Raw genomic sequence first — 57,671 nt, 5'->3', positions numbered from 1 at the left:
CGTACTACGGCGACAACACCGACTTCGACCTGGTCCACGACCAGATCGAAGCCGCCATCCCCGGGCTGTTGGACTGGGTCCGCGCCGCCCTCGCCGCCAATGGGCCCGGATGCAATCCAGACCAATCAGTCTCTTACGAACCCGTTCCCGACGGACGCCCGTGATGCGCCGTCTGACGTTCCTCTTGCGCCCGAGCTGGCTGATCCTGGCCGTGCTCGTGGCGGCCTTCGCCTATCTCTGCTTCACCGTCCTCGCGCCGTGGCAACTCGGCAAGAACACCACCACCTCGCACCGCAACCAGTTGATCGCCGATTCGGTAGACGCTGCTCCGATCGATATCGCCACCGTCCTGGACGACGAGAGCACCGATTCGCACGCCGAATGGCGCCGGGTCACGGCGACCGGCAGCTATATGCCGAACTCGACCGTGCTGGTCCGTCTGCGCCACCTCGACGGCGCGCCCGGCTACTCGGTACTGGGCACCTTCAAACTCGACGACGGCCGCATCCTGCTCATCGATCGCGGTCTCGTCGGGGCCGTGGACGGCTCCCGCCCACCGCAGATTCCGGACCCGCCTACCGGACCGCAGAAGATCGAGGCGCGCATCCGGATGTCCGAGGGCGTCACCCCCGGTAAGGACCCAACGGTTCAGGATGGGTACCGCCAGGTGTACTCGGTGGACACCACACAGGAAATGACCGTCCTGCAGCAGCCCCTCACCGTCATCCATACCGGCGAACGCGGCGGCTACTTGCAGCTCAGCGAAAACCAGCCCGGCGCGTTCACTCCCACTCCCCTACCGCAACTCGACGCGGGTCCCTATCTCTCCTACGGCCTGCAATGGCTGGCCTTCGGCATCATGGCTCCCCTCGGCCTCGGCTACTTCATCTACGCCGAGATCCGCGAGCGCCGCAAGGAAAAGGCCGCGGCCACCCCGCAACCCACCCCGGCCGAAACCCCGACCGCCGCACCCGCATCCACCAATGAGCAGCGCCTGGCCGACCGCTACGGCGGTACTCGCTGACCGAGTCCGCCGGTCAACGACGCAGAATCGACCAGAGCGCGGCGCTCAGGACCGCACCCACCTGGATCGCCTCCGACATGCGTACCGCGCGCCGGAGATCCGCGACCCGAGGTGCGGCGCCGTCACCGAGAGTTGGACGCAGTTCGGTGCCGTACCGGTACTGCGTCCGCCCGCCGAGCTGGACACCGAGCGCACCTGCCATCGCGGCCTCGACGACCCCCGCATTGGGGCTGGGGTGCTTGGACGCGTCTCGTCGCCACGCGTGCAGCACATCGGCCGGATGACCGCCCACCGCAGGGGCCAAGGCAGCGGTGAGCATGCCGGTGATGCGCGCGGGCAGCAGATTGGCCAGATCGTCGACGCGGGCGGCGGCCCAGCCGAAGCGCAGGTACCGGTCGTTGCGGTAGCCGATCATCGCGTCGAGTGTGTTGACGGCGCGATACCCGAGCAGGCCGGGTGTCCCGGCGACAGCTCCCCACAGCAGCGGCGCGACCGTCGCATCCGAGGTGTTCTCGGCAATGGATTCCACTGCGGCGCGGGCCAATCCGTCCGCATCGAGCACCTCGGGGTCGCGTCCACACAGTGACGGCAGCAGTGCCCGCGCAGCCGCCACGTCACCGGATTCGAGCCGGTCGGCCATCTCGCGTCCGGCGCGCACGAGGCTGCGACCGCCGAGCACCGTCCATGTCGCCAACGCGGTGGCGACTACCCCACCGCGCCGTAGCCCGAACCCGAACGCCGTTGTCGCACCGACCAATACCAGTTCGTGCACGACTCCCGCCGAACGCCGATCGGTGTAGGTCAGCTGCTCCAGCGCAACTGCCGCCGTACCGAATCCAGCCACCGGATGCCATCGGCGTGGATCACCGAATACGCGGTCGAGTGCGAAGCCGAGCATCAGCCCGGCCGCCTTGGAAGTCCCCGTTCGCACCCGGCGAGGGTAACCGGTCACGGCGAGCGACCGGCCAGCGCGCCGTGGGAGCCGAGATGTCACACTCGCTGGACCTGCGTCGTCATCAGCATGACGACACATAAGCTCGCCCCTGCGGGGGCCGCACGACCGAACGGCGAGACCAGTGACTGACCAGCCTTCCTCCGAACCGATCGACCAGGCCGAGCTGGCTCGGCGTTTCGAGGAGCACCGGCCGTATCTGCGCAGGCTCGCCTACAGCACCCTCGGCAGCCTCACCGATGCCGATGATGTGGTGCAGGAGGCATGGCTGCGACTGCAACGCCAGTACGAGGCCGGGACCGCGGGCGAAATCGAGAATCTGCGGGCCTGGCTCGCCACGGTCACCGGGCGTCTGGCCCTCGACCAGCTCGGGTCGGCGCGCAACAGGCGCGAGCAGTACGTGGGTGAATGGCTGCCGGAGCCCGAGGTCACCACCTGGGACGATCCGGCCGATCGGATCACGCAGGACGAGCGCGTCACCACGGCGCTGCTGGTCGTACTGGAATCCCTCTCACCCGCCGAGCGCACCGCATTCGTCCTGCAGGATGTTTTCGGTATGAGCGGTCCCGAGGTCGCCGAGGTCGTCGGGCGCACTCCGGCGGCCGTGCGGCAGCTCGCCTCGCGTGCACGCAAGCGCGTCGAGGACGGCACACCCCGCTTCCCCGCCTCACCGGATGAGCAGGAGAAGGTCGTCTCGGCCTTCGCGGTCGCCTGGCGCTCAGGGGATCTGAGCGCGCTGCTCGGCGTGCTCGATGCGAATGTCAGCCTGACCGCCGATGGCGGCGGCAAGGTTCCCGCCATCCGCCAGCCCGTGCGCGGCGCCGAGCTCATCGCGAAGATGCTGCTCGGTTGGTACCACGCCCCATCCGCGGCGGGCGCATGGGGCCGCGCGGTTCTGGTCAACGGTGCGCCCGGTCTGGTCGTCTTCGACGGCAACCACACCGGCGTCTTCTCCTTCACCATCGATAACGGCCGCATCGTCGCCATCAATGTGGTCCGCAACCCGGACAAGCTGCACGATCTGCCCACCGAAGGAGCCCCCGACTGGTACCTCGGCCCGAACGCAGACTAACCGACAGGGCCCGGACATTTCGATGTGCGGGCCCTACCGGCTAGCCGGTAACCGGCGTTTCTGGCTCGACATCGGTCCCGGAGCGATTGCGCCGCGACACAATGAGCCACCCGCCGCGAGCCAGAACAACGCAAACGCCCGCCAACGCGGCAATGCCGAGAAACACAACGAGACCAGGCCAAACGTAGGTCACCTGGAGGAAAGTCGGAGCCCGACCGCGGAACACCAGCCCTGCGAGCTCCGGCAGCGCGATCATGATCGGGATCGGGGCCAGATAGGGCAATTCGCGCACGGCGATCAGCCAGATGGGGCGATCCTGCCTATCAGCCCAGCGGCGCGATCGCACCAGGCAGAACCCACCGACACCGATCGTCGCGAGCGTCAGCAGTGCCATCCCCCTGTCGGCGTAGATGCCCCACGGGCGGTGCACGTCCGGCGACTCACCCTGGGTCAGCTCGACCAAGCCCTGCGCGATGATCTTGGGATCGTCCTCGAGTGCCAAGCCGGTATCGGCGATGACCGCGATCCCGTAGCCCGTGTCGGGTACCAGGACCTGCGCGGCGGTGTAGGTGAACCAGTCACCGTAGTGCACGATCTGATCGGATTGTGCCCGCTCCCAACCCATTCCGTAATCGTCGTCACTGACTCCAGAGGGTGTGTGCATGTCGGTCACCGCAGCCGACGACACCACCCGGCGCCCGTCCGGTGCGACGCCGCCGTTGTTCTGGGTGATCAACCATGCGGCCAGGTCGGTGGCCGTGGTGATCACCCCGTGGCTACCGCCGACGAACCAATCGGGCTCGGCAACCGGTATCGCGAATCCGTATGCCCGAATGTATCCGTGGGTCACATCCTCGGCGTCACGCGCCGAATTCACCGTCGTACTGTCCCGCATTCCAATGGGCCCGAATATATTTCGCCACACATAGTCCGCGAACGGTTCTCCGCTGACCACCTCTACCAACCGAGCCGCCACCTGGTAATTCGGGTTGTGATAATGGAATTCCGTCCCGGGATCGGCGGCGAGTTTCGCAGCATGCAGTCGCTCGACCGCACCGGCCAGCGAATCCGCCTGCGGCCGCCGTAGATCGGGAAAGGCGGTATCCGACATTCCGGACGTCTGATTCAACAACTCACGCACCGTGATCCGGTCACCGCGCGAATCGGCCAGCCGAAAGTCCGTGACATAGTCACGCACCGGCGCATCGAGACGCACCTTGCCGGCATCGACCAACTGCATCACGGCCAACGCCGTCATGGATTTGCTCACCGAAGCGATCGGCATACGCGTCGTCGCGCTGATCGCCGCACCGCTCGAATCGTGCCCGTACCCTGCGACATAGACGATCCGATCACCGTGGGTAATGGCGATCGAAGCCCCCGGCAACCGCGTCCGGGAAAGATATTCGGACATATACCGATCCACCGCGGCCGGATCGACGCCTTGCGCCGCCGGTGCCGCGACCGCCGCACCAACCGACGGCAATACCACCAGAAGCAACGCAACCACCACTACCCGCCGCAGGAATTCCGCAGTCACCGCTTTCGCCCTTCTCATTGCGCGGCCGCGCAATCGCACCACGTCAGCCAGCCAACCCAACCGGTTCGGGCATCGAATATCCGTGCGCCTCCGCGACCTCCGCCGATAAGAGCCGCCCTTTATCCGCGGTGGCCCCGTGTGCGAGATCGGGATGCGTGCCGCACGCCTCCCGCCACCCGTGATCGGCAATCGCGCGCACATACGGGAGGGTGGCATTGGTGAGCGCCACCGTAGCGGTGTGCGGCACCGCTCCCGGCATATTCGCCACACAGTAATACAGCGAATCGGCCACGCGGAAAGTGGGATTCGCATGCGTGGTCGGATGTGAACCGGCGAAACATCCGCCCTGATCAATCGCGATATCGACCAGCACCGAGCCGGGCCGCATACCGTGTACCAGTTCCTCGGATACCAGCTTCGGCGCCCGCGCACCCGGCACCAGCACCGATCCGATGACCAGATCCGCCGCCAGCACCGCCCGCTCGATTTCGACCGCATTCGAGGCCACGGTGCAGATGCGCCCATCGAACCGCGCGTCGAGTTCGCGCAAGCGCATCAGATTCGTATCCAGCACAGTGACTTTCGCACCCATTCCGGCCGCGACGGTGGCCGCGTTCGTCCCCGCGACACCACCGCCGAGCACCACCACATCGACCGGAAGCACTCCCGGCACCCCGCCGAGCAATAGCCCGGCACCGCCGAGCGGCGCCATCAGGTGATATGCGCCGACCTGCGGTCCAAGCTTGCCCGCGACCTCGCTCATCGGTGCGAGCAGCGGCAGCGACCCATCCGCCGCGCGCACCGTCTCATAGGCGATCGCGGTGATTCCGGACCGCAGAATCGCATCGGTGCACTCGCGCGACGCCGCCAGATGCAGATACGTGAACAGCACCTGCTCGCGCCGCATCCGCGGATACTCCTCGGCGATCGGCTCCTTGACCTTCAGAACCAGCTCGCCCTCCCACCACACCTGCTCGGCGGCGGGCACCATCCGCGCACCCCCGGCCACATAGTCCGCATCCGAAAATCCGGACCCCACCCCCGCACCGGCCTGAATCAGCACCTCGTGCCCGTGCCGCACCAGTTCCCCGGCACCGGCAGGGGTCAGCGCCACCCGAAACTCCTGCTCCTTGACCTCCCGCGGAACTGCGATCCTCATATCGCCATCGTGGACCACCGATGGTCCCGGCGCCACGTACGCCGCGCTGGACGGACCGTAGGTTTTCCCAGGGCCGCTCACACGGCGAACGTCTCACCCAACTTCGGAATGCGCAGTTGCTCGCTCCGACCGGCGTAACCGAAATTCCGCTCCAGGCGTTCGAGCGTCTCACTGAAATGCGCCCAGCCCTCGGCGTGCACTGGCACGATCACCGCATCACCCAACGCCTCGGCGGCCTGCACCGCGGTACGGGCATTCAGCGTGAGATCGATATCGCCGAACCGGCCGACATTCGCGGCACCGGCGAACAGAATCGCGATATCGATCCGACCGATCCGCGCCACGATCTGCTCGACCAACTCGACCGAGGCATTGTCACCCGAGACGTACACGGTCGGCAGGCCCTCGGCCTGCAAGACGAACCCGGTGACCACGCCGGTCTGCGACTCGCACCCCGCAGGGCCGTGCAGTGCGGGCACACCCGTCACGCGCACCTCACCCAATGTGACGGTCTCCCAATTCGCCAGTCCCCGAACGCCGTCGATGCGTTCGGCGGCATCCGGCGTCGACAAGACGGTCGGCACGGTGGAGAGGAACGCACGGCCGGAGTGGTCCAGATTGTCGTCGTGCTGGTCATGCGAGAGCAGCACGACGTCCACCGGTCCCACCCGGTCGACGGGAAGCGCCGGGCCGGTGAGCTTGTGCAGCGTGATCGGACCCGGGTAGTCACCCGGAGCATCGAAGGTCGGATCGGTCAGCCACGTCAGGCTGCCGTACCGAAAGCGCAGGGTGGGCCCGCCGATGTGCAGGGCTTCGAAGGTGGTGCGTGCGATCGTCTCGGTCATGGGATCAATACTTGTCGCCCCGATATTCGATCAATAGTGGCCCGCGAGCCGCTTAGCGATAAGATCGGGCCATGCGTTCCGTCGCCGCGCTGGCCTTCGATGGGGTCATCCCCTTCCATCTGTCGGTACCGACGCTGGTTTTCGGCCGGGTCGGCACCGAGGGCACACCCGACTATCGCGTCGAGGTGTGCGCCGAACGGCCGGGCACGCTGCGAACTCCGGCCGGTTTCGACATCGTCGTGAAAACCGGACTCGACGCCTTCGAGCGCGCCGACCTGGTGGTTATCCCGAGCTGGCAGCGCGGCATGGGCCTGTCGCCGCAACTGCGCGACGCACTCCGTGCCGCACATGCCAGGGGCGCCCGGATCGTCGGCCTGTGCCTCGGTTCCTTCGCGGTGGCGGCGAGCGGTCTCGCGGACGGTAGGGAAGTCACCACGCACTGGGCCGCGGCCGCCGAATTGGCCGCGACCTATCCGAGAGTCCGGGTCCGCGCCGACACCCTCTGGACCGACCTCGGCGATATCGTCACCTCCGCGGGCGTCGCCGCCGCACTCGATTGCTGCCTGCACCTCGTCCGCGACGACCTCGGCAGCCGCGCCGCCACCGAACTGGCCAGGTCGCTCGTCACCGCCCCGCACCGCAGCGGCTCCCAGGCCCAGTACATTCCGGTGGCCGTACCCGAAGCCGCCGACGATGATCCGATCGAACGCGCGATGGTCTGGGCGCGAACGAATCTCGGTGAGCCGATCGACCTGGATAGTTGGGCGCGCATCGCGCTCATGTCGCGACGCACCTTCACCCGTCGCTTCCGCGAACGCACCGGGAACAGTCCGCAGCAATGGCTGCTGCAACAGCGCACCGACCGCGCCCGACTACTCCTGGAATCCACCAGCGAGACTATGGATCGCATTGCCGCCGAAACCGGCTTCGGCACCGCGGTCAGTCTGCGCCACCACTTCCACCGCATTCTCGGCACCAGTCCGGCCGCGCACCGCGCGCTCTTCGCGGGGGCACCGGTACCCGAATACGCGGCCGCGCAGTAGCAGCGACGCCGATTGCGATGCCGCCGACCGTCTCGTCCCAGTTCGCCCACACCGCAGGCTCCATCCGGCTGTGTTCGCCGCCGCAGGCTTCCACCCAGCCCTTTTCGGCCCCCCGCCAGCTCTGCCAGCATCCGCCCCCTTATGTTTTCGACATGAGGATCGAGGTAAGCGGACATACACCCGAAATCGACGAGACCGCGTGGATCGCACCCAACGCCACCGTAATCGGACGGGTGCGACTCGCCGCCGAGGTGAGCATCTGGTACAGCGCGGTCCTGCGCGGCGACCTCGAGGCAATCAGCGTCGGCGCGCGCACCAATATTCAGGACGGCTGCGTCCTGCACGCCGACCCCGGCTTCCCGCTCACCGTCGGCACCGGAGTCTCGGTGGGACACAATGCGATCCTGCACGGCTGCACCGTCGGCGACGATGTGCTCGTCGGCATGGGCGCCACGGTGCTCAATGGCGCGGTGATCGGTGCGGGCAGTCTGATCGCCGCCAATGCCCTGATTCCGGAAGGCGCGCAAATACCGCCGGGCTCGCTGGTCGCGGGTGTACCCGGCAAGGTGCGTCGCGAGTTGAGTGCGGCCGAGCAGGACGGCATCCGACTGAATAGCGCTGTGTATATACACAACATGGCAAACCACCGCGACGCGAAGCAGCTGTGAGACAGAGCACACTGATCAAGTGACCAAACTAAATCGCTGATAGCATTTTTGCCAGCGTGCCCGGTGTCCCGGGATCTCCCGCCGACGCAGCTGTCGAGTGGCCTGTAGCGCGGAGGGCGAGCCCACCGGGATGGTGGCCGCGCAGCGTGCAGGTAGGAGGTATCACGGTGGCGTACGTGCAGCAGAGTATGCACCGGCCGTCGGGGCGGATCAGCGTGGCCGATATCGCGGCCCAACCGGGTGGGATCGAGGCGCTACAGCGGCGAGTGCATGAGTTGCGCTCCAGTGGAGTGGATTTCGCCGCCAATGCGATCGAAAAGGAGATGGCGGAGCTGGATCTGCCGCGCACATAGTCGCGCGTGCGCCTGTCGTGTGTCGAGCTCCGGTACCGATCCGCGGTCGCACCGTCGCGCCGCGGTGAAATAATGAACGGCACTCACCCGCACCGTCGCGACGCCCGCCACCACCGGCGTCGTGAGCCGATTCGACTGGAGCCTCGATGCCGACCGTTCCGCCCATCCTCCAGCGCATCCTGGAAAAGCCCGTCGGCGACGGCGAGAAGCTGCTGGAGAGTGCGCTCTCGGCATTCCTGGACTTCGGCATCAAACGCACCAGCATGGGCGAGATCGCGCGGCGGGCCGGAATCAGCCCGGCCACCCTGTATCGCCGCTTCGAATCGAAGAACGATCTGGTCGAGGCGGTCAGTGTGCGCGAGGCACAGCGTTTCGTCGCCGAGATCGATAAGCGGGTACAGAAGGTCGACGGCGTCGAGGAACAGCTGATCGAGATCTTCGTCGCGGTCATTACCGCGATCGCGGGCAACGAGCTGTTGCGGCGGCTGCTGCGCACCGAACCCGATCTCATCCTGCCCCGGCTCACCACCGAGGCGGGACCGATCATCGCGGTCGGGCGCACGTATCTGGCGGAGAAATTGCGTGAACTCCACAGTGGTGCCGATGACGGTTTCGACTTCGAACTCGTCGCCGAGATCATGGCGCGGCTGGCACTGTCGCTGGCATTGACGCCCGACGGACTCATTCCGATCGACGATGTGGCAGCGGGTCGGGATTTCGCGCGACGCACCCTGCTACCGATGGTCGGTGTCCGCGCGAGCGCATAACCGTCAACGCATGTCGAACACCCGGGTGCCGAATGCGGCCGCTACCCACTCATCGAGCAACCGGAGCGAATTCGGATCGGGCTCCCGGCCGTCGTCGATGAATTCCCGCACCAGTTCGACAACTCCGCCCGCCCGCATCGTGGTGGGATCCGGCAGCGGCAGTCGCGACACATACTGGGTGATCCACCGCCGCCGACCCGAGTACAGCCGATTCCCACACACCGCATCGTAGAACCGCAGGCCCAGTGCTGAATTCGCGACGCCCATCAGCAAATACGCCAACCGCTCCGCGGCGCCGTCGACCCCGAGATCGGCCAGCGACATCCAATAGCAGTCACCGTTGACCACCGCCCCGGACCGATCCAGGGCGAATCGCGGTCGCTCACTGATATCGGGAAAGACCACCTTCGGCACCCGCCACAGATGCGGCCGCTGCGGCACCCAGATCTCGAACCATTCCCTGCCGCTGTCGGTCAGATATTTCCGCCCGGCCAATGTATCCCGATGTGACTCCAAATACGCTGCGGCACCGGGAAATTCTTGCAGGTCAACGGGCATGCGCGCGGGCGCGGCCGTGTCGTATGGATACAGCACCCGCACATCGCGCTGCCGCGAGATCCGCCACGGATCGACATCCTGATGGGTGATCAAATCGAAGAGCAACTCCCCCTCCGGCCGCGGCCGCACCTCCCCCCAATGATCGGAAATGAACACCCGATCCGCAGTTGTTTTGATACCCACTCGAATCCGCCCCACGGCGCCGAATGTCCGCCAAGTCCCCGCCGCCACCTCGGCCAACCATCTGTCGACCTCCGGCCGCGACATTCGCCAAGCGCCGCTGTCCTCGGCCACGTCACACCTCGCATCCGCACCGTCATCCGCACCGAACGCGGCGGCCCGCCAGACCTCAACCGGCTCGCTTCGGATCGCTCGATTACCTGTTATCCGATAGCTGGACGCCCCACCGACCACCGCCTGCTCACCTGTCGCCAACGTGCCGACTTCGACCGCGAAAGTGCGCCCACCATGCTCGACGCAGTGACTGTGTTCAGCCGCCAGAGCTTCGAAAAGGTCTGTTCCACCAACGATTTCGGGAGTATCCACCTCGTAGGCCGAAACATAGCGGCAGACCGCGTGCGCTGCGGTCCGAGTGGCGATGGTGACCGCGGGCAGCACCGCCGCCTCGAACAACTTCGTATCACCCAGGTCGTACAGTTCGACCGGAACCAACTCGGTGCGCAGCAGACTGCGAATATTCGCACCGGCCTTGGTGGTGAGAAACCGGTTGGCGCACAGCAACCCGAGCACCCCACCCGACCGCAGCAGCCGCGGCGCGACCGCGACGAATGGATGGGTGAGATCGATCCGCCCACGCAGCCCGAACTGCTTGCTGAGCAACCGCGCGGTCTTCCCTCCCAATTGCTGAGTCCGCACATACGGCGGATTGGTGATGATCGCATCGAACGACCCCGCCGCGATCCCCGCCGATTCGGTCAAGAAATCCCCGATATGCCACTCGACCGCGACCCCCGCGTCCTGCGCCCGCTCCCGCGCCACCGCCACCCCGGCCGCATCCAAGTCGTATCCGACCAACTTCACCCGCACCCCCGGCAATAATTCCCCCGCAACCTGATCCAGCGCGAGCAGCAGCTCACCGTCCCCACAGGCCGGATCGAGCACGCGTAGCACCCCTGCGCCCGGCACGCGCAGCCCAGCCCCCCGCACACCAGTGCCCAGTGCTGCTGTGTCCCGCTCTTCGCCGTCAGGCGTCCCAGTCCCGAACAACGTGGCCCGTCGCCCCTCCTGCCCAGGTCCCGGCTCTGCCGTCCGCACGTCCGGCGCCACAGCACGAGCAACTCCCGACGGCCCGACATCAGCTGGCAGCGGCGCATGTTCGAGCAGCCGCCGCGCGAGAAACCGCGCCAGGGCCGGTGGCGTGTAGTGCCTGCCGTGCCGTTTGCGGTCGCGCGCGGCGGGCTCGCCGGAATTCATTCCTCGGATTCTGCCCCGTCGCGGCGCAACCGAGGCGATAACGCGGTCGACCGGATCTCGGGTCGCCGCCGGCGGACCCGCCGTACGGCGTCCGGCGAAGCGGCGCATGAGCAGGTTCATCTATCCAGCGGTAGAGCACGGCCGCCATCGCTGTCTCGACGATCAGGCTCAGCCCTGCGAACCCGAGCCAGCCGACCAGACCGAAACCGGCACCGCGGTCATCGGTGCGAGCAGCAGCGCCGACATCTTGTAGTTCACCGGCACAACCCAGGGTGGCCGCGAAAGCGACGAGCAACCAACAGTGGCAAGTCCAGCCTGGTATTGCGCCAACGCCCCCCAGCTACCAGCCGCGTGCCGAGCACACCGAGGAAGCGCTCGGTCAGCCGCGACGCCCGAAATGTGCAGCTGAGCCAATACGACGGCGCCACCGGGATATCCGGCTGCGCGGACCAGGCCGGTGACGCATGCAACTCGAAGCACGGCGACACATCCCCCGGAACAAGCTGCGGCGCACAAGCATTCGCAATGCCTTTCGTGCCGGGCACCCACGGCCGCCTTCTGCTCGACCAGAATCCCTGTTCGATCAGCCGATCCCTACGAGGCTGGTGCGCCCGGCGGGCACTGATGCTCATGCCGCTGAGTAGTCGACCATCGGGTCCTTATCTTCCAATGGCGGCACCTCTTCCCCGTCCAGCACCTTGCGCATTCGCTCCGAATCCAATTGCCCCTCCCACTTCGCCACCACGAATGTCGCGACGCAATTGCCGAGCAGATTCACCGTGACCCGCATCGAATCCATCAGCCGATCGGCCCCGAGCAGCAGCGCGACCGCCGCCACCGGAATCGACCCGTGTCCGATCGCACTGATCGTCGCCGACAGCGCCAAGAAGGACGATCCCGGGACGCCCGCCATACCTTTCGAAGTCAACATCAGCACGCCGACCGCCGTGACCTGCTCGCCGAGACTCAGATCCACCCCGAGTGCCTGCGCCAGGAACAGCACGCAGATGGACAAATACAGCGTCGCACCATCGAGATTGAACGAATACCCGGTCGGTATCACCAGCCCCGTAGTGGCCCGCGAACACCCGGCCTCGGTCAGCTTGATCATGATCCGGGGCAGCACCACCTCGGTCGACGCGGTGCCCAGCGCGAGGAACAGCTCATCCTTGATGTATTTGACGAGCTTCCACAGACTCACCCCCGCGAAAATCCGCACCACCATCGCGAGCACCAGCAGGAACAGCGCCGCCGCCACATAACAGCAGGCGATCAACTTGCCATAGCTGCTGAGCGCGGAAAGTCCGTACTGCCCAACGATGTAGGCCATCGCCCCGAACGCGCCGAGCGGCGCCAATTTCATGATCCAGCCGATAATCGTGAAGAAGATCTTCCCGACGTGATCGACTGCCTCCAGAATCACCGGCGGGCCGTGTTCGCCGAACTTCGCCAGCGCCAATCCGAACAGCACCGCGAAGAACAACACCTGCAGCAGCGCATTTTCCGCGAATGCCGAAATCACCGATGCCGGAATGATATTCAGCAAAAAGTCGACGGTATGCGGCAGCTCGCCGTTCTTGGTGGTCTTGGCGATCTTCTCGGCGCCGGTCGCCAGGGTCTGCGCGTCGATATGAAAGCCCGCACCCGGCTTCACCAGATTGCCGACCAGCAAACCGAAGAGCAGCGCGAAGGTGGTGATCGCCTCGAAGTAGATCAGCGCCTTCACCCCGATCCGCCCCACCGACTTCATATCGCCCACATGGGCGATGCCGAGCACGACCGTGCAGAAGATGATCGGCGCGATCACCATTTTGATCAGCTTGACGAACCCGTCGGCCAGCGGTTTGAGATCCGCGCCGAAGCCGGGCCACAGCTTGCCGACCACAATTCCGGCCACGATCGCCACCAGCAGTTGCAGGAAAAGCGACCGGTACCATGGTGGTTTGCGCACCGGGTCGGTAGCCGCGGTGGATTCGATCGTCACGCTCATGCGCGCAACGTACGAGCTATTCGTATCGCCGAAGTTTCAACTATATTGCCGCGCGGAAACTCAATCGTCACCCCAGCTCGGACAACCGGAACAATACGAACGAAAAGCGGCCCAGGGAAATCCCGAGGCCCGCTTTCCCAACCGCATTTACAGCGGAATGTTCTTGTGGTGACTTTTGCGCACCGGCGCCGCCGCCAACGCCGCGGCAATGGTGCTGCGCGTCTTGGCTGGGTCGATGACCTCGTCCACCACACCGATCGCTATCGCCCGCTCGACACCACCGGCAATGCGCTCGTGCTCGATCGTCAGCCGCTCATGCAGCGCCTCACGCTCTTCCTCCGGCGCGGCCGCGAGAGCCTTCTTGTGCAGGATGCCGACCGCGGCCTTGGCGCCCATCACGGCGACCTCGGAACCGGGCCAGGCATACACCGCGGTCGCGCCGAGGGAACGGGCGTTCATCGCGATATAGGCGCCACCGTAGATCTTGCGAGTGACCAGCGTGACCCGCGGCACCCGAGCCTCGGCGAATGCGTGCAGCAGCTTCGCACCACGGCGCACCACACCTTCCCACTCCATGCTGACGCCGGGCAGGTACCCGGGCACATCGGTGAGCACGACCAGCGGAATGCCGAAGGCGTCGCACAACCGCACGAAGCGCGCTGCCTTCTCGGCACTTTCGGAGTTCAGGCAGCCACCGAGGCGAATCGGATTATTGGCGAGCACACCTACGGTGCGCCCGGCGAGCCGTCCGAGACCGGTGACAATGCTGCGGGCATAACCGCCCTGCAACTCCTCGAACGAGGACTCACCGTCGACGTTGTCGAGCAGCTCGTGAACGATCGGCTTCACGTCGTAGGCACGCTTGGCCGATTCCGGCATCATCGCCTTCAGATCGACATCACCGTGCGCGGCCGCGACCAGATCGAATTCGCCCTGTTCGGCGAACATCGACACCAGGCGCCGACCACGGTGCAGCGCATCGGCCTCGTCGTTGGCGACGATGTGCGCGACACCGGATTTCTTGCCGTGCGTTTCCGGACCGCCCAGGGTGGCCATATCGACCTGTTCACCGGTCACACTGCGCACCACATCAGGACCGGTCACGAAGACCCGCCCCTCCGGCGCCATGATCACGATGTCGGTCAGCGCGGGACCGTAGGCGGCGCCACCGGCCGCGAAACCGAGCACCACCGAAATCTGGGGCACCAGGCCGGATGCGCGAACCATGGCCTCGAAGACCAGACCGACCGCATGCAGCGCCTCGACACCCTCGGCCAGGCGAGCGCCGCCGGAATGCCAGATGCCGACCACCGGAATGGCGGAATCGATGGCGGTGTCGATCGCGTCGACGATGTGCTTGCAACCCGCCACGCCCATCGCGCCACCCATCACGGTGGCATCGGAGCAGTAGGCAACGGTGCGGACACCGTCGACCTCGCCGATCGCGGCGAGCACCCCGGACTTATCGCGCGGATGCAGCGGGAGAACGGTTCCGGGGTCGAAGAAGCGTTGGAGCCGACCGAGCGGATCACGCGGATCGGTTTCAGTTTCTGGTCGAAACGCGGGAGCCATGATTGTCATCGCGTTTACTCCTCACTTCAAAGCAAGTGCGCCGCTACCGCGGCTGCGTATGGCGAACACCGGTGGGGTCGACCGACGTTGGCGTTGGTCGACCCCACCGGAGATCGTTGTGCAGTCTGTCCGGTCTGCACGGGCGAGCCCGGAGGCACGCATGCGTAACCACGGAGGGCTCGGCACAGACCAAATCGGATACCGAGCGGCTATGCCCGACCGAAGGCGAGCGCGACGTTGTGCCCACCGAATCCGAACGAGTTGTTGATCGCGTACTCGATCTCCTGGCGGCGGGCCTCGCCGTGCACCACATCCAGATCGATCTCCGGATCCTGGTTGTCCAGGTTCAGCGTCGGCGGGACGAGGCCGTCGCGGATGCTGAGCACGGTGAGAATCGATTCGAGTGCACCGACCGCGCCGATCGAGTGACCGAGCGCCGACTTCGGCGCGTACACCGAAGCGTGGTTGCCCACGGCCTTGTTGATCGCGTTCGCCTCGGCGGTATCGCCGATCGGGGTAGCGGTCGCGTGCGCGTTGATGTGGGTGATGTCCTTGGGCGTGAGACCAGCGGTCTGCATCGCCCGCGTCATCGCCCTGGCGGCACCGTCACCCGTGGGATCCGGTGCGACCAGGTGGTAGCCATCGGAGGTGATACCGGCGCCGAGCAGGCGCGCGTGAATCGTCGCGCCACGAGCCTTGGCGTGCTCCTCGGTCTCGATGACCATCAGCGCACCAGCTTCACCGAAGACGAAGCCGTCACGATCGGAGTCGAAGGGACGCGAGGCGCCCTTCGGGTTGTCATTGCGGGTGCTCATCGCGCGCATCATGGTAAATGCCGCGATCGGCACCGCGTCGATGAAACCCTCAACGCCACCGGTAACGACCATATCGGCGTCACCCATGACGATCATTCGCCACGCATTGGCGATGGCCTCGGAGCCCGATGAGCATGCCGAGACCGGAGTGACCACTCCTGCCCGGGCCTTCAATTCGAGACCGACGACGGCCGACGGACCATTCGGCATGACCATCTGAACAGCCAGCGGCGAAATCTTGCGATAGCCACCGTTCTTCAGCTTGTCGACCGAGTCGATGAGGGCGTCGCCGCCACCGAGCCCGGTACCGATCGCCACACCCAGCCGTTCCGGGTCGACCTCGGGGCTACCCGCGTTCTGCCAGACCTCACGACCGAGTACGGTCGCGAGCTGCTCGACGTAGGCCATGCGCCGACATTCGACACGGCTCAGCAGGGTCTCTGGCCGGACCTTCAGGTGACCGCCGATGCGGACCGGAAGGTCGTACTCCTCGACGAAGGGGTCCTCGAGAACGTCGATTCCGCTCTCGCCATTGAGGAGTCCCTTCCACGTCGCATCGACATCACCAGCGATCGACGTGGTCGCCGCCAGGCTTGTAACGACGACGTTGGGGAAGTTCCCGTTCAAAGTGGAAGGAGTGGTCACGGTGTCGGCCCTACTCGGCGTCGAACTTGGCCTTGAGCTCCGCGGCCGCGTCAGCGTTCTCGGCCTCGAGCTTCTGGATGTAGCCGACAGCGTCGCCGACCGTCTTCAGGCTGGCCAGATCCTCGTCCGGGATCTTGACGCCGTACTTGTCCTCGGTCTGAACCGCGATCTCGACCATGGACAGCGAGTCGATGTCCAGGTCATCGACGAAGGACTTCTCGATCGTCACCTCGGAGGGCTCGATACCGGTCACCTCTTCGATGATCTTGCCGAGTTCCTCGACGATTTGTTCCTGGGTCAGAGCGGCCACTTCGTGGCTCCCTTCTTATCTACTTTGTAGGGCTTCACTGTTGTTTTTCGAATCAAGCGAGCCGATGGTTACCGTTCGCTCGGTCACGATCGCGTATTTGATTACACGGTCGCGGGGGAAAGCTAGCCGGAAATGGTGAGTCCGGCCAACGCGGGGAGGTCTTCGGGGGTCTTCATGGCCAGTGTTGGTGTGCCCTTCAGTTCCCGTTTTGCGATGCCGACGAGCGTGCCCGCCGGCGGCAGCTCCGCCACTGCCGACACCGCCGCTGCACGGACGGTCTCGGTGCACAGATCCCACCGGACGGGCCGGGTGACCTGCGCCGCGAGCTTAGCGACAGCATCGGCCCCGGAGGTAACCGGCTTGCCGTCGAAGTTCGAAAGCAGGGTTCTGGTCGGTTCGTTCGGCGCGATCTTGGATATGGCGTCCGTCACAGCGTCCTGAGCCGGAGCCATGAACGCGGTGTGGAACGCACCCGCGACGGGCAACGCACGCACCCGCGCCTTCTCAGGCGGGTTGGCGGCGAGTTCCGCCAGGGCGGTCAAACGTCCGGCGGCCACGATCTGACCCGCGGCATTGCGGTTGGCCGGGACGAGTTCGAGCTCTTCGAGCCGGGCGAGCACGGCGGCCTCATCACCACCGAGCACGGCGGACATGCCGGTCGGCTCCAGTGCGCACGCCTTGGCCATCTCCGCACCGCGGATCGCGGCCAATCGCACCGCATCGTCGGCGGAGATGACTCCGGCGACCGCTGCGGCGGCGAGTTCACCGACCGAATGCCCAGCGACGATGCTATCGGCCGGAAGTGAATCCGACTCGATTTCCGCGAAAGCCAGCAGTGCGGCCGCGACGACAAGCGGCTGGGTCACGGCGGTATCGGTGATCTCCTCGGCCGTCGCGGTGGTGCCGAGCCGAACCAGATCCAGGCCGGAGGCCTTGGACCAGAGGGCGAGGCGATCAGTCGCGCCGGGAAGGTCGAGCCAAGGCGCGAGCATGCCGGGTGTCTGGGACCCCTGTCCTGGGGCGAGCAACGCGATCACACTCTCTAGACAACACTGTGAGGTGTGCCGCACGAGATGTCGACGCGAATGAACCTTGCCGAGCGCTTTTGTGGGAGTCCCACAAAAGCGCATGTGGGTTGTTCCGATCGGCCGTTGCGCTGGATGCGTTACAGGCCTTCGTGCCCTACCGGGAATTGAGTGACTTCTGGGGTAGAAGTTGACGATTCGTTACGGGTTCGTGTCAAACGACCTACCGTGGCGGCAATCTGAAGCACGTACGCATCCCGCGGATTCATCGGATCCCGACCGGTGATTTCCGCTATCCGCTTGAGGCGATAGCGAACCGTATTTGGATGAACGTACAGCTGACGCGCACACGTCTCGACCGCTCCACCGCAATCCAGATAGGCCTCGAGAGTGTCGGCCAGCGCCGATCCGGCGGCAGCCAACGGTAGGACAAGATACTCGTTCAAGGCGTCGATTGCAGCTCGGTCACCCAACAGGGCGCGCTCCGGTAACAATTCGGCAGCGTGCACCGGTCGCGGAGCCCCGCGCCAGCCGACAACGGCCTCCATTCCGGCCAGTGCCTCCACCGCGCTGGCATGCGCGGCGCCGAGGGTGCGCATGGTCGGGCCGATCACCACGGGACCGTCGGAGAACACCTCGGCCAGCAGATCCGCGAGAAATGGGGAGGCATAAGAGGTATCGCCCAGATTCCCGCTGACCACCATCACCAGCCGCGATCCCTGGACCACGGCCAGCGCCGCACGACCGTGCCGCGCGGCGATGGTATGCACCGCGCCGACCATCGAAACGCCCTGATCCCCCGGCGGCGTACCGACCAGCACCGTCGCCGGTGCGGTGGCGTCCCAGTTCAGGGTCGCGGCCCGCGAGAGCATGTCCGGGCCGGTATCGCCGCGCACGACCGCGTCCACGACCAGCGCCTCGAGGCGGGTGTCCCATGCGCCGCGAGATTCCGCGGCGCTCGCGTACACCGAGGCGGCAGCGAATCCGAGCTCGCGCCCGTAGCGCAACACCGCCTCGGTGAGTGCGACCAGCTGCCGATCGTTGCGCGCGAGCGCGGGCAGCCATTGTTCGAAGAACTCCATGGCCACGCGGACCATGTCCACGGTCTGGCGCAGCGTCAACCGCCGCGCCAGATCCTGCGGGATCACTTGGAAGGCATCCAGGCTGAACCGGATATCGCTATCGGGATCCTGGAGCCATTCCAGGAAGTTCACCACCGCGGTCTGCACCAGCATCTGCACGCCCGCGCGTTGCGCGGCATCCAGATCGGCGAAGAACGGCAACCGATCCTGCATCGACCCGACCGCCTCGGTGGAGAGGCGTCCGGAGAACTGCTTCACGCGTTTGAGCAGCGTGTCCGGCAGCGGGTCGCGGGTTTGCCGGTTCGGGGAGAGCGCGCCCGTCGGCAGATACACCTCGTGCTCGGAGGAGCCCTCGGAGATCCGACGCGGCCGCGGCGGTTTACGTTCCACCATCCAATCGTCCGCTATGCCAGTTCATCTTCGGTGCCGGGAGCCGACTTCGGCGCGGCGTCGACATCATCGATGCGGTACTTGGCCGCCGCCTCGACGGCCTTGGCCGGATCGATCTTGCCGGTGCGGCCCAGTGCGGCCAGGGCCGCGACCACGATCGACTGCGCATCGACGTTGTAGACCCGACGCGCGGCGGGGCGGGTGTCGGAGAAACCGAAACCGTCCGTGCCGAGCGTGGTGAAGTCGCCGGGCACCCACTTGCGCACCTGATCCGGCACCGCGCGCATCCAGTCCGTCGCGGCCACATACGGACCATCGACCCGGGCCAGCGCCTGGGTGATGTACGGGACGCCCGCATCGGTGCCCGGGTTGCGCAGCTGGGCGATCTCCTTGTCGAGTGCCTCCTTGCGCAGTTCCCCCCACGAGGTCACCGACCAGACATCGGCCTGCACACCCCACTCCTCGGCGAGCAGCGCCTGCGCGCGCACGCCGTCGGGCACGGTGACACCCGAGACCAGGATCTGAGCACGCACATCGCCCGCACCGCCGCGCTTGTACAGATAGATGCCCGCGAGCAGCCCGGCGATATCGAGATCATCGGGCTCGGCGGGCTGTACATACGGCTCGTTGTACAGGGTGATGTAGTAGAAGATGTCCTCGCCGCCGAAGCCGCCCGCCGATCCGTGCGGATGCGTGCCGGGTATCGCGCCGGGACCGGGCTCCGGAGTGCCGCCGCCGTACATGCGACGCAGACCATCCCGCACGATATGCGCGATCTCGAAGGAGAACGCCGGATCGTAGGTCACCACGGCCGGGTTGGTGGAGGCCAGCAGCAGCGAGTGGCCGTCGTTGTGCTGCAGCCCTTCACCGGTCAGCGTGGTTCGCCCGGCGGTTGCGCCGAGTACGAAACCGCGCGCCAATTGGTCCGCAGCCGCCCACAATCCGTCGCCGGTGCGCTGGAAACCGAACATCGAGTAGAAGATGTACAGCGGGATCATCGGCTCGCCGTGGGTGGCGTACGAAGTGCCCGCGGCGGTGAACGATGCGGTCGATCCGGCCTCGTTGATGCCCTCGTGCAGAATCTGCCCGACGGAGCTCTCTTTGTAGGCAAGCATCAATTCCGCGTCCACGGAGGTGTACAACTGCCCGTTGCGGTTGTAGATCTTCAACGAAGGGAACCACGAGTCCATACCGAAGGTCCGGGCCTCGTCCGGAATGATCGGCACGATCCGCTTGCCGATCTCCTTATCCCGCAACAGCTCCTTCATGAGCCGAACCAGGGCCATGGTGGTGGCCACGTTCTGCTTGCCGGAACCCTTGCGCACCGACTTGTAGGCCTCGTCCCCGGGAAGTTGCAGCGGCTTTGCTGCGGTACGCCGTTCGGGCAGGAAGCCGCCGAGCGCCTTGCGACGATCGAGCATGTACTGGATTTCGCGCGCCTCCATACCCGGGTGGTAGTACGGGGGCAGATAGGGGTCCTTCTCCAGTTCGGCATCGGAGATCGGAATCCGCTGCAGGTCACGGAAGTCCTTGAGATCCTGCAGGGTCAGCTTCTTCATCTGGTGCGTGGCATTGCGACCCTCGAAATGCTTGCCGAGGGTGTAGCCCTTGATGGTCTTGGCCAGGATCACCGTCGGCTGACCCTTGTGTGCCATCGCGGCCGCATAGGCGGCGTAGACCTTGCGGTAGTCGTGACCGCCGCGCTTGAGGTTCCAGATCTCCTGATCCGTGAGGTCCTGGACCAGGGCCTTGGTGCGCGGGTCGCGGCCGAAGAAGTGGTCGCGGACGTAGGCGCCGTCATTGGCCTTGTAGGTCTGGTAGTCGCCGTCGGCGGTGGTGTTCATCAGGTTCACCAACGCGCCGTCGCGATCGGCGCCGAGCAGCGCGTCCCACTCCCGGCCCCAGATGACCTTGATGACATTCCAGCCCGCGCCACGGAAGAACGATTCCAGTTCCTGGATGATCTTGCCGTTTCCGCGCACCGGGCCGTCGAGGCGCTGCAGGTTGCAGTTGATCACGAAGGTCAGGTTGTCCAGTCCTTCGTTGGCCGCCACCTGGATCAAGCCGCGCGACTCCGGCTCGTCCATCTCACCGTCGCCGAGGAACGCCCAGACATGCTGATCGGAGGTGTCCTTGATGCCGCGGTCGTGCAGGTAGTGGTTGAACCGCGCCTGGTAGATGGCGTTCATCGGGCCGAGGCCCATGGACACCGTCGGGAACTCCCAGAAGTCGTTCAGCAGCCGCGGATGCGGATACGACGGCAGGCCGTGGCCCGGACCGCCGTGGCTGTACTCCTGCCGGAAGCCATCCATCCGGTCGGTACTCAACCGGCCCTCGAGGAAGGCGCGGGCGTAGATGCCCGGCGAGGCGTGACCCTGGATGAAGATCGAATCGCCGCCGCCCGGATGGTCCTTGCCGCGGAAGAAGTGGTTGAAGCCGACCTCGTAGAGCGCCGCCGAGGAGGCGTAGGTCGAGATATGGCCGCCGACACCGATCCCGGGGCGCTGCGCCCGGTGCACCATGATCGCCGCGTTCCAGCGGATCCAGGCACGGAAGCGTCGCTCCACCTCTTCGTCGCCGGGGAACCACGGCTCGTTCTCGGTGGGGATGGTGTTGACGTAATCGGTGGAGGTCAGGGATGGAATGGCGACCCTGCGCTCACCGGCGCGTTCCAACAGCCGGAGCATGAGGTAACGCGCGCGGCCCGGACCTTCCCGGTCGAGCATGTCATCGAACGATTCGAGCCATTCGGAGGTTTCCTCCGGGTCGATGTCCGGTAGATAGGACGCCACCCCTTCGCGGATAACCCGCACCCGCCCGCCAGAAGGCGGCACCTGCGGTCCGTTCGGATCACGCGGCGCGGAGTCGGTGCCAGCGGATTTCGCTGGCGCGGAAGAGTGGATCAGGTCGGTCAAATCTGCTCCTCGTACAGGGGTGGACAAGCTGATAGGCGTCTGTTTCCCCGGGCGGCACACTTGGTTGGCGGACCACCCGTTTTACGAAAGGTTCGGGCGCACCTCCATCCTTGCGGAAGATGTGGCCCAGGTCATCATGTCAGGGGCATCTGCAGTACGGTTCCGCAGGGAACGTGAGTCGAGGACCGCCGGTGAAACAGAGAGGCACGGAGGACAATGAAGGTGCTGGACCCACGCGGGTTCGCAGCAGTGTGCGCGGCGACGGCGGTCGTGGTCGGCCTGACCATCGCTGGTTGCGCGAAACACGTTGACGGCGTTGCCAATCCGAATGCCTCGGAGCTAGCGTCCTACAAGACCGAGGCGGCCTCCTCCTCCGCGGCGGCGACCTCCTCGCGCAAGGCCGCGGCACAGGCCCAGGCGATCAGCGACAATTGCGGTCAATTCCCCACAACCACGGGTGTCGGCGTTTCGAAGTACAACGAATTCGTCGATGCCCACGATGCGAACGCCGCGGACTACAACGCCAAGCGCGATACCGCCGCCCAAACCCTCGACGACGCCGCGACCAAGGTCGAGACCGGGGTGAACAACGCCAACGGCACACTACCCGCGGACCTGCAGGCCAAGTTCGCCGAATATGTCGCTGCCGCACGACAGCTCGCCGCGGAGACCCGCAAGATGACCTACACCGCCCCCGTCGGCGCACTCAACGAGGCGAGCAAGCGGGTCAACGACGCACGCAATGCGGTCAAGGACGCCTGCCCCAAACGCTGAATTCGTCCCATGAACCGGGGTCCGGTGGCGAAAATCGGCCAACGACACGAGGTTGTCATACGACATTCCATGGGTATTTCGTCCGATCAGCTTGCGCTCGAGGCGATAACCATGTTCGCTTGCAACTACCTATTGTCTGGAGTTGAGGAGGACACCACCGTGGTCGCCGCGGCGGACGCGCAGAACTACGCTCAGAAGCTTGGCATTACACACGGCATGGTTGTCCAGGAGCTGGGCTGGGACGAGGACACCGATGACGACCTGCGGGCCGACGTCGAAGAGGCCAGCGGTGGGGAGATGGTCGACGAAGACTCCGACGAGGTAGTCGACGCTGTCCTGCTGTGGTGGCGAGAAGGCGACGGCGATCTAGCGGATGAACTGATGGAAGTCATCAGTCCGCTGGCCGACGAAGGCTTCATTTGGGTGCTCACTCCCAAGACCGGGCAACCTGGTCATGTCGATCCGAGCGATATCGCCGAAGCGGCACCCACGGCGGGTTTGACGCAAACATCGGCGATCAGCCTCGGTGCCTGGTCCGGCAGCCGACTCGTGCAGCCCAAGGCACCCTCGAAACAGCGCTGACCGCTTTCGCTATGGTTTCGCCGGGCGGTGTTTCACCGCCCGGTGAAGCCCGACACGATGGAGGATCAGTGATGCCAGTCGAGCTCGGCCCGCTGGAAGTCGGCACGCTCGCGCCGGATTTCACACTCAAGGATCAGAACAACCAGGACGTCACGCTCTCGGACTACCGCGGCAAGAAGAACGTGCTGATCGTGTTCTATCCGCTCGCCTTCACCGGCATCTGCCAGGGTGAGCTGTGCAAGGTCCGCGACGAGTTGCCCAAATTCCAGAACGACGCCGCCGAAATCCTCGCCATCTCGGTCGGCCCGCCACCCACCCACAAGATCTGGGCAGCCGAACAGGGCTACATCTTCCCGCTCCTGTCCGATTTCTGGCCACACGGCGCCGTCGCCCAGTCTTACGGCGTCTTCAACCAGAAATCCGGCTACCCCAACCGCGGCACCTTCGTCGTAGACCGCGACGGCATCATCCGCTTCGCCGAAATGAACGGCCCCGGAGAGCCCCGTGACCAGGCGGCTTGGGAGAAAGCGCTTGCCGCGCTAGAGTCCTAGACCGGCCCGTCGGTCACCCACCGACGGATCCCGGGCGTATAGCTCAGTGGTAGAGCTCTGGTTTTACACACCAGCGGTCGGGGGTTCGAACCCCTCTGCGCCCACAACTGAACAACGAGGCAAGGCCCGCTTTTTGTGGGGCAGAGACCGCCACGCCAAGGTCTAGTAGTCGTGATACTCGCTCGGATCGTCTTCGGACTCGATGCGCTGCCGAATCGCCTGCACTGTGCGGTCTTTCGGGATCCGCTCAGGCCAGAAGACGGCCACGATGAACACGATCAGCGGCAGACCGAACACGACTGCCCACCCGAGTACGATCATCGGTGCACCCCGCCGAGCACCGACCAGCGGGCGAAAGACTCACGCGGGCAAGCACATTCGACATCGGCGAACACCATCAGCCGATTCAGGGTTTGCGCGTCCAGGTGCGCCGAGGACGGTAACAGCACCACATCGACGCCGAGTCCCTCAGCCTGTTCGACCAGACCGAGCACCGAGCCAGCGTCGGCCCCAACGCGGCACGTACCCCAACCGCCGCGCCAAACGGCGAATCTGGCCCGCGTCCCATTCCGACGTCGGTGATGTCGGGTCTAACCATGCGAGCGCGGTCGGCCTCATCGTGTCCCCTGCTGTCCGTGTTGGTGGGCACCCGCCGCCGAGGACTTCGCGCCGACCCGGCGGCGGGGCTTCACTGAGCCTGTCCGCTGGAAGGGACAGGTAGAACGGTTCTTCGGCTACAGCCCGTCTACAACCCATCGCGCGATTACCGTGTCTTACATGGAATCCGGCCCACCTTCCGTCCTCGTCGGCGCTCAGCTCCGCGCAGCCCGCGAGGCAGCGGGACTGAGCCTGTCCGAATTGGCCGATCGCGCGCCCTACAGCCGGGCTGCACTGGGCCATTACGAGACCGGGCGACGCGTGCCTACCGCCGATGTCGTGGCGGCGTATCGACGTGTGTGCGGTCCGCTCGACGCGGTAACTACAGCGGAGGCACTAGCCCGCGCTGAGCTTGACCGACGTGGGTTTCTCCGCTCCGCTGCCTATAGCGCGTCACTCGCTGCCACCGCCCTGCTCCCGATGCCTGAACACGCGCGCCTCTCGGCAATCGGTGATGGCACCCGGACCGGTGCGGCTGATGTGGCCGCAGTGCGCGGCGTGACCGATGCCCTGCTACGGCTCGATGAGGTACGCGGCGGTGGCGCGGGCCGTGTCGCTATGACCGCGTTTCTCGGCACCGACGTTTCCACCCTGCTCCGGTCCAGGTTCTCCGACGATCGTGTTCGAGCCGATGCGTTCAGCGCGGCGTCGGAACTGGCATACGCGATCGGGTTCAGCTCCCACGATGTCGGCGCGGACGGCGCGGCACTGCGGTATTTCCTTGCGGCGCTGCGGTTGGCTGAGGAATCCGGCGTGCCTGGACAGGACGGTTTCGTACTGCGGATCATCGCGTTGCACGCGGGCGACGTGGGTATGCCCGAGCACAGTGTCGAGCTGGCCGAGCGCGCGGTGTCACGGGCACTCGGTCACGTCGATGTCGATGCTATGGCGGTGTTCGATGTGGCTCTCGCCCGGATGTACGCGGAGGGTGGAGAACATCGCGCGGCGCGGGACACGCTGCGCCGGGTCGAACCGTGGCTCACCCCGACCACGACCACCGAACTCCCCCGCTGGCTGTCGCTGTGCTGCCCGAACAAGGCATCGGTCAGCCGACAAGCATCGAAGGCGTTCGCCGCGCTCGGTGACCTGAGCGAGGCCGAACGGCACTTGCACATGAGCGCGGCGGCATGGAACCCGGAGACACACACCAGGATTCGCGCGCTGAGCGAGATCGAAACCGGGCTACTGCGCTGGCAGTTGGGCCGCCACGAGGACGCGGCCCAACTGTGGCGAGCGGCGCTGCCTGTCGTGACCGGCGTGGACTCGGATCGGACCCGCAAGGCGGTCGCGAAGGTCGCGAAGGTCGCGCCGGACCTGACCTAGCCCCAGGTCAGACGATGTTTCCAGCGTCTCACCAGTGTCCCAAGACAGGCAGATAAGGGCCGGACACAGCGGTACTGACTGGACGTGATCATGTCCCTGACCTGGACGGGATGGACAGGGCGGTACCTGCTGGACGTTGATGGGCGCTTTTACACACCAGCGGTCGGGGGTTCGAACCCCCTCTGCGCCCACCGATGAAGTACCAGCTGGACAACGGTTTCATTGCCTCACAAAACTTGCTCCGCGCAACCGGAGAGCCGGGCGAACGATTCACACGGAACCGCGAAACCCCGGTGACGGAAGGGTGTCGGTCAGGCGACCGCGAGTTCGATAGCTCGCGGCGCCAATGCACAGCCCCCTCCAGGACCATGAACAGAAGCAATGCGTAGTGCGGCGGATGGTGATCAGACGGGACACAACGGGCGCGGGGGTTCGAACGGAGCTAGATGTGGTGGCTCATGACGTTGGTTTCACAATGGCGATCCGAGGACGAGTTGTTCGGGTGGAGGGATCGCTGGTTCACGACACCAACGAAGGACCTCAGCAGCCGACCGCTGACACCAGTCTCACGAGACAACACAAATAGAATGACGAGGTGCAGCGAGCTGCAGCGAGAGATCCTTCGCGGGTCGTGGTCCTCGGGTCCGGGTTCGCGGGTCTGTGGGCGGCGCTCGGGGCGGCGCGGCGGCTTGACGAGCTCGGTGTGGCGGTCGGAACCGTTGAGATCACAATGATCAGTTCCACGCCGTACCACGATATCCGCGTGCGCGACTATGAGACCGATCTGAGCACCTGCCGCATCCCGCTGAGCGCTCTTCTCGATCCGGTCGGAATCAAGCACATTATCGGCGAAGTGACGGCGATTGATGCTCTGGCGCGGGTCGTGGAATCCACCGCGGGGACTCATGGCTACGACCGGCTGGTGCTCGCGTTGGGCAGCCAGGTGGTCAAGCCCGATATTCCTGGCTTGCGGGAGTTCGGTTTCGACATCGACACCCATGACGCAGCGAACAGGCTGCAAGCTCACCTGCGCCGGCTTGCCGAGGACCCTGCTGACCCGGCGGCCGCGACAGTAGTCGTCGTCGGGGCAGGTTTGACGGGGATCGAAGAGGCGACTGAGCTGCCCGCGATGCTCGCCGACGCCTTTGCCGCGGGTGCCGTCACACCGCGGGTGGTCCTGATCGACCGCAACCCGTTGGTCGGCTCGGACATGGGCGCATCGGCGCGACCGGTCATCGAGGCGGCGCTGGCCGACATCGGGATCGAGACCAAGTTGGGCGTCGGGGTCCTCGCCATCGACGAGCGCGGTGTGACGCTCTCCTCGGGTGAAGTGGTGACCGCCGCGACCGTCGTCTGGTGTGCCGGCATGCGGGCCAACCCGCTGACCGCGGACTTCGGGATAGACCGCGACCGGCTGGGTCGACTCCCCGTCGACGATTATCTGCGGGTCTGCGGTGTGCCCGGGGTATTCGCCGCCGGTGACGTCGCCGCCGCAAAAATGGACGACGAGCATATGTCGGTGATGTCGTGCCAACACAGCCGCCCGATGGGTCGATGGGCGGGATACAACGTCATCGGCGATCTTCTGGGCAAGCCCATGAAGCCGTTGCGGATCCCTTGGTATGTAACGGTTCTCGATCTGGGACCGGCAGGCGCGGTATACACCGAGGGCTGGGAGCGCCACGTGGTCGCCTGCGGCGCGCAGGCCAAAGACACCAAGCGCGCCATCAACACCCGGCGTATCTATCCTCCATTGAGCCGCGACCGCGACGCATTGCTGGCCGCCGCCGCGCCCGAACTGCAGGCCGCGCCCGCGCACGGACCCGAGTCCACCCATTGACGATCAATCGCGCTGATGGATAAAAGAATCCGACAGAAGAGGCAACGATCTCGGTGGGATGGCTGCCTTCCGCGCAGCACGTGTCTTGCCCCCGCGCTCGACAACCGAAGGTTCTTACAAATACATCGCCGACCGACCGCACCCGATGCCCGCAGGTGTGGGTGCGGATCACCCACTGTGAACGTGCTGACCACGCCCGGCCGAGCTCCCCGGTTCAGCGACAGACGCCGAGTGCGCCGGTCCAGGTGGCGGTGTCGATACCGGCGCGCCTGGCCAGTGCGAACATGGCGGTGAGGTCGTTGTCGGTGCGCGGTTCGGGATCGGTCTCGGGGTAGTGCTGCGCCTGCAATCGCACCATGGCCTCGGCGAAGGATCGAAGTCCGTTGTCGGTGAGAGCGCCACGCTCGGCGCCGTCGAGCAGATGGTCACACAACTCCCGCATACCGGCGTCGGTGGCATAGAACTCCAGCCGTTCGGCGATCTCGCCGACCGCGTCCGCCCGTGTCGTCAAAGCTGATATGCCGCAGTCGAGTCCGTCGTCGACCAGATCGTCCGGGTAGGGCACCCGGCGCCAGGCCCCCTCGTCGAACCAGTAGATGCAGCCGACCATATAGTCATCGATCAGGCCCTGCAGGTAGTGCCGTGGCACCCATTCCGGCGCGCCGGCCAGGAGGTCGATCGCGGGCTCGTACCGCTTGACCTCGCTCGATTCGTCCTCCCCGACGAGCACAGCGCGGCCGTCGCCGAACCACTTCAGCACCCACCAGGTGCAACCGCAGTCGTCCCAGTGCAGGCCGTCGTCGTCGATCCAGTATCCCGAACGATGTTGCGGCAGCTCACGCTCCTCGTCACGGTCGTAGGTCGCGATCGCTACGGCTGCCCACCGCGCCCACAGCACTCGCGCATCCGGCAGGTCGTCGGGGTGCCCTGGCCGGTGTAGCTTCGCCAATGTTGTTCTCCTGGTGCGGGGTTCCGTGTCAGCGTAGCCATGGGGTAGGCCGATATGCCAGGGGAGGCAGTGACGCAAACGCCATCGTCGTCGACGGCGGCCTATCGTCCATCTTCGTCCTCTATGCGCTGCCGAATCGCCCGCACCGTGCGATCTTTCGGGATGCGCTCGGGCCAGAAGATCACCGCTAACACCACGGTCAGGGGCAGCCCGAGCACGATCACCCACCCGAGCGCGATCCACATGTCGGCACTCATCGGCGCACTCCGCCGATGAGCGACCAGCGGGCGAAAGTCTCACGCGGGCAGGCGCATTCGATGTCGCACGTACCCATCAGTCGATTCAGTGTCGCCGCGTCGAGATGGCCGGAACTCGGGAGCAACACCACGTCGGTACCCGATGCCTCAGCCTGTTCGGCCAGACTCAGCACCGAACCAGTGTCGGCCCAGCGCAGCGCGCATCCCAACCGGCGCGCCAAGCGGCGCACTTGGGCCGAGTCCCATTCGGGTACCGGCGAACACGGGTCTATCCAGCCGAGCGCGTCCATGCCGAAGCCCTCCTGTCGTTGGCAAGCTCCCACCGCCGAGGACTTCGCATCACCCGGCAGCGGGGCTGAAAAAGACGCTAGGCGTGCGACTTTGGGGAATGGCGTACTTCGACGGCTACAAGCGTCTACAGCCGGACTACGCACGTTAGGCTGGTCTTATGGACGAGTCGGACGCCGTTACCGGTACTCGGCTGCGTGCTGCGCGCGAGGCGGCGAGGCTCAGCCTGTCCGCGCTGGCGGCGCGAACTCACTACTCCAAGGCATTGCTCGGCCTGTTGGAGACCGGGCAGCGTCAGGTCAGACCGGAACACGTCCGCGCCTACGCCGATGCCTTGGGGATCGGATCAGCGCTGTTCATCGAACCATCCGATGGGGAGCAGGCAGCGGCGGAATGGATTCATCGAGTCGCCGCGTCGGACCTCGGTGGAGACACGTTGGACCGCCTGGAGCTGGCGGTGGACGACTTGGCGGCGGGGTACCCGACGACTCCGCCGGGCGAACTGCTCATACGCATCCGGCAACATCTCGGCTATGCCGGACGCCTGATGGACAGCCGCAAGACCCTGACTCAGTACCGCCGATTACTGGTCGCGGTCGGCTGGCTGTCGCTGCTGGGCAGCACCTGCCACATCGACCTGGGCGAAACCTCCGCCGCAGCGGCACGGGGACACCTGGCCTGGAGGCTCGCGGACGAAGCGGGACACCGTGAGATCGCGGCATGGTGCCTGGAAACACGGGCATGGCAGCAACTGACCGGCGGTGAGTTCACGGCAGCGGCCGAGTTATCGCGCGCCGCACAGTCCCTTGCCCCGGAAAACAGTTCGGCGTTCATCCAGGCGACTGCTCAGGAGGGCCGTGCTCTGGCGCGGCTCGGGGACAGCAAAGGCACCTACGGGGCGCTGCGCAAGGCCGCCAGGATGGTATCCGGGCTGAGCACGCCAGATCGACCCGAACACCATTTCCGCTACGACCCAGCGAAATCGGATGCCTATGTGGCCACCACGCTGGCGTGGCTCGGTGATCCAGCGGCGGAGTCCTACGCCCGGCACGTACTCGCCGATTTGGCGGGGGCCGCATCCGCCCGCCCGCGTCGCATCGCGATGGCGAACCTTGACCTGGGTCTGGCCCTGGTCGCCGCCGACAAGCCTGATGAGGCGGCGGACGTGGCGCTGACCGTGGTGACCTCGGGCAACCTGGTGCCCTCCCACTACTGGCGCGTATCCGAGGTGATCTCCGGTATCGAACACCAGGATGTCGCGGACGCGGCCACGGTGCGTGAAGCGTTCCGCGACACCTACGCCGTGTAGCAACCGCAGATTCGCGCAGGTCAGAGGCATGATCGGCGCATGTAACGGTTCTCGATCCGGGACCGGCAGACGCGGTATACACCGAGGGCTGGGAGCGCCACGTAGTCGCCTGCGGCGCGCAGGCCAAAGACACCAAGCGCGCCATCAACACCCGGCGTATCTATCCTCCATTGAGCCGCGACCGCGACGCATTGCTGGCCGCCGCCGCGCCCGAACTATAGGCCGCGCCCGCGCACGGACCCGAGTCCACCCATTGACGATCAATCGCGCTGAAGGATAAAGAATCCGACTGGGAGGCAGTGACGCAAACACCGCCGTGTCTTCCAGATCGCGGCACCGCTGGGATCGTGTCGGCCGGTCTGGGTGGTTCAGCCGATGGGGAGCTTCACCACCGGATCGGGGCCAAGGTCGGTGACGTATACATCTCCCGCCGTGTCTACCGCCACACCCTGGGGATTCTTCAGGCCGGTGAACGGCAGCGGGGTCGGCGTCGACGCGCCCGCCGCCAACATCACCACCCATTTGTTGCCCCAGTCGACGACGTATACGTCTCCCGCCACGTCGACCGCCAAACCCTGGGGATCTTTGAGCCCGGTGAACGGGAAAATGGTCGGCGCCGACGCGCCCGCCGACAATCGCGTCACATGCTCGGTACCCAATTCGGTGACGTATACGTTGCCCGCAGTGTCGACCGCCACACTATCGGGACCTTGGAGGCCCATCAACGGCAGCGTCGTCGGCGCCGACGCGCCCGCCGCCAACCTCAGCACCCGATCATTACCCCGGTCGGCGACGTATACGTCTCCCGCGCTGTCGACCGCCACACCATGGGGATCCTTCAGGCCGGGGAACGGCAGTGGGGTCGGCGTCGACGCGCCCGCCGCCAATTTCATCACCCGATCGTTACTCGTGTCGCTGACGTATACGTTGCCCGCCGTGTCGACCGTCACATCCTGGGGATTCTTCAGGCCGGTGAACGGTAGCGGGGTCGACGTCGACGCGCCCGCCGCCAATTTCATCACCCGATCGTTACCCATGTCGGTGATGTATACGTTGCCCGCCGCGTCGACCGCCACACCGGTGGGCAGGGTTACGTCGGTGAACGGCAGCGCAGTCTGCGACGAGTAGCCCGAGCCGATAGGTGTGGGCGAGTTGCCACTGCCGCCTGATTCTCGTTGGAAACCGATGAAGACAGCAACGGCGGCCGCCACCGTAACCGCGACCGCGGCGGCGAGCAGCCCGGCGGCCTTGGGCGACAATCTGATTCGCCGCGTATGGCGCACAGCCACGTCCGCGGTGGTGCTGACCGCGGAACCGTCCACCACGGCGCAGGCCGCCGCTGCCAGCTCGCGCACGGTCTGGTAACGATCGTCGGGGTTTTTGGCCATTCCCTTGGCGATGACCGCATCGAACTCCGGCGGTATATCGGGTGTAGTGGTGCTGGGACGCGGCGGCGGGGTGTGCAGGTGATGGGCGATCACACCCTGCACCCCGGCTGCGCTCGCAAACGGCGGACGACCGGTCAGGCACTCGTACAGCACGCACGTCAACGCGTATACGTCCACTCGGGCATCGGCCTTGATCTCCGAGCCGATCTCCTCCGGCGCCATGTAGGCGATGGTGCCGATGGTCTCGCCGATCGTGGTCAGCGTGCGGTCGTCGGCGGCGTGGGCGATCCCGAAGTCGATCAGGGAGGCGAACTCATCGGCCCCTAGCAGGATGTTGGTGGGTTTGACATCGCGATGGACCAGCCCGGCGTCGTGGGCCGCCTGCAGCGCGCCGGCCACCTGGGCGATGATCGCCACTGCTCGCCGCGGCGACAAGGCCCCTTCTTGCGTGATCACTTTGCGCAGGTCGGTGCCCTCGATCAAGCGCATATTCAGATAGAGCCGACCGTCGATGTCGCCGAAGTCGTGGATGGGGATCACATGCGGCTCGGTCAACTGCGCTACCGCCCTGCACTCCCGGCGGAACCGCTCGCGCAGCTGCTCGTCATCGGCGAAGCGCTCGGGCAACACCTTGAGCGCCACCACCCGGTTGGTCAGCGAATCATGCGCCCGCCACACCTGGCCCATGCCGCCCTGACCCAGCAGCGACAGCAACCGATAGCGTCCGAACACCTCCGCTGGCCCCCGAGTGCCGTCCCCGCCACTCATTACCGTGTCATCCATTGTGCCGTCCCATGACCACCCGACTGGCAAACGGTGTACTTGCTCGCGTTCCCCCCGCGCCCGCGAGCGGGTGGCCTCATTAGTTGATTTAGCCAGGCCGACAGTCGAGTCGGCGCTGGTATTTCCCAGGCATGCTCGAGGCGGCAAGTACACGGCCCGGCACTGGCCGGTGCGAGTGCGCGGATCGTGTCCGGAAATCCGCCAACAAACCTGTAGCAACTCCAGCGTACCTCTGAGCCATTCGACCAACTTCGTGAACGCGGCGGTCCAACACCACTCGGATGCCGAGCCATCTTGCATAAACGCGTGTCCGCCAGCGAACCGATCACGAATGCCCAGGTGGTCGAACCGCCGCACTTCTTGCCCACGCCGAGGTCTACGGTCGCGCCGAGCCGCCCTACCCGGCCGGGCTACGGCAACGACTCCCCGACGACGGGCTACTGCGTCGCGGCACCCAGGTCGACGAACTCGGTGCCGGCATCGGACTAGCAACCGTGCCGAGGCTTCAGACCGACGCCATCGTCACCGCGGTCGCGCCCGGCCCAGCCCCTGCCGCCCCGCCTGAGCCGGTTCTCTCCATCAGCCCCGCGATCGTGGTGATCACCACCCCAACTCGCGGCGTAAGGCGGTCATGTCCGCTTCTTGACGGATGCCGACCTCACAGCAGGGTAGCGGGGCCCTGTGATAGTGCGGACCTCGATAGCATCGATCTTCGTACAGATCGAGGAACGCCGAGGGGCTTGTGTTGACTACCGACTATCTTGACCGCTGGAACGCTCACGAGGCTTCGGCGGAGGCGATGATTCCGATCGATGGATTCGTTGGGAATCGGTGCGGCGGCAGTACGGTCAAGCTCGCGTGCCTACTCGCTGAGTGACGAAGGCGCCCGGGACGGCGGCCTTGGCTCCACGGATCGTTGGTATCCCAGGGAAAGCAGCGAAACCTCTCTTGCCACTTCACTGAATGCCTGGACCTTCGCGGTTGTGTTGTCCGCTCGCCAGAGCAGTCCCCACTCCACCGGCTCCGCGTCGCGGAACGGAATGTAAGAGATCTCGGGCCGAGCGTAGTACTTCGCCGCGCTCATACCGACCGGCAGGACACCCCGTCCAGCACCGATCAATATCAGGAGCTCCTGGAACGTCGCGGCTGAAGGACCGAAGCTGATCGGCCGCCCGGCAGGCGTGGTGGACGGAATGCGTTCGTCGCGGAAGGATTTCGGCAGGGTCTCCGGTAACCGCAGCACGTCGACACCAGCCAGTTCCTCGACAGAGACGGAGTCCCGGCTCGCAAGCCGATGTGCCGATGACACAGCAAGCAGGCGAGGCTCGGTGATGAGGGTAGGTCCGGCGACGATCCCCTCTTCCCGCACGGGAAATGCGGAGAATGCGATGTCTACTTCGTTTTCGCGAAGCCAGGGCATGATCTCGTAGAGCTGGGCGTCCCGAATCCGAACAGCGCAATCCGGTTGCCGCTCACGGAACAGCTCCGCCGCCGCGGCAAGTAGCGTTCCGCCTGCGGCGTTGACGAACGCGACGCGCAGCGTGCCCGTCACACCGCGAGCGGCCTCGACAGCCCGCTGGAAGGCGATGATTGTCTGGTTCCACGCGGGGCGAAGGTCCTTGTCGAGTTGCCGCCCGATAGGAGTGAGTTGCACTCGTCGGCTTGTGCGAGCGAACAGGTCCGCACCGACACTCCGCTCCAGTTTCCTGATCGTTTGACTGACCCGAGTCGTCGACACTCGCATACGCTCTGCTGTCCGACCGAAATGCAACTCCTCGGCTAGCGTCAGAAAGGCTTCCACCTCATGCCGCTCCAGCATGCTCCCACTCTCCGATCACCTCGCGGCTCCCAGCCCAGCATGTCCCGACCCAGGCCAAGCAACAACCCGGCACCCCTCGGCTGCGTCTCGGCAAACTGCTTCGAATCCGCCGCTGTGCCTGGAGACATCCGGCAACCCGAAACACGCACGCGCGAACCCGTAACACGGCCGCAGGCCACGCACCATCCCAGACGTCAGGTATTCGCCGTCCGGCGCAACGCCACCTGCGAACCTCGGAGGGCAAGCGGTGGGTGGTCCCCCTGCTGGTTCCGCCGCGACCGCGATCAGCTTCGACGGCCGAAATCTATTGCGTGATGGCATTATCCACTGCTGAATTGCACTGAACGCGGCGGTAGGTGACGACAACGCGATCGCCGTTCCGCCTCGAATTAATGCACGCAGTGGGGACCAACCGCGCGCCAACAAACGGCTTGTGACGCAGCCCAATTCAAGGCGCGCCGTCGACCTCCCGATCCAGTCGCGTTCGGGGTGGCCGTGCAGGCCCGATCGTGGCTCAGCGAGCAGCGCGTTTGCCCCGAGTTCGGTTGGTTGACGGGTTCCTGGCCGCTTCAGTTGCTGCTTTCGAGTGCTGTGGCCAGGGTCGGCCAGGATCGGGCTAGTTCGTCGGCCCAGTAGGGCCAGGAGTGGGTGCCGGCGAGCCGGAGATTTTTGGTGGCTGGGATGTCGAGTTGGGTGAGTCGGTCGGCGAATTGACGGGTGCAGGTGTTGGCGCCTGCTTCGAGTGGTCCGCCGTAGAAGACCGCATCACGCAGTTCAGGGTTGCCCGGCACATCGTGTTCGCCCGGCAGGCCGCTGCCGGTCGAGAGATAGATCGCGGTGCCGCGCAGGGCCTCCGCGTGCACCGCCGGGTCGTGGGCGCGCCACTCCGGGTCGTCGCGTTTGCCGAACATGTTGTCCGGATCGCCACCCCAGGTTTGCACTATCGCGCGGGCCTGCGTCTGCCCCAGCTCGGAGCTCAGCAGATAGCAGCCACTGTGGGCGGCGACCGCCTTGTAGAGCCCGGGTGTCCGCGTCGCCAGCATCATCGCGGCTTCGGCGCCCATCGAGGTACCTTCGATCGCGTTGCGGCCGTTGCCGTTGAAGCGCGCGTCGATCACCGGTGGCAGTTCCCGGGTCAGGAACGTCTCCCATTTGTTGGTGCCGAGCACGCGGTCGGGGTGCTTCCAGTCGGTGTAGTAGCTGGCCGCGCCGCCGGTTGTCAGTACCACGTTCACATCCTTGTCCGCGAAGAATCCCACCGCGCCGCCGTGCTCGGTCCAGCCGTTGTTGCCTGGCTCCGCGTTACGGCCATCGAGCATGTACACCGTCGGCCGAGGTTTGCTCTGATCGGCGGGCAGCAGGACCTGCACCTGCACGACACGGCCCATCGCCGGTGATCGCACATACACTCGAAGCCAGCGATCGATGATCGGCTCGATATGGTCGATCGCTGCCGGGCCCGGCAGGTATGCGCTCTGCGGTGGCGGCTCGGAATTTTCCGAAGACCCGGAACTCGGTGGTGGTGTCAGCGGTTCCGCTCCCGCAGGCGAGGGCGCGACCACCGCCACCCACAGCAGTGCTGTGGTGGTTATGACGATGTCGACGACCCGGTGCCGCGATCGACCGCGAGCACTGAATCGGACACGAGATTGTGGCGCGGTCAAACCTGCTCCCAGAACTATAGACCATGCCGCTGAACAACGGCCCGTTAACTAACGTAAGTTTAGGACCAGGGTCGAATCAACCCGAATTCGGGAGATGATCGTGAAGAGATATGCCACGATCCGGCTGAGATGGTCTTGAAGCTGAAGTCCGCCATGGTGGCCTGGACGGGGCAGCGGCGTAGATCACGCGTCACCTCGTCTTGTCGTCGACTACGCCACGAGCGCTGCGCATGGGGTCGATATCGACGAACGCCACATCCGCTGAGATCAGCGGGACCGATGCTGCCAGAGGCACGCCGCGATCTTGCTCAGCTTTCGACGCGAACCGCGACTGCTCCCGAGGGAGCAAGACTCGTGGTGAGCATTCCTTCCCAGGGGTCGGCGGCGTAACAGCGATGCCGCTGCCAGTGCCCGAACACGAGCAGCAGATCCCGCCACGACACACTCGGGTGTAACTCAGCCGGTACAGCCATGCCGGCCAACAACATGCGGTTGTTGGCGAGTTACGGCCCACGCGCCGTGAAGTATTCCTGCACGATCGTAAAGCGGACTCGACTTGATTCAGTGCGCAGTGCGATCAAAGATCGTCTAGGGGCTGGCTCGACAAATTGATCAATTGGTTTCCGATCAGCACCTTATGAGCACTAAAGGAGAATTCAGGTTTTGAACCATAGCTTGTCGAATATGCGGCCGCGGCGTCCGCAGATGCTCTCGCAATAGGCGCTGAGGAAGCGGTAATTATTACCAGCTCCACATGGAGTTAGCTACCACGAATGAGTGAGGGGTGCAGGTCGGGGATGCGGGATTATCGCTAGTCGGGTATGCGATGCGGATACGAATATCGGACGGATGAGTTACCTATTCCGGGCTCTCCGAAATCCGAATGTAAGGAGACGGATGTACGCGGATCTGGATCGGCTCGGGCGTGGCAGCAATCACACCGGTGAGGCAGCTGACCATGTGCACGTGGCGCGCAATCATTTACGGTCGGTGGAGATGACCGTGGGTATGTTCGGCCGGACCGAGGTCGCCGCGAATGCCGAGGTCCTCGTATCCCGAGCCCACGAACGGCATGTCCGAGCGCTCGACGATCACCATCGAAGCCTGACGTGGATCGGTGAGAACACGGCCGGAGCCGCGACCGCGCTCGATGAGGCGGACCAGGCAGGCGCCTATGCCGTGCGCCGCGGGAACACCTCCCACCGACAAGCGTGAATACGCCGAAATTGGTCGTTCTCTCGGTGTCCGAGCTGACGAAGGCCGCTGGAGGCGATCCGTGGCAGTTGCAGGATCAGTTATTGGCGGGCAAGCCGTTTCGGATCAGCAAGATGGCCGAGGCATTCCATCGAGGCGGGTCGCATGCTGGGCAGGCGGACAGTGCATTCGAACGGGCTCGTAAGCATTTTCAGGATGCGTATACCTCCGGGGACCGATCCAATGTGATCGACGATTCCGCTGTCGTGAAAGACGCCAAGGCCAGGCTGGGTGGTTCGTCGAACACACTCCGCACCATCGGCACCCACCTGGAGGAAATCGCGGCAGCCCTCGCCGATGCTCAGAATATTACGCACCATCCGATCGATGCCCTCAACCATTCGCTGACCGAACTCGAATCGGAATACTTGAAGTTTCCGCGGTTCGGGCGAGCGGACATCCAGGCTATGCGGCGCCAACAGCTCCAGTCGATAAAGAAGGCGGCGGTCGCCGCAGTGGCCGCGACCTATCGGCAGCTGAAGGGCACCGTCGCCGGCTACGAGAACCTTCTCGACGCGCGGATGAAAGAGCTCGAAAAAACCGGCTACCTTCCGCCGGTGCAACTCGACGACGCCGCCTCGAACAACGACCCGAAGGCCGTATACGAATGGTGGAAGTTGCTCACTCCTGCTGAGCAACAAGCGTTGATCACCGAGCATCCGGATGTGATCGGGAATCTCAACGGAATACCGGTCGCCGATCGCAGCGCCGCGAACATGCAGGTCATGAATGCCGACATCCACCGGGTCGAGGCAATGGCGAAGGCCAAGGGCGTGTCGGTCGCGGCGATCCAGAAAGACCCGACGAAATACGGCCTGACAGCCGATGATCTCACGCGCTACCACAATGCGATCAACGTCAAGGCCGGCCTGGACGCCTACAGCGGTCGGAAAAAGCCCGGTCAGTTCGGGCCGTATCTGCCGACCTACCTGTATGCGTACCAGCCGCTCGGGTTCGATGGAAAGGGCAGGGCCGCAATCGCAATCGGCAATCCCGACACCTCACCCAATACCGCGGTCCTGGTACCGGGAGCGAGTCAGAGCGTGCGTGCCAGCGACGCATCCGACAAGGGATGGTTCGCCGTCCAAAGCGAACAAGCGCAGAATCTGTACGCCGAATCGAACAGAGCGGACCCGAGTCATCCGACGGCGGTCCTCGCCTGGATGGGCTACGACTCGCCGACCAACGGAATCACCGCTGTGCTCAGCGGCGACCCCACCGCCGAACGTGCCGGCGGAGAACTCCTGGCCCGCGACGTCAACGGGCTCAATGCGACGCATCAGGGTGGTGCGGCGAATTCGCACATGACCGTGGTGGGCTACTCCGCCGGGGCCATCGTCACCTCCGACGCGGCAGCCGCGAGTCACATGCACGCCGACGACGTGGTCTTGCTCGGGCCAGTCAGCACCGACCAAGCGCACCACGCGGCCGACTTCCACCTGAACCACGGCGGACACGTGTACGTCGGCGAAGCGTCCAATGACCTCAACGCGCACGGCGGCCATGCGATTTTGGACGCGCACAGCCACTTGAACGGACAGGGTGGGGACGCCGACCCCACCGCACCGGAGTATGGCGCCACCCGCATCAAGGCGGAGACGCCGCCGAGCTATTCCTCACCGCTCTACTACAGCGGACAGGCCCATCTGCACTACTTCACCGCCGGCAGCGAATCACTATATGCCACAGCCGATATCACGTCCGGGAATGCCGATCAACTCGCCGCGCACCAGATGCTGGCCAGTCCCGACAAGAAGGTCCCGGCGCCCGGCCGAGCCGGATGGGAGGGCCTGGAAACGGTGCAGGAAGGCGAGACGACAGACGGCGTCGAGGATGACCACTACCACGATCTGAGATAGTGCTTCGTCAGGCGATCGATCCGGCGCTCACGCCTTTCCATTGAGTGCGCCATCCGGCAACTGTCCGCTTCTCGACAGATGCCGACCTCACAGCGGGGTAGCGGGGCCTTGTGATAGCGCGGCCACGGATAGCATCGATCTTCGTACAGATCGAGGAACGCCGAGGGGCTTGTGTTGACTACCGACCATCTTGACCGCTGGAACGCTCACGAGGCTTCGGCGGAGGCGATGATTCCGATCATTGGCAGGCTGTACCGCGAGAAGGGGGTGACCATCCTCCTGCACAGCCGGTCGCTGGTGAACAAGTCGGTGATCAGCATTCTGCGGACGCATCGGTTCGCGCGGCAGATCGAGGGTGAGGAACTTTCGGTCGAGGAGACGCTGCCGTTCCTCGAAGTGCTCAGCGGGCTTGACCTGGGGGCATGCAAGATCGACCTCGGGCGGTTGGTGATGGCCTATCGCAGCGACGATCGCGGGCTGTCGATCCCCGAGTTCACCGCGGCGGTGCTGGCCGACGTCACCGATGGCAATAAGGCCGAGCCGCAGGGGCCCCGCGACGTGGTGCTCTACGGATTCGGCCGGATCGGTCGTCTGGTCACTCGTCTGCTCATCGAGAAGGTCGGGTCCGGCAATGGGTTGAACCTGCGGGCCGTGGTGGTGCGCAAGGGCGGCGAGGGCGATCTGGCCAAGCGTGCGTCACTGCTGCGGCGGGATTCGGTACACGGACAGTTCAACGGAACGATCAAGGTCGACACCGAGAACGACACGATCATCGCGAACGGCAATGTCATCAAGTTCATCTACAGCGATGATCCGACGACGATCGACTACACCGAGTTCGGGATCAACGAGGCGATCCTGATCGACAACACCGGTAAGTGGCGTGACCGTCTTGGCCTGTCGCAGCACCTGCGTCCGGGCATCGCGAAGGTCGTTCTCACCGCGCCCGGCAAGGGCAACGTGCCGAATATCGTGCATGGGGTCAACCATCGCGACCTAGACCTCTCGGAGCAGATCTACTCGTGCGCTTCGTGCACGACCAACGCGATCGTGCCGCCGCTCAAGGCGATGGATGACGAGTTCGGCATTGTCCGCGGTCACGTGGAGACGGTGCACTCGTTCACCAACGACCAGAACCTGCTGGACAACTTCCACAAGGCCGACCGTCGCGGGCGCTCCGCGCCGTTCAACCTCGTGCTCACCGAAACCGGCGCCCAGTCCGCAGTGGCGAAGGCGATGCCGGACTTCAAGGCAAAGATCACCGGCAGCTCGATTCGCGTTCCCACACCGGACGTTTCGGTCGCGATCCTCAACCTGCAGCTCCAGCGGGAGACCACAAAGACCGGGGTGCTCGAATATCTGCGTCAGGTATCGCTGTCCGGACCATTGAGCCGCAACCTCGACTACACCGCCGCCACTGACGTGGTTTCCAGCGACTTCATCGGCTCCCGCGCGGCCTCCATCGTCGACGCCAACGCCACCATCGTCGACGGCGACACCGCGATCCTGTACCTCTGGTACGACAACGAATTCGGCTATTCGTGCCAGGTCGTGCGGACGGTGCAATACATCTCGGGCATCGAGTATCCGACCTACCCACAGCTGAACGCGCCAGCCGCCGTGGCTGCACGGTAGTTCGCGGCCCCACAACTCGGCCGAACCTGGTCGGCCATCACGGTTTTCGCGATGGTCGACCTCAGAGCCCAAGGGACACCGCCAGATGCTGATGCGGCCGAGGACCGTGGGGAAGCGCAGGCTGATCTGAGCCCATCGCCCCGCACCGAGTGGGCCACGAAGTGGCGGTGGGGTTACGCTCCGTACGGATCCGTCAGCGTCGTCGGCGTCCCGGCGATCTCCAACGCCGGTTCGGGAAATTCAGGGCCCGCAACATAGAATCGCGCCCGGGTCCGGCCGACTGGTACGAGGATTGCCCGGCGGACCAGATCACGTAGGTCCCGTTGCGCCTGTTGCACACTCAGTGCCTCGTTCTGCTCGTAGCGAGTGCGGCGTACTCGACCCGACATCGCGACATCGTGCAGCGCCGTGACCAAGCGTTCGTCCAGACCTCCACCGATCGCGAACTCCGACAGAGCGTCCCACACGCGTCCCGATCGGACGAACCGCGCGTGGACCGTCTGCGCCTGCTGGTGATATGCGGTCAGGTTGAACCGAATCCATTCGCCCACATCCTGATTCGGTCGGTACTCACTACCGCGACGCCCCAATACCTGGTAGTACTCCCAGGTATTACCCGGCCTTCCCAACCACGCCTCGATCGAGGAGAACTCCGGCGCGAGCACTCCTTCTCGCGCGATCATCAGCGTTTGCAACGACCGTGACATACGACCATTGCCGTCCGCCCATGGATGTATCGACACCAGGTGCAGATGCGCCATGGCCGCGCGAACCAGCGGATGCACTCCGTCTTCACCGTTGAGCCAATCGATGAGCTCAGCCATCAACCCGGGTACCTCCGCCGCCGCGGGCGCGGTATAGGCGGCGATGCTCGGATCGCGGGCGTCGGTCACATACGCCGGCCCGCGCCGCCACTGCCCCGCCGGCTTGCGCGCTGCGTGGCGGTGGCCCTGCAGCATCCAGTGCATCGCGTTGAGCATTCCCTTGCCATAGGCGAAGTCGTCGACATCGTGCAAGGTCTGGATGTAGGTCATCATCCGCTCGTAGGCGAGTGTCTCGTTCCGGTTCTCCTCCGAGACATCCACATCACGTTCACCGGCCATGAGGTCTTCCACGTCGACGGTGGAAATTTTGAATCCCTCGATCGAATTCGACGCCGAGATCGCATCGGCAGTCAGAAATCTCCGCAGATCCCCGGTCCGCTTCACCGGCGCTCCTTGCAGCTGATGGCGCAGTTCACCTCGCATGCTGTCTACCTCGGACAGCACACGTTTGTCGTCAGCGGTCAGCACCGGAGTCGGGAACAGCACATGTGGACAATGCCGTGACGCAATCATTACGTCAAACAGCGGTTTGGCGTTTCCGATCGGAGCATCCTCGATCCATGGCGGCCGCAGGCGACCGCCAGTGGGGGTTAGCGCCGTCGCCTGGGCTGAACTGCGCCGACGTGAGCGATCACAACTTACGAATCTGACGACTCCTTGACACGGACCAAATGTTCGCGCTAACAATGTTTGCGTTAACATTGTTAGGAGCGTCACAGTGGCGGACACGTATGTGGTTGGTGTCGACTTCGGCACGTTGTCCGGGCGGGCAGTTGTTGTCAGGGTGCGGGATGGGGCTGAGTTCGCCAGCGCGGTAAGTGAATACCGACATGGGGTCATCGATCGGACCCTGCCTGTGACGGGCGTCGAGCTGCCGCCGGATTGGGCGTTGCAGGATCCTGAGGATTACCTCGATGTCCTGCGGACGGCGGTGCCCGAGGCGCTGGCCGATTCGGGGGTCGACCCCGCGGATGTCATCGGGATCGCTACGGATTTCACGGCGTGTACGGTGCTGCCGACGCTTGCCGACGGCACGCCGTTGTGTCAGGTTCCGGAATTCGCGGAGCGTCCGCACGCCTATCCGAAGTTGTGGAAGCACCATGCGGCACAGGCGCAGGCGGATCGGATCAATACCCTCGCCCACGAACGAGCCGAACCGTGGATCAATCGGTATGGGGGCAAGATTTCGGCGGAGTGGGAGTTCGCCAAGGCGCTGCAGATGCTGGAAGACGATCCCGAGATCTATTCCAGGGCCAAGCGTTTCATCGAAGCCGCGGACTGGATCGTCTGGCAGCTGTGCGGTAGCGAGACCCGCAACGTCTGCACGGCCGGTTACAAGGGAATTCACCAGGACGGTAGCTGGCCGAGCAGCGACTACCTGGCTGCGCTGAATCCGGACTTCGCCGACTTCGCCGTCGGCAAGCTGGTCCACCCGCTGTCCCCGCTCGGAGGCCGTGCCGGAGGCCTGACCGAGCGGGCAGCGGGGTGGACGGGGCTGCGGCCCGGGATCGCGGTCGCGGTCGGCAATGTCGACGCGCATGTCACCGCGCCCGCCGCGCAGGCTGTCGAGAATGGGCAGTTGCTCGCGGTGATGGGCACGTCGACCTGCCATGTCATGAATGGCGATCACCTCGCCGAGGTGCCTGGCATGTGTGGTGTGGTCGACGGCGGAATTATCAGTGGCAGTTGGGGATACGAGGCGGGGCAGAGTGGGGTCGGCGATATCTTCGCGTGGTTTGTCGACTCGTCGCTGCCGGGGCGCTATCACGCCGAGGCGGCCGCGTGCGGGATGGACGCGCATTCCTACTTGAGTGAGCTGGCGCAGCGGCAGCGGGTCGGTGAACACGGGCTGGTCGCGTTGGACTGGCACAGCGGAAATCGCTCGGTGCTCGTCGACCACGACCTGTCCGGAGTGCTGGTCGGCCTCACGCTCGCGACGAAACCCGAGGACATCTATCGCGCATTGCTGGAGGCCACCGCCTTCGGCACCCGCACCATCATCGAAACCTTCGATGCCGCAGGCGTTCCCGTTCGTGAACTGGTGATCGCCGGTGGCCTGATGAAGAACTCGTTGCTGATGCAGATCTATGCCGATGTGACGCGGTTACCGCTGTCGATCATCGGCTCGGATCAGGGCCCGGCGCTCGGCTCGGCCATCCACGCCGCTGTCGCCGCCGGGGCCTACCCGGATGTCCGTGCCGCCGCCAAGTCGATGGGCCGGGTGCACCGCAACGCCTATCTTCCCGATCCCGACCGCGCCGCCGCATACGACGCCATCTACGCCGAATACCAAGCCCTCCACGATCATTTCGGCCGCGGCGGCACCGAGGTGCTGCACCGGCTGCGACGCATCCGTAACGACGCACGAAGGGAAGTCGCCACCGCATGAGCGAGCGCAGCGAGCGAACGAATACACAGCCGAGCCGCTCGCGAACAGTAGGCACAGCTGAGCGAGCCGTCATTACCGGGCTGCGTGAGCAACTGGTCGATCTGCATCGAGAACTACTGCGCTGGGGTCTGGTGGTGTGGACCGCGGGCAATGTCTCCGCCCGGGTGCCCGGTGAGGAATTGCTGGTCATCAAGCCGAGCGGGGTGTCCTATGACGAGCTCACCCCGAATTCGATGGTGGTCTGCGATTTCGACGGCAAGCTTGTCGAAGGCGATCTGGCACCGTCCAGCGATACCGCCGCGCACGCCTATATCTACCGGGCGATGCCCGAGGTGGGCGGTGTGGTGCATACCCATTCGACATACGCGAGCGCGTGGGCCGCACGTGCGGAACCGATTCCGTGTGCGCTGACCGCGATGGCCGATGAATTCGGCGGCGAAATTCCGGTCGGCCCCTTCGCGCTCATCGGCAACGACGATATCGGCCGAGGCGTGGTCGCGACGCTGACGGGTCACCGCTCCCCCGCCGTCCTGATGCGCAATCACGGTGTCTTCGCGGTCGGGCGCGATGCGCGTGCCGCGGTGAAGGCGGCCGTCATGTGCGAGGACGTGGCTCGCACCGTGCATATCGCGCGCCAGCTCGGTGAACCGATCCCCATCGCGCAGGCCGATGTGGACAGCTTGCACGACCGCTACCAGAACGTATACGGCCAGCACTGAATTCCGGCCGCCGACAAAGGAGTACGTCCTCGATGAACCCGAAACCACGCATCGGCCTACTCGGCATCATGCAGGCCCTCTACGACGACATGATCCCGGGCATCGCCGAGCGCCAGGACCGCTACGCCCACGATATCGCCGAACAACTCGCCGATCTCGCCGACTGGACCGTGGGACGCCCGGTCAAGGACCGGCGTGACGCCGAGGCCGTCATGCGCGAATTCGTCAATGCCGATCTCGACGGCGTCATGGTGGTGATGCTCACCTATGGCCCGGCGATGCGGGTGGCCCGGTTGTTCAACGAGAACCGACTTCCGGTGCTACTGGCCAATATTCAACCCGAGCCGACCGTTACGCCGGCCTGGGATATGGCCGATATGACCTATAACCAGGGCATCCACGGCGCGCAGGACACCGCGAATGCGATGGTTCGTGCCGACCGTCCGTTCACCGTCGTCACCGACGACTGGAAAAGCCCGGAATTCGCTGTGCGCGTCGACCGTTGGGCACGAGCCGCACGCGCGGTAACGGCATGGCGGTCGCTGAAGGTCGGCGTATTCGGCTATGCCATGAACGATATGGGCGATATCCGCGTCGACGAGAACGCGTTATTGCGGGCGCTCGGCCCGGAGATCAGTTTCGTGGCACCCGGTGACCTCTACCGGGGCAGCCAGGCGGTGACCGATGACGAGGTGGCGGCGCTGATGGCTTGGGAGGACGCCGAATTCGCGATCGATCCGGCATTGACCGGCGTGGAACGCGAAGACCACGCCAGGATGCAGATCGCCATCGAACGCATTCTCACCGACCGCGGCTACGGTGCGTACTCGACGCATTTCGATGCGATCGGCGAGGACGGCCGTTTCCAGCGGCTGCCGCTGGCCGCGGCTTCGAGCCTGATGGCCAAGGGCTACGGCTATGGCGCAGAAGGCGATGCGATGGCCGCTGCCATGGTCTACGCGGGGCATCAGCTGATCGGTGACGGCCATTTCACCGAAATGTATGCGATGGACTTCCCCTCCGACTCGATCTTGATGAGCCATATGGGCGAGGGGAATTGGCGCATCGCGCGCGACGATGAACCGGTCCGACTGATCCGGCGCGAACTGGGCATCGGCAACCTCGACGAACCGCCTACCTTCCTGTTCCGCTATCAGCCGGGGCCCGCGACGCTGGCCTGTCTGGTTTCGCTCGGCGGCGAAAAGTTCCGAATGGTGGTGGCCGAGGGTGAGGTCCTAGACAGTCAGCAACTGCCCGCACTGGAGATGCCCTACGGCCAGTTCCGGCCCGCGAGCGGCGTGCGTGCCTGCATGGATGGCTGGCTCACCGCGGGCGGTCCGCACCACCAGGTCATGAATATCGGCTACCACGCCGCCGACTGGCAGGTCTTCTGTCAGCTCACCGGCATCGAGTTCGTCCAGGTCTAGTCAAGGAGTTGTGCCATGCCCACCATCAACCGACGCGGACTCTTCGCCGGCGCCGCCGGTGTCGCCGCGCTGTTGGCCGCCGCCGCGTGTTCCGTTGAGGACAGCGGGAATTCGTCCGCGACCGGCGGCATGATCGGCATCGCCATGCCGACGAAATCCTCCGAACGCTGGGTCGCCGACGGCAACAATATCGTCAAGCAGTTCAAGGACCTCGGCTACGACACCGATCTGCAATACGCCGAGGACGTCATCGAGACACAGGTCTCCCAGATCGAGAACATGATCACCCGTGGGGTCAAGGCGCTGGTGATCGCGGCGATCGACAACAAGTCACTCACCGGTGTTCTGCAGCAAGCCAAGACCAACAAGATCGCGGTGGTCGCCTACGACCGGCTCATCCGCGACACCGCGAATGTCGACTATTACGCCACCTTCGACAACTTCAAAGTCGGCGTGCTGGAAGCCAATTACATCGTCGACCGGCTCGGTCTGCGTGATGGCAAGGGTCCGTTCTCGATCGAACTGTTCGCCGGTTCCCCCGATGACAACAACACCTACTACTTCTTCAACGGCGCCATGTCGGTGATCCGGCCCTATCTCGACTCCGGCAAGCTGGTGGTCCGCTCCGGACAGACCGCCGTCGATCAGGTGACCACCCTGCGCTGGGATGGCGCTACCGCCCAGTCCCGGATGGAGAACCTGCTCAGCGCCAATTACTCCACCTCGAATATCGATGCCGTGCTGTCTCCCTACGATGGCCTCAGCATCGGCATCGTCTCGGCCCTCAAGGCGGTCGGTTACGGCAGGGGCGATAAGAAGATGCCGGTCGTCACCGGTCAGGATGCCGAGAAGGCGTCGGTGAAGTCGATCATCGCGGGCGAGCAGACCATGACCGTGTTCAAAGACACCCGCGACCTCGCCAAACGCGCCGTGCAGATGGTCAATGCGATCTTGACCAGCGGCACACCGGAAACCAATGACACCACCTCCTACGACAACGGCGCGAAGAAGGTGCCGTCGTATCTGCTGCAGCCGGTGTCGGTCGATAAGGACAACTACCGGAAGGTACTCATCGACTCCGGCTACTACTCCGAGCGCGACTTCGCCTGACAACCGGAAGGCCCCGCATGGCCGAGTCAGGGCCCGGAGGAGGCAGCCTGCGTAACCACGGAGGGCCCCTCGGGTATGCACAGAAGGACACAGCATGACCAAGCACATTCTCGAAATGCGCGCGATCACCATGGAATTCCCGGGTGTGAAGGCGCTCGACGCGGTGGATTTCGCGGTGGCCGATGGCGAAATCCACGCGCTGGTCGGCGAGAACGGCGCGGGCAAATCCACGCTCATGAAGGTGGTCAGCGGCGTTTACCCGCACGGCTCCTACGCCGGACAGATCCGCATGGACGGTACCGATGTGGCGTTCAAGGATATTCGCGGTAGCGAGGCGGCCGGTATCGCGATCATCCACCAGGAATTGGCGCTGGTGCCGCAGCTTTCGATCGCGGAGAACATCTTTCTCGGCAATGAACGGCTGCGCGGCTTGACCGTCGACTGGCAGGAGACCAATCGGCAGGCGATGCTGCTGATGCGGCAGGTCGGTCTCGTCGAGGATCCCGAAACCCTGGTCGCCGCTCTGGGTGTCGGGAAACAGCAGCTCGTCGAAATCGCCAAGGCGCTGTCCAAACAGGTGCGATTGCTAATTCTCGATGAACCGACCGCCGCGCTCAATGAGACCGACAGTGCGAGCCTGCTCGCGCTGCTGCGGCAACTGCGCGAGCAGGGCATCACCTCGATCCTTATCTCGCACAAGCTCAATGAGGTTTTGGCTGTCGCGGATTCGATCACCGTGCTGCGCGACGGCCGGACCATCGAGACCCTCGATGCGAAGGCCACAGAAGTCACCGAGGATCGCATTATCAAGGGGATGGTCGGGCGCGATCTCGACCATCGGTTTCCGCCGCGGGAGGATCCGCGGATCGGCGAGGTGTTCTTCGAGATCGCCGATTGGAATGTCGACCACCCGACCATTGCGGATCGCCGGATCGTGCGGGATGCGGCGCTGAATGTGCGGCGCGGTGAGATCGTCGGTATCGCCGGGTTGATGGGTGCCGGGCGCACTGAGTTGGCGATGAGTGTTTTCGGCCGGTCCTACGGTCGCAATATTCGCGGCACGATTCGCAAAGATGGTGCGGTACTGAAGGTTTCGTCGGTGCATGACGCCATCGGCGCGGGGATCGCCTATGTCTCGGAGGACCGTAAGCAATACGGATTGATCCTCGACGAGGACATCCGGCGCAATATGACCCTCGCCAATCTCCCCGCGGTATCTCGGCACGCCGTCATCGATACCCACCGCGAAATCGTCGAAGCCGAGCGCTTGCGCACCCGACTGACCGTGAAGACGCCGACGGTATTCCAGAAGGTGGGCAACCTCTCCGGCGGGAACCAGCAAAAGGTCGTGCTCGGCAAATGGATATTCACCGAACCCGATCTGCTGATCCTCGACGAGCCCACCCGCGGTATCGACGTCGGCGCCAAATACGAAATCTATCTGATCGTCCAGCAGCTCGCCGCCGACGGAAAAGGCGTGCTGATCATCTCCTCGGAACTGCCGGAACTACTCGGCCTGTGTGACCGCGTCTACGCGATGAGCCAGGGCCGCATCACCGGTGAATTACCGAAACACGAAGCCACACAGGAGGCTGTCATGAAACTGATGACACGCGGAACCGCCGCAGCCGAGGCGGTACCCGAATGACATTGCTGGATAAGCTCGAAGACGACGACTCCACCGAGGTCATCGCGAAGGCGGTCGAGCAGAAACAGGTCGGCGCGCTCGCGGCCCTTCGCCGCACCCTGCGCGGCAATGTGCGCCAATACGGCATGATCGTGGCGCTCGTGGTGATCACGCTGTTGTTCCAAATCCTCACCACGGCAAAACTTTCCGACGGCGTCAGCCTATTGACGCCGCTCAATGTCACGAATGTCATCCTGCAGAACGGCTACATCCTGGTGCTCGCCATCGGGATGATGCTGGTGATCATCAACGGGCACATCGACCTATCGGTCGGATCCCTGTGCGCACTGGTCGGCGCGGTAACCGGTATCGCCATCGTGCAGTGGCACTGGCCGTGGCCGCTAGTCGTGCTGGCGGCCGTGGCGATGGGCGCGGCCATCGGTGCGTGGCAGGGGTATTGGATCGCCTACGTCAAGATTCCGGCATTCATCGTCACGCTCGGTGGCATGCTGCTGTTCCGTGGTCTGGCGCAGCTGGTACTCGAGGGCCAGTCGATCGGCCCGTTCCCGCAGGGCTTCGTGAATATCGCGGCCGGTTACCTCCCGAATTGGCTTCCGCTGCATGCCGTTCAATTCGCGGGGTTCAACGGGATCGCTATTCGGTTGCGTGTCGGTGAGCTGAATGGATTGACATTGCTCATCGGCGTGCTCGCGGTGGCCGCCCTGGTGTGGTCGCAATGGCGGGTGCGGCAACGCCGTCGTTCCTACGGTCTGCCTGCCGGACCGCGCTCGCTGTTCATCGCGAAGTCGGCGGCGCTCGGTGCGGTCATTCTGGCCTTCAGCTTCGTATTGGCGTCCTACAACGGGATTCCGATTATCGGCGTTATCTTGATCGTGTTGATCGTGCTGTATTCGTTCGTGATGAACCGCTCGGTGATCGGGCGTCGGATCTACGCCGTCGGCGGCAATGAGAAAGCCGCACAGCTGTCCGGAGTGAATACCAAGGCCAATACGTTCTGGGTTTTCGTGAATATGGGTGTGCTCGCGGCGCTTGCGGGTGTCATCTTCGCGGCCCGGCTCGGCGCGGCGACGCCGAAGGCCGGACAGAACTTCGAACTCGATGCTATTGCCGCGGCATTCGTCGGTGGCGCGTCGGCCAGCGGCGGTATCGGCACGGTCGTCGGCGCGATCGTCGGGGCGTTGGTGATGGGTGTGATGAACAACGGCATGTCGATGCTCGGCGTCGGCAGCGACTGGCAGTTGGTCATCAAGGGCCTGGTACTGCTGGCCGCGGTGGCATTCGACGTCTACAACAAGAAACGCGCGGCGGCCTGAGCCCGCATCACCGCTGGGCCGGTGCCGCCGTACTGTCGCGCGTGACCAACGTCGGCAGCACCGACGGCGATGCCGGTTCGGCGGTGGCACCGTCGAATTCCAACAGCCGCAACAACATCTGCATACTGCGGCGACCCACCTCGTCGAAGTCCTGCCGGATGGTCGTCAACGGCGGCGAGAGGTAGGCGGCCTCCGGAATATCGTCGAAGCCGACCACCGAGATGTCGGCGGGTACCCGGATGCCGCGTTCGGTGAAGGCGCGCAGCATGCCGAGCGCCATCTGGTCATTGGCCGCGAATACCGCGGTCACATCGGGTTGCGCGGCGAGCAGGAGGCCGGCTTCATAGCCGGAGTGGGCACTCCAATCACCGCCGATCAACGGGGGAATCGGTGCCCCCGCGGCCTCCAGCGTGCTACGCCAGCCTTCGGTTCGGTCGCGTGCCTCCAGCCAGTCGCTGGGACCGGCGAGCTGCCATACCGTGCGGTGTCCCAGATCGAGCAGGTGTTGCACGGCCAGCCTGGCACCCTCGACCTGATCCACCGAAACCGACGGCAAGCCGCTGTCCTGGCCGGCCTCGACCGCGACGGCCAGCAGGCGTTCGGGCAGATTGTGCAGTGCCGCCGCGGCGGCCATCTGCGGGGCGATGACGATGATCCCGTCTACGCCCTGATCGGCCAGACTGTTCGCGGCCGCCAATACACTGGAGCGGTCCACCGTCTCCAAGGCGAAGATGCTGACACCGTAACCCGCTGTGCGAGCGGCACGTTCGATGCCGAGCAGGGTGCACGCAGGTCCGTACAGAATGGTGTCGAAACTGACCACGCCGAGCATATTCGAACGCCTGCTGACCAGTCCCCTTGCCATGGCATTGGGGCGGTAGCCGAGTTGTTCGACGGCGCGCAGCACCCGCTCACGGGTCTCCGGACGCACATTCGCGCTGCCGTTGAGCACCCGCGAGACGGTCTGATGGGACACTCCAGCGAGTTTGGCGACATCGGTCATCACCGCCGGGCGCGCAGCCGTCGGCCGAACCGCCGTTGAGGTATCCCCGGCGGCAAATCCGTCCCTGTCCCTCACATCCACCTTCCAAGCGTCGTGCCGAATATATTGTCCCGGTTCCCCCAGGTTAACGCTCACACCGCCGATGACCGCAGCATGACCCGAACTGCCGTGCCGACCACGACAACCGATTTCCGGTAGTCGCCACCAGATTACGGACGCCAGAGCTCTTGACTAGAAGAATGTGAGCGCTAACACTATCAGGACTACCGCACCTCGGTGCAACACGTTTCACAATGCAAGGGAGAGCCTGATCGTGTTGAAGAGGCTTCTGATCACCGCCAGCGCACTTGTTATCACCGCAGCAACAGCCGTCGGCTGCGGCAGCTCGGGAAGCGACCAAACCGTACTCGGGTTCTCCCAGGTAGGCGCCGAAAGCGGTTGGCGCACCGCGAATACGAAATCCATCCAGGACGCCGCTGCCGTGGCTGGCATCCAGCTGAAATTCGCCGACGCCCAACAGAAACAGGAAAACCAGATCAAGGCGATCCGCACCTTCATCCAGCAGCGTGTGGATGTCATCGCATTCTCCCCGGTCGTCGCATCCGGATGGGACACCGTCCTGAAGGAGGCCAAGGACGCCAAGATTCCGGTGATCCTCACCGACCGCGCGGTCGACTCGGCCGATACGTCGCTGTATGTGACCTTCCTCGGCTCGGATTTCGTCGAAGAGGGCCGCAGGGCGGCGAATTGGCTCGTCGACGCGACCAAGAATTCGACTGACACCGTGAATATCGCGGAGTTGCAGGGCACCACCGGATCCGCGCCCGCGACCGATCGGAAGAAGGGTTTCCAGGAGGTTATCGGCGCCGACCCGAAGTTCAAGATCATCGCATCGCAGACCGCGGAATTCACCCGCGCCAAGGGCAAAGAGGTCATGCAGGCATTCCTGGCCGCGCATCGGGATATCAACGTGCTGTACGCGCACAACGACGATATGGCGCTCGGCGCGATCCAGGCGATCGAGGAGGCCGGGTTGAAGCCGGGTAAGGACATCAAGATCATCTCGATCGATGGCACGCGCGATGCCTTCCAGGCCATGGCCGACGGCAAGATCAACGTGGTCGTCGAATGCAATCCGCTGCTCGGCCCGAAGCTGATGGACATCACCAAGGATGTCGTGGCGGGGCGCCCGACGCCCAAGCGGATCGTCACCGATGAAGGCGTCTACACCCAGGACCAGGCCGCCGCCGCGCTGCCAACCCGGACATACTGAGCCGGAGCGAGTGCATGTCGGAACCCACTGCCACACCGGCACTTCGGATGTCGGGCATCGTCAAGCGTTTCGCCGGGGTCACCGCATTGTCCGAAGTGGGCCTGCGGCTGTTCCCCGGTGAAATACACGCGCTGGTCGGTGAGAACGGTGCGGGCAAATCCACCCTCATCAAGGTGCTCACCGGAATTCACGACGCCGATGCCGGAACCATCGAACTCGACGGTCGCCCAGTGCGTTTCACCGGCCCGCAGCAGGCGCTGCGGGCCGGGGTGAGCACCGTCTATCAAGAGGTGAATCTGTGCCCGAATCTGTCGGTCGCGGAGAACATCTACATCGGACGGGAACCGCGACGGGCCGGTCTCATCCGATTCGCCGCGATGCGTCGCGATGCCGCCCGGCTGCTGGACAGACTGCATCTGAACATCGATGTGGCTGCCCCGCTCGGCTCGTATTCGCTCGCGGTGCAACAGCTGATCGCCATCGCGCGGGCCGTCGACCTGGACGCCAGGGTTCTCATCCTGGACGAGCCGACATCATCGCTCGACACCGGTGAGGTCGAGCAACTGTTCGCGGTGATGCGCCGACTCGCCGCCGAAGGCGTGGCGATCGGATTCGTCACCCACTTCCTCGATCAGATCTTCGAGATCTGCGACCGGGCCACGGTACTGCGCAACGGCACCCTGGTGGGCGAATATCCGGTAGCACAACTGAGTCAGAAAGATCTCATCGCGCACATGCTCGGCACGGCGTTGCGCACGCTCGACGAGATCGAGCACGAGAAGCCGGATCCCGCGGTGGTGGCGCGCCACGATCCGCTGCTGCAGGCCTCGGGGATCGGCGGACGACGCAATTCCGTCGCGCCATTCGATCTCACTGTCCGCGATGGCGAGGTGGTCGGGTTGGCCGGGTTGCTCGGCTCCGGCCGCACCGAGGTGGCGCGACTACTGTTCGGCGCCGACCGCGCGTCCACCGGGAACCTCCGCGTCGCTGGCACACCGACGGCGTTGCGCTCGCCGCGCGCCGCGATCGACCATCGGATCGCCTTCTGCCCCGAAGACCGTAAATCCCAGGGCCTGATCCTGGACCTGTCGGTGCGCGACAATATCGTGCTCGCGGTCCAGGCGGCGCGCGGCTGGGCCCGGCCGCTGTCGGCGCGCAAGCGCGACGAACTCGTCGCCGGATACATCACGTCACTGCGGATCGTCCCCGCCGATCCGGATACGCCGGTGAAATTCCTCAGCGGCGGCAACCAGCAGAAGGTGCTGCTGGCCCGCTGGCTGGCCACCCAGCCGAAACTGCTGATCCTCGACGAGCCGACCCGCGGTATCGATATCGGCGCCAAGGCGGAGATCCAACGGCTGGTCATCTCGCTGTCCGAGGAGGGCATGTCGGTGCTGTTCATCTCCGCCGAACTCGAGGAAGTGCTGCGGCTCAGTCACAAGGTGGCGATCCTGCGCGATCGGCGGTTGGTCGCCGAACTGGTCAACGATGCCACCCTGACCATGGACCGACTCACCGAAACCATTGCGAGCGGGGCTATTTCATGACGATCTTCCGAAACCATCTGTTCTGGCCAGCGGCTGCGCTCATCGCACTGCTGATCGTCAACGTCGCGTTCACGCCCGGATTCCTCTCGATCCGCATTCAGGACGGACACCTCTACGGCAGCCTGATCGATATCCTGCGCTACGGGGCGCCACTGGTGCTGATCTCGCTCGGCATGACGCTGGTCATCGCGACGCGCGGCATCGACCTATCGGTCGGCACGGTCGTGGCGATCGCGGGTGCGCTGGCCTGTCTGCACATCAGCAATATGCCGGACCAGGCCGATGCCGTTGGCGTTGCCGTCGCCGTGCTGATCGCGCTCGGCGTGGCGGTCGTGCTTGGACTGTGGAACGGAGTGTTGGTGGCGCGCTTCGGGATTCAGCCGATCGTGGCGACATTGATCCTGATGGTCGCCGGACGTGGTGTCGCACAGCTGATTACGTCGGGACAGATCATCACGATCAACAGTCCGCCGTACAAGGTGATCGGCGGCGGCTATCTGCTCGGCCTGCCGGTACCCGTCCTGGTCGCGGCCGCGGTGTTCACCGGCCTCGCGGTTTTGTTGCGGCGCAGTGCGCTCGGGCTGCTGCTGGAATCGGTGGGCGGCAATGCCGAGGCGGCGCGTCTGGTCGGCATCCGGGCCGGTGGTCTAATCGTCGCCGTATACGCGGTCTGCGCATGCTGTGCGGCGATCGCGGGACTGATGATCAGTTCGAATGTCTCTGCGGCCGATGGCAATAACGCCGGCTTGTGGATCGAACTCGATGCGATTCTCGCGGTCGTCATCGGTGGTACCGCATTGACCGGTGGGCGATTTCAGCTCGGCGGTACCGTTCTCGGGGCGCTGGTGATCCAGACGCTCACCACCACGATCTACACCGTCGGGGTGCCACCGGAGACGACGCTGGTTTCCAAAGCGGTCGTGGTGATCGCGGTATGCCTGGTTCAGTCACCGGCGTTCCGCGCCAAGGTATTTCGCCGTCGCCGCCAATCTGTCGGCACCCCATCGACACCAACGGAGGCGACCGTATGAACGCGCTGACCGTGACTGCGGCCAAGGCCCCTGTATTGCGCCGAGCAACGATTCGCGGACACCGCAGCCGGTACATCCCGGTACTGGCCACCGCGGCATTGTTCGCCGTCATCTACGGCGTCGGAGTGATCCGTTATCCGGCATTCGGCTACCCGCAGGTTTTCGTGAACCTGTTCATAGACAACGCCTTTCTGCTCGTCCTGGCCGTCGGAACGACCTTCGTGATTCTCACCGGCGGCATCGACCTGTCCGTCGGTGCGGTGCTGGCCCTGTCCACGGTGGTCTCGGCGTGGCTGGTGACCGTGCACGGGTGGCCGCCGCTGCTGGTCATGCCGCTGATGTTGGTCGGCGGCACGCTCTTCGGGGCCGCGATGGGCGCGGTAATCCACTACTTCGAGATCCAGCCGTTCATCGTGACGCTGGCCGGTATGTTCCTCGCGCGCGGTCTGGCCTATGTAATCAGCACGGATTCGATCACGATCACCGACCCGGTGTACACCGACCTGGCGCAGCGGCGATTCCGGCTCGGCGGGGACGTATTCCTGACGGTGGGCATGATCGTCGCGCTGGTGATCGTCGCGGCGGCCTTCGTCGTCCTGCATTACACCCGGCTGGGTCGTACCGCGTATGCGATCGGCGGCAACGAACAGTCGGCGCTCATGATGGGCCTACCGGTGGCCAGAACCAAGGTCGCCGTTTATGCGATCAGCGGCTTCTGCTCGGCACTCGCGGGCATCCTGTTCACCCTCTACACCCTGAGCGGCTGGAGCCTGCACGCCGTCGGCATGGAACTCGACGCCATCGCCGCGGTCGTCATCGGCGGCACTCTGCTCACCGGCGGCTCCGGATTCGTCCTCGGCTCGGTACTCGGCGTCCTGACCCTCGGCGTGATCCAGACCATCATCAGCTTCGAGGGCACGCTGAGTTCCTGGTGGACCAAGATCTTCATCGGCGTCCTGCTACTCGCCTTCATCCTGCTGCAACGCACGATCGGAACGCGCGACGGATAGGAACTCGCGACATGACTCCACAGCGGTGCCCAGGTTTCGTGCAGATCGTGTCGAACCACCGCTCACTGCAGGCCGCCGTCGACGTCGATCACCTGTCCAGTGATCCATCCGGCATCGTCGGAGGCGAGGAAGGCGATTACCTTGGCGATGTCACGGGGCCGGCCGATGCGGCCGAGGGCTGTCGCCGCGATCAGCGCCGCACGCTCCGGCGTAGTAAGGATGTCGGCCAACATCGCGGTGTCGACGATGCCTGGGGCGACGGCGTTCACGGTTATACCGCGCGGGCCGAATTCGGCGGCCTGGCAGCGGGTCGCTGCTTCGACGGCCGCCTTGCTGGCGGCGTATGCGGTACTTGTCGCCGCGATGCGGCGGGCCAGGCCGGAGGAGACGTAGACGATTCGACCGCCGTCGCTCAAGTGCTCGGCCGCGGCCACGGTGGTGAGGATGCCGCCCTCGACATTGGTTTCGAAATGCTCGGCGAGATGGTCGGCGTCGATGTCCTCGGTCAGCCCGCGTCGATAAACTCCGGCGTTGTTCACCAGGATGTCCAGTCGGCCGGTGTGCCGTGCCGCCGTCTCGATCAACTGTCGGCGCTCGTCGGCATCCCGTAGGTCGGCCTGCACGAGGTAGGCGGATCCACCGCTGGATTCGATGGCGGCGGTGACGGTTTCGGCTTCATCCCGATATTTTTCGGACTGATAATTCACGATGACGGTGGCACCGCGTCCGGCCAATTCCACCGCGGTGGCCGCCCCGATGCCGCGGGACGCCCCGGTAACGATGGCGACTTTCTGCTCGAGCCTCATTGACCGGCCTCCGGGGGGATATTGCGATTGAAGCGGAACATGTTGGCGGGATCGTAGCTTCGCTTCAGCGACCGTAAGCGCGGATATGCGGCACCGTACGCACCAGGAATGCGATGGTCCTCATCGTCGTCGAGGTAGTTGACATAGGCGCCGGGCGCCGCGTGTGGTGCGACGGCGGCACCGAACGCCCGGGTCCACGCCACCTGCGCGAGATCGTCCTGTGCGGTATCCCAGCCGTTGACGACGAGAAACGAATAACGAGCGGTACGTCCGCCGAATGCGGTGTCGCGCTCGGGTACTCGCCCCACGGCACCGCCCAGGTGTTCCAGGAAGATCTGGGTGAACGGGGCGCTGAGTGTGCGGCACTGCTCGACGATCACGTCGATGACCTGGTCGCTCAGCTCGGACAGATAGTGTCCGCGCAGGTGGTAGCGAGCGCCGGGTGGTGTGCTGCTGTCATGAACCACCTGCAACTCCGCG

The 57,671-nt window shown here is 64.9% G+C and carries 50 protein-coding genes, 1 tRNA gene and 1 pseudogene (2 of these 52 only partly in view); 28 read left to right on the top strand and 24 right to left on the bottom strand.

From position 1 onward, the window contains the following. Window positions 1-164 carry the final stretch of a low molecular weight protein-tyrosine-phosphatase gene (locus tag ACQP2U_RS11370; RefSeq protein ID WP_433714639.1) on the top strand. The gene continues 379 nt to the left of window position 1, outside the view, so the window shows 164 of its 543 coding nt (coding positions 380-543); the start codon falls outside the window, past its left edge; its stop codon occupies window positions 162-164. Beyond that, a complete protein-coding gene (locus tag ACQP2U_RS11365) occupies window positions 164-1,024 on the top strand; it encodes an SURF1 family cytochrome oxidase biogenesis protein (RefSeq protein ID WP_433714638.1) in 861 nt (286 codons plus the stop codon). Before ACQP2U_RS11370 ends, ACQP2U_RS11365 begins: the two co-directional genes overlap by 1 nt. Before the next feature lie 13 nt (window positions 1,025-1,037). Here the strand turns inward: ACQP2U_RS11365 and ACQP2U_RS11360 are convergent, their stop codons facing one another. Beyond that, window positions 1,038-1,955: a cobalamin biosynthesis protein gene (locus ACQP2U_RS11360; protein WP_433714637.1), complete on the bottom strand. Its 918-nt coding sequence runs from the start codon at window positions 1,953-1,955 to the stop codon at window positions 1,038-1,040. Window positions 1,956-2,100: 145 nt separating this feature from the next. On the opposite strand from ACQP2U_RS11360, the gene sigJ reads away from it, so the two are divergent. Continuing rightward, window positions 2,101-3,048, top strand: a complete 948-nt coding sequence (sigJ, locus tag ACQP2U_RS11355) for an RNA polymerase sigma factor SigJ (RefSeq protein ID WP_433714636.1) — start codon at window positions 2,101-2,103, stop codon at window positions 3,046-3,048. 40 nt (window positions 3,049-3,088) lie between these two features. Here sigJ and ACQP2U_RS11350 read toward each other — a convergent pair whose 3' ends face one another. The 3 genes from ACQP2U_RS11350 to ACQP2U_RS11340 form a co-directional block, all read right to left on the bottom strand. Next, window positions 3,089-4,588 carry a serine hydrolase domain-containing protein gene (locus ACQP2U_RS11350; protein WP_433714635.1) on the bottom strand — a complete coding sequence of 500 codons (1,500 nt, stop codon included), beginning with the start codon at window positions 4,586-4,588 and terminating at the stop codon, window positions 3,089-3,091. Between the two features lie 43 nt (window positions 4,589-4,631). Then, on the bottom strand, window positions 4,632-5,747 hold the full coding sequence (gene ald, locus ACQP2U_RS11345; protein ID WP_433714634.1) for an alanine dehydrogenase: 1,116 nt from the start codon (window positions 5,745-5,747) through the stop codon (window positions 4,632-4,634). Window positions 5,748-5,824: 77 nt separating this feature from the next. Then, a complete protein-coding gene (locus ACQP2U_RS11340; RefSeq protein ID WP_433714633.1) occupies window positions 5,825-6,592 on the bottom strand; it encodes an MBL fold metallo-hydrolase in 768 nt (255 codons plus the stop codon). Between the two features lie 71 nt (window positions 6,593-6,663). Here ACQP2U_RS11340 and ACQP2U_RS11335 point away from each other — a divergent pair, with 71 nt between their 5' ends. From ACQP2U_RS11335 to ACQP2U_RS11320, 4 genes are all read left to right on the top strand, one after another. Next, window positions 6,664-7,635: a GlxA family transcriptional regulator gene (locus ACQP2U_RS11335; protein WP_433714632.1), complete on the top strand. Its 972-nt coding sequence runs from the start codon at window positions 6,664-6,666 to the stop codon at window positions 7,633-7,635. 152 nt (window positions 7,636-7,787) lie between these two features. Further along, a complete protein-coding gene (locus ACQP2U_RS11330) occupies window positions 7,788-8,303 on the top strand; it encodes a gamma carbonic anhydrase family protein (RefSeq protein WP_433714631.1) in 516 nt (171 codons plus the stop codon). Window positions 8,304-8,470: 167 nt separating this feature from the next. Further along, window positions 8,471-8,656, top strand: a complete 186-nt coding sequence (locus tag ACQP2U_RS11325) for a hypothetical protein (protein ID WP_063040439.1) — start codon at window positions 8,471-8,473, stop codon at window positions 8,654-8,656. A gap of 146 nt (window positions 8,657-8,802) precedes the next feature. Beyond that, window positions 8,803-9,423, top strand: coding sequence for a TetR/AcrR family transcriptional regulator (locus ACQP2U_RS11320; RefSeq protein WP_397037963.1), 621 nt, complete (start codon window positions 8,803-8,805; stop codon window positions 9,421-9,423). A 3-nt stretch (window positions 9,424-9,426) separates the two neighbouring features. On the opposite strand, the gene ACQP2U_RS11315 is transcribed toward ACQP2U_RS11320, so the two are convergent. The 8 genes from ACQP2U_RS11315 to aceE form a co-directional block, all read right to left on the bottom strand. Beyond that, a complete protein-coding gene (locus ACQP2U_RS11315) occupies window positions 9,427-11,415 on the bottom strand; it encodes an Eco57I restriction-modification methylase domain-containing protein (RefSeq protein ID WP_433714630.1) in 1,989 nt (662 codons plus the stop codon). A gap of 628 nt (window positions 11,416-12,043) precedes the next feature. Next, on the bottom strand, window positions 12,044-13,405 hold the full coding sequence (gene dctA / locus ACQP2U_RS11310; protein ID WP_433714629.1) for a C4-dicarboxylate transporter DctA: 1,362 nt from the start codon (window positions 13,403-13,405) through the stop codon (window positions 12,044-12,046). A gap of 147 nt (window positions 13,406-13,552) precedes the next feature. Beyond that, a complete protein-coding gene (locus ACQP2U_RS11305; RefSeq protein ID WP_397037967.1) occupies window positions 13,553-14,986 on the bottom strand; it encodes an acyl-CoA carboxylase subunit beta in 1,434 nt (477 codons plus the stop codon). Between the two features lie 200 nt (window positions 14,987-15,186). Further along, window positions 15,187-16,437, bottom strand: coding sequence for a KasA/KasB family beta-ketoacyl-ACP synthase (locus ACQP2U_RS11300; protein ID WP_433714628.1), 1,251 nt, complete (start codon window positions 16,435-16,437; stop codon window positions 15,187-15,189). A gap of 10 nt (window positions 16,438-16,447) precedes the next feature. Further along, window positions 16,448-16,747 (bottom strand): meromycolate extension acyl carrier protein AcpM, encoded by a 300-nt coding sequence (gene acpM, locus ACQP2U_RS11295; RefSeq protein WP_107655016.1) that lies wholly within the window; start codon window positions 16,745-16,747, stop codon window positions 16,448-16,450. Window positions 16,748-16,869: 122 nt separating this feature from the next. Next, window positions 16,870-17,784 (bottom strand): ACP S-malonyltransferase, encoded by a 915-nt coding sequence (locus ACQP2U_RS11290; RefSeq protein ID WP_433714627.1) that lies wholly within the window; start codon window positions 17,782-17,784, stop codon window positions 16,870-16,872. A 128-nt stretch (window positions 17,785-17,912) separates the two neighbouring features. After that, on the bottom strand, window positions 17,913-19,247 hold the full coding sequence (locus tag ACQP2U_RS11285) for a PucR family transcriptional regulator (protein ID WP_397037973.1): 1,335 nt from the start codon (window positions 19,245-19,247) through the stop codon (window positions 17,913-17,915). Between the two features lie 11 nt (window positions 19,248-19,258). Continuing rightward, on the bottom strand, window positions 19,259-22,078 hold the full coding sequence (gene aceE / locus ACQP2U_RS11280; RefSeq protein WP_433716425.1) for a pyruvate dehydrogenase (acetyl-transferring), homodimeric type: 2,820 nt from the start codon (window positions 22,076-22,078) through the stop codon (window positions 19,259-19,261). 297 nt (window positions 22,079-22,375) lie between these two features. On the opposite strand from aceE, the gene ACQP2U_RS11275 reads away from it, so the two are divergent. From ACQP2U_RS11275 to ACQP2U_RS11260, 4 genes are all read left to right on the top strand, one after another. Next, a complete protein-coding gene (locus ACQP2U_RS11275) occupies window positions 22,376-22,933 on the top strand; it encodes a hypothetical protein (RefSeq protein ID WP_433714626.1) in 558 nt (185 codons plus the stop codon). Window positions 22,934-23,092: 159 nt separating this feature from the next. After that, entirely contained in the window at window positions 23,093-23,515 is a 423-nt protein-coding gene (locus ACQP2U_RS11270; RefSeq protein ID WP_040688342.1) for a DUF3052 domain-containing protein, read from the top strand. A gap of 71 nt (window positions 23,516-23,586) precedes the next feature. Further along, window positions 23,587-24,066 carry a peroxiredoxin gene (locus tag ACQP2U_RS11265; RefSeq protein WP_397037977.1) on the top strand — a complete coding sequence of 160 codons (480 nt, stop codon included), beginning with the start codon at window positions 23,587-23,589 and terminating at the stop codon, window positions 24,064-24,066. A 32-nt stretch (window positions 24,067-24,098) separates the two neighbouring features. Continuing rightward, window positions 24,099-24,170 (top strand) — tRNA-Val (locus tag ACQP2U_RS11260). A gap of 58 nt (window positions 24,171-24,228) precedes the next feature. Here ACQP2U_RS11260 and ACQP2U_RS11255 read toward each other — a convergent pair. Continuing rightward, window positions 24,229-24,387 (bottom strand): hypothetical protein, encoded by a 159-nt coding sequence (locus tag ACQP2U_RS11255; RefSeq protein ID WP_433714625.1) that lies wholly within the window; start codon window positions 24,385-24,387, stop codon window positions 24,229-24,231. Beyond that, window positions 24,384-24,560 carry a hypothetical protein gene (locus ACQP2U_RS11250; RefSeq protein ID WP_433714624.1) on the bottom strand — a complete coding sequence of 59 codons (177 nt, stop codon included), beginning with the start codon at window positions 24,558-24,560 and terminating at the stop codon, window positions 24,384-24,386. The genes ACQP2U_RS11255 and ACQP2U_RS11250 overlap by 4 nt, the downstream gene beginning before the upstream one ends. A gap of 283 nt (window positions 24,561-24,843) precedes the next feature. Between ACQP2U_RS11250 and ACQP2U_RS11245 the strand changes: the two genes are divergently transcribed. Continuing rightward, window positions 24,844-26,046 carry a helix-turn-helix domain-containing protein gene (locus tag ACQP2U_RS11245; protein WP_433714623.1) on the top strand — a complete coding sequence of 401 codons (1,203 nt, stop codon included), beginning with the start codon at window positions 24,844-24,846 and terminating at the stop codon, window positions 26,044-26,046. Between the two features lie 595 nt (window positions 26,047-26,641). Then, a complete protein-coding gene (locus ACQP2U_RS11240; RefSeq protein ID WP_433714622.1) occupies window positions 26,642-27,886 on the top strand; it encodes an NAD(P)/FAD-dependent oxidoreductase in 1,245 nt (414 codons plus the stop codon). Between the two features lie 214 nt (window positions 27,887-28,100). On the opposite strand, the gene ACQP2U_RS11235 is transcribed toward ACQP2U_RS11240, so the two are convergent. The 3 genes from ACQP2U_RS11235 to ACQP2U_RS11225 form a co-directional block, all read right to left on the bottom strand. Beyond that, window positions 28,101-28,835, bottom strand: a complete 735-nt coding sequence (locus ACQP2U_RS11235; protein ID WP_433714621.1) for a hypothetical protein — start codon at window positions 28,833-28,835, stop codon at window positions 28,101-28,103. A 101-nt stretch (window positions 28,836-28,936) separates the two neighbouring features. Then, window positions 28,937-29,092 carry a hypothetical protein gene (locus tag ACQP2U_RS11230; RefSeq protein ID WP_433714620.1) on the bottom strand — a complete coding sequence of 52 codons (156 nt, stop codon included), beginning with the start codon at window positions 29,090-29,092 and terminating at the stop codon, window positions 28,937-28,939. Beyond that, window positions 29,089-29,382, bottom strand: a complete 294-nt coding sequence (locus ACQP2U_RS11225; RefSeq protein WP_433714619.1) for a hypothetical protein — start codon at window positions 29,380-29,382, stop codon at window positions 29,089-29,091. The genes ACQP2U_RS11230 and ACQP2U_RS11225 overlap by 4 nt, the downstream gene beginning before the upstream one ends. 158 nt (window positions 29,383-29,540) lie before the next feature. Here ACQP2U_RS11225 and ACQP2U_RS11220 point away from each other — a divergent pair, with 158 nt between their 5' ends. Further along, window positions 29,541-30,689, top strand: a complete 1,149-nt coding sequence (locus ACQP2U_RS11220; RefSeq protein ID WP_433714618.1) for a helix-turn-helix domain-containing protein — start codon at window positions 29,541-29,543, stop codon at window positions 30,687-30,689. A gap of 38 nt (window positions 30,690-30,727) precedes the next feature. Then, window positions 30,728-30,910 (top strand): annotated as a pseudogene (locus ACQP2U_RS11215) (NAD(P)/FAD-dependent oxidoreductase); the annotation flags it as partial. Window positions 30,911-31,057: 147 nt separating this feature from the next. Here ACQP2U_RS11215 and ACQP2U_RS11210 read toward each other — a convergent pair. From ACQP2U_RS11210 to ACQP2U_RS11200, 3 genes are all read right to left on the bottom strand, one after another. Continuing rightward, window positions 31,058-32,860, bottom strand: a complete 1,803-nt coding sequence (locus ACQP2U_RS11210; protein WP_433714617.1) for a serine/threonine-protein kinase PknD — start codon at window positions 32,858-32,860, stop codon at window positions 31,058-31,060. Between the two features lie 862 nt (window positions 32,861-33,722). Then, complete coding sequence (locus ACQP2U_RS11205; RefSeq protein WP_433714616.1) at window positions 33,723-34,679, bottom strand: LysR family transcriptional regulator; 957 nt, start codon at window positions 34,677-34,679, stop codon at window positions 33,723-33,725. A 569-nt stretch (window positions 34,680-35,248) separates the two neighbouring features. Continuing rightward, on the bottom strand, window positions 35,249-36,067 hold the full coding sequence (locus ACQP2U_RS11200; RefSeq protein WP_433714615.1) for an alpha/beta hydrolase: 819 nt from the start codon (window positions 36,065-36,067) through the stop codon (window positions 35,249-35,251). 1,173 nt (window positions 36,068-37,240) lie between these two features. Here ACQP2U_RS11200 and ACQP2U_RS11195 point away from each other — a divergent pair. From ACQP2U_RS11195 to ACQP2U_RS11185, 3 genes are all read left to right on the top strand, one after another. Further along, window positions 37,241-37,558: a DUF2563 family protein gene (locus tag ACQP2U_RS11195; RefSeq protein ID WP_433714614.1), complete on the top strand. Its 318-nt coding sequence runs from the start codon at window positions 37,241-37,243 to the stop codon at window positions 37,556-37,558. Beyond that, on the top strand, window positions 37,555-39,456 hold the full coding sequence (locus ACQP2U_RS11190) for an alpha/beta hydrolase (protein WP_433714613.1): 1,902 nt from the start codon (window positions 37,555-37,557) through the stop codon (window positions 39,454-39,456). Before ACQP2U_RS11195 ends, ACQP2U_RS11190 begins: the two co-directional genes overlap by 4 nt. A gap of 174 nt (window positions 39,457-39,630) precedes the next feature. Next, window positions 39,631-41,091, top strand: a complete 1,461-nt coding sequence (locus ACQP2U_RS11185; protein WP_433714612.1) for a glyceraldehyde-3-phosphate dehydrogenase — start codon at window positions 39,631-39,633, stop codon at window positions 41,089-41,091. A 173-nt stretch (window positions 41,092-41,264) separates the two neighbouring features. Here ACQP2U_RS11185 and ACQP2U_RS11180 read toward each other — a convergent pair whose 3' ends face one another. Beyond that, window positions 41,265-42,401 carry a Fic family protein gene (locus ACQP2U_RS11180; RefSeq protein ID WP_433714611.1) on the bottom strand — a complete coding sequence of 379 codons (1,137 nt, stop codon included), beginning with the start codon at window positions 42,399-42,401 and terminating at the stop codon, window positions 41,265-41,267. 232 nt (window positions 42,402-42,633) lie between these two features. Here ACQP2U_RS11180 and araB point away from each other — a divergent pair, with 232 nt between their 5' ends. From araB to mmsB, 6 genes are all read left to right on the top strand, one after another. Then, window positions 42,634-44,304: a ribulokinase gene (araB, locus tag ACQP2U_RS11175; RefSeq protein WP_433714610.1), complete on the top strand. Its 1,671-nt coding sequence runs from the start codon at window positions 42,634-42,636 to the stop codon at window positions 44,302-44,304. Beyond that, window positions 44,301-45,023, top strand: a complete 723-nt coding sequence (locus ACQP2U_RS11170; protein ID WP_397038002.1) for an L-ribulose-5-phosphate 4-epimerase — start codon at window positions 44,301-44,303, stop codon at window positions 45,021-45,023. The genes araB and ACQP2U_RS11170 overlap by 4 nt, the downstream gene beginning before the upstream one ends. A 32-nt stretch (window positions 45,024-45,055) precedes the next feature. Beyond that, window positions 45,056-46,450: an L-fucose/L-arabinose isomerase family protein gene (locus tag ACQP2U_RS11165; RefSeq protein ID WP_433714609.1), complete on the top strand. Its 1,395-nt coding sequence runs from the start codon at window positions 45,056-45,058 to the stop codon at window positions 46,448-46,450. Window positions 46,451-46,465: 15 nt separating this feature from the next. Then, window positions 46,466-47,560: a multiple monosaccharide ABC transporter substrate-binding protein gene (gene chvE / locus ACQP2U_RS11160; protein ID WP_433714608.1), complete on the top strand. Its 1,095-nt coding sequence runs from the start codon at window positions 46,466-46,468 to the stop codon at window positions 47,558-47,560. Window positions 47,561-47,654: 94 nt separating this feature from the next. After that, window positions 47,655-49,208, top strand: a complete 1,554-nt coding sequence (mmsA, locus tag ACQP2U_RS11155) for a multiple monosaccharide ABC transporter ATP-binding protein (RefSeq protein ID WP_433714607.1) — start codon at window positions 47,655-47,657, stop codon at window positions 49,206-49,208. Continuing rightward, window positions 49,205-50,521, top strand: coding sequence for a multiple monosaccharide ABC transporter permease (mmsB, locus tag ACQP2U_RS11150; RefSeq protein WP_397038010.1), 1,317 nt, complete (start codon window positions 49,205-49,207; stop codon window positions 50,519-50,521). Before mmsA ends, mmsB begins: the two co-directional genes overlap by 4 nt. Window positions 50,522-50,528: 7 nt before the next feature. Here the strand turns inward: mmsB and ACQP2U_RS11145 are convergent, their stop codons facing one another. Then, window positions 50,529-51,599, bottom strand: coding sequence for a LacI family DNA-binding transcriptional regulator (locus ACQP2U_RS11145; RefSeq protein ID WP_433714606.1), 1,071 nt, complete (start codon window positions 51,597-51,599; stop codon window positions 50,529-50,531). A 238-nt stretch (window positions 51,600-51,837) separates the two neighbouring features. On the opposite strand from ACQP2U_RS11145, the gene ACQP2U_RS11140 reads away from it, so the two are divergent. From ACQP2U_RS11140 to yjfF, 4 genes are read left to right on the top strand one after another with little or no spacing between them, the layout of a single operon-like run. Beyond that, a complete protein-coding gene (locus tag ACQP2U_RS11140; protein ID WP_433714605.1) occupies window positions 51,838-52,797 on the top strand; it encodes an ABC transporter substrate-binding protein in 960 nt (319 codons plus the stop codon). Window positions 52,798-52,811: 14 nt separating this feature from the next. Further along, on the top strand, window positions 52,812-54,344 hold the full coding sequence (locus tag ACQP2U_RS11135) for a sugar ABC transporter ATP-binding protein (RefSeq protein WP_433714604.1): 1,533 nt from the start codon (window positions 52,812-52,814) through the stop codon (window positions 54,342-54,344). After that, window positions 54,341-55,375 carry an ABC transporter permease gene (locus tag ACQP2U_RS11130; RefSeq protein WP_433714603.1) on the top strand — a complete coding sequence of 345 codons (1,035 nt, stop codon included), beginning with the start codon at window positions 54,341-54,343 and terminating at the stop codon, window positions 55,373-55,375. Before ACQP2U_RS11135 ends, ACQP2U_RS11130 begins: the two co-directional genes overlap by 4 nt. Further along, on the top strand, window positions 55,372-56,385 hold the full coding sequence (yjfF, locus tag ACQP2U_RS11125; protein ID WP_433714602.1) for a galactofuranose ABC transporter, permease protein YjfF: 1,014 nt from the start codon (window positions 55,372-55,374) through the stop codon (window positions 56,383-56,385). Before ACQP2U_RS11130 ends, yjfF begins: the two co-directional genes overlap by 4 nt. Before the next feature lie 62 nt (window positions 56,386-56,447). On the opposite strand, the gene ACQP2U_RS11120 is transcribed toward yjfF, so the two are convergent. Further along, window positions 56,448-57,191 carry an SDR family NAD(P)-dependent oxidoreductase gene (locus tag ACQP2U_RS11120; RefSeq protein ID WP_433714601.1) on the bottom strand — a complete coding sequence of 248 codons (744 nt, stop codon included), beginning with the start codon at window positions 57,189-57,191 and terminating at the stop codon, window positions 56,448-56,450. Then, on the bottom strand, window positions 57,188-57,671 hold the 3' portion of the coding sequence (locus ACQP2U_RS11115) for an FAD-binding oxidoreductase (protein WP_433714600.1). The gene runs 866 nt beyond the window's last position; only the last 484 of its 1,350 coding nucleotides appear in the window; its start codon lies beyond the right edge, outside the window; its stop codon occupies window positions 57,188-57,190. Before ACQP2U_RS11115 ends, ACQP2U_RS11120 begins: the two co-directional genes overlap by 4 nt.

Source organism: Nocardia sp. CA-084685, from assembly GCF_050955785.1.
Taxonomy (GTDB): Bacteria; Actinomycetota; Actinomycetes; order Mycobacteriales; family Mycobacteriaceae; genus Nocardia.
Note: the sequence above shows the minus strand (reverse complement) of the source record. Positions and strands in the feature narration are given on the sequence as shown.

What these genes read in the sequence shown, in the direction of transcription:
- ACQP2U_RS11220 (WP_433714618.1), top strand. Translation starts at nt 29,541, where the DNA reads ATGGACGAGTCGGACGCCGTTACCGGTACTCGGCTGCGTGCTGCGCGC.
- ACQP2U_RS11340 (WP_433714633.1), bottom strand. Translation starts at nt 6,592, where the DNA reads ATGACCGAGACGATCGCACGCACCACCTTCGAAGCCCTGCACATCGGC.
- ACQP2U_RS11305 (WP_397037967.1), bottom strand. Translation starts at nt 14,986, where the DNA reads ATGACAATCATGGCTCCCGCGTTTCGACCAGAAACTGAAACCGATCCG.
- chvE (WP_433714608.1), top strand. Translation starts at nt 46,466, where the DNA reads ATGCCCACCATCAACCGACGCGGACTCTTCGCCGGCGCCGCCGGTGTC.
- ACQP2U_RS11320 (WP_397037963.1), top strand. Translation starts at nt 8,803, where the DNA reads ATGCCGACCGTTCCGCCCATCCTCCAGCGCATCCTGGAAAAGCCCGTC.
- ACQP2U_RS11335 (WP_433714632.1), top strand. Translation starts at nt 6,664, where the DNA reads ATGCGTTCCGTCGCCGCGCTGGCCTTCGATGGGGTCATCCCCTTCCAT.
- ACQP2U_RS11365 (WP_433714638.1), top strand. Translation starts at nt 164, where the DNA reads ATGCGCCGTCTGACGTTCCTCTTGCGCCCGAGCTGGCTGATCCTGGCC.
- ACQP2U_RS11195 (WP_433714614.1), top strand. Translation starts at nt 37,241, where the DNA reads ATGTACGCGGATCTGGATCGGCTCGGGCGTGGCAGCAATCACACCGGT.
- ACQP2U_RS11315 (WP_433714630.1), bottom strand. Translation starts at nt 11,415, where the DNA reads ATGAATTCCGGCGAGCCCGCCGCGCGCGACCGCAAACGGCACGGCAGG.
- mmsA (WP_433714607.1), top strand. Translation starts at nt 47,655, where the DNA reads ATGACCAAGCACATTCTCGAAATGCGCGCGATCACCATGGAATTCCCG.
- ald (WP_433714634.1), bottom strand. Translation starts at nt 5,747, where the DNA reads ATGAGGATCGCAGTTCCGCGGGAGGTCAAGGAGCAGGAGTTTCGGGTG.
- ACQP2U_RS11200 (WP_433714615.1), bottom strand. Translation starts at nt 36,067, where the DNA reads ATGGGCCGTGTCGTGCAGGTGCAGGTCCTGCTGCCCGCCGATCAGAGC.
- ACQP2U_RS11255 (WP_433714625.1), bottom strand. Translation starts at nt 24,387, where the DNA reads ATGATCGTACTCGGGTGGGCAGTCGTGTTCGGTCTGCCGCTGATCGTG.
- ACQP2U_RS11330 (WP_433714631.1), top strand. Translation starts at nt 7,788, where the DNA reads ATGAGGATCGAGGTAAGCGGACATACACCCGAAATCGACGAGACCGCG.
- ACQP2U_RS11120 (WP_433714601.1), bottom strand. Translation starts at nt 57,191, where the DNA reads ATGAGGCTCGAGCAGAAAGTCGCCATCGTTACCGGGGCGTCCCGCGGC.
- ACQP2U_RS11275 (WP_433714626.1), top strand. Translation starts at nt 22,376, where the DNA reads ATGAAGGTGCTGGACCCACGCGGGTTCGCAGCAGTGTGCGCGGCGACG.
- ACQP2U_RS11130 (WP_433714603.1), top strand. Translation starts at nt 54,341, where the DNA reads ATGACGATCTTCCGAAACCATCTGTTCTGGCCAGCGGCTGCGCTCATC.
- ACQP2U_RS11165 (WP_433714609.1), top strand. Translation starts at nt 45,056, where the DNA reads ATGAACCCGAAACCACGCATCGGCCTACTCGGCATCATGCAGGCCCTC.
- dctA (WP_433714629.1), bottom strand. Translation starts at nt 13,405, where the DNA reads ATGAGCGTGACGATCGAATCCACCGCGGCTACCGACCCGGTGCGCAAA.
- ACQP2U_RS11245 (WP_433714623.1), top strand. Translation starts at nt 24,844, where the DNA reads ATGGAATCCGGCCCACCTTCCGTCCTCGTCGGCGCTCAGCTCCGCGCA.
- yjfF (WP_433714602.1), top strand. Translation starts at nt 55,372, where the DNA reads ATGAACGCGCTGACCGTGACTGCGGCCAAGGCCCCTGTATTGCGCCGA.
- ACQP2U_RS11210 (WP_433714617.1), bottom strand. Translation starts at nt 32,860, where the DNA reads ATGGATGACACGGTAATGAGTGGCGGGGACGGCACTCGGGGGCCAGCG.
- ACQP2U_RS11205 (WP_433714616.1), bottom strand. Translation starts at nt 34,679, where the DNA reads ATGCTGGAGCGGCATGAGGTGGAAGCCTTTCTGACGCTAGCCGAGGAG.
- mmsB (WP_397038010.1), top strand. Translation starts at nt 49,205, where the DNA reads ATGACATTGCTGGATAAGCTCGAAGACGACGACTCCACCGAGGTCATC.
- ACQP2U_RS11135 (WP_433714604.1), top strand. Translation starts at nt 52,812, where the DNA reads ATGTCGGAACCCACTGCCACACCGGCACTTCGGATGTCGGGCATCGTC.
- ACQP2U_RS11170 (WP_397038002.1), top strand. Translation starts at nt 44,301, where the DNA reads ATGAGCGAGCGCAGCGAGCGAACGAATACACAGCCGAGCCGCTCGCGA.
- ACQP2U_RS11230 (WP_433714620.1), bottom strand. Translation starts at nt 29,092, where the DNA reads ATGAGTGCCGACATGTGGATCGCGCTCGGGTGGGTGATCGTGCTCGGG.
- ACQP2U_RS11265 (WP_397037977.1), top strand. Translation starts at nt 23,587, where the DNA reads ATGCCAGTCGAGCTCGGCCCGCTGGAAGTCGGCACGCTCGCGCCGGAT.
- ACQP2U_RS11285 (WP_397037973.1), bottom strand. Translation starts at nt 19,247, where the DNA reads ATGGTGGAACGTAAACCGCCGCGGCCGCGTCGGATCTCCGAGGGCTCC.
- ACQP2U_RS11225 (WP_433714619.1), bottom strand. Translation starts at nt 29,382, where the DNA reads ATGGACGCGCTCGGCTGGATAGACCCGTGTTCGCCGGTACCCGAATGG.